Origin of the sequence: Microbulbifer sp. Q7 (genome assembly GCF_001639145.1) — a bacterium.
Taxonomy (GTDB): domain Bacteria; phylum Pseudomonadota; class Gammaproteobacteria; order Pseudomonadales; family Cellvibrionaceae; genus Microbulbifer.
In genome coordinates this window covers 288,358-340,000 of the sequence record NZ_LROY01000002.1, presented here as the reverse complement: position 1 = coordinate 340,000, position 51,643 = coordinate 288,358, and the positions used below count along the sequence as shown (strand labels likewise).

At 58.4% G+C, this 51,643-nt stretch carries 39 protein-coding genes, 1 tRNA gene and 1 other RNA gene (1 of these 41 cut by a window edge); 8 read left to right on the top strand and 33 right to left on the bottom strand.

The genetic code is table 11. The annotated features are described in order from the left end of the window. Nucleotides 1–316: 316 nt before the first annotated feature. The 15 genes from AU182_RS07140 to AU182_RS07070 form a co-directional block, all read right to left on the bottom strand. Nucleotides 317–406 (bottom strand) — tRNA-Ser (locus AU182_RS07140). Between the two features lie 211 nt (nt 407–617). After that, nucleotides 618–812, bottom strand: a complete 195-nt coding sequence (csrA, locus tag AU182_RS07135; RefSeq protein WP_066962957.1) for a carbon storage regulator CsrA — start codon at nt 810–812, stop codon at nt 618–620. Between the two features lie 215 nt (nt 813–1,027). Further along, complete coding sequence (locus AU182_RS07130; protein ID WP_066962954.1) at nt 1,028–2,266, bottom strand: aspartate kinase; 1,239 nt, start codon at nt 2,264–2,266, stop codon at nt 1,028–1,030. Nucleotides 2,267–2,424: 158 nt separating this feature from the next. Further along, nucleotides 2,425–5,037 carry an alanine--tRNA ligase gene (gene alaS / locus AU182_RS07125; RefSeq protein ID WP_066962952.1) on the bottom strand — a complete coding sequence of 871 codons (2,613 nt, stop codon included), beginning with the start codon at nt 5,035–5,037 and terminating at the stop codon, nt 2,425–2,427. A 61-nt stretch (nt 5,038–5,098) separates the two neighbouring features. Next, nucleotides 5,099–5,461: a histidine triad nucleotide-binding protein gene (locus tag AU182_RS07120; protein WP_066962949.1), complete on the bottom strand. Its 363-nt coding sequence runs from the start codon at nt 5,459–5,461 to the stop codon at nt 5,099–5,101. A gap of 49 nt (nt 5,462–5,510) precedes the next feature. Then, complete coding sequence (locus AU182_RS07115) at nt 5,511–5,699, bottom strand: Trm112 family protein (RefSeq protein WP_066967665.1); 189 nt, start codon at nt 5,697–5,699, stop codon at nt 5,511–5,513. Nucleotides 5,700–5,863: 164 nt separating this feature from the next. Next, on the bottom strand, nt 5,864–6,733 hold the full coding sequence (locus AU182_RS07110) for an alpha/beta hydrolase (RefSeq protein ID WP_066962946.1): 870 nt from the start codon (nt 6,731–6,733) through the stop codon (nt 5,864–5,866). 115 nt (nt 6,734–6,848) lie between these two features. Next, nucleotides 6,849–8,336: a glycerol kinase GlpK gene (glpK, locus tag AU182_RS07105; protein ID WP_066962943.1), complete on the bottom strand. Its 1,488-nt coding sequence runs from the start codon at nt 8,334–8,336 to the stop codon at nt 6,849–6,851. Nucleotides 8,337–8,436: 100 nt separating this feature from the next. Further along, nucleotides 8,437–9,051, bottom strand: a complete 615-nt coding sequence (locus AU182_RS07100) for a regulatory protein RecX (RefSeq protein ID WP_082859278.1) — start codon at nt 9,049–9,051, stop codon at nt 8,437–8,439. A gap of 2 nt (nt 9,052–9,053) precedes the next feature. Continuing rightward, nucleotides 9,054–10,085 (bottom strand): recombinase RecA, encoded by a 1,032-nt coding sequence (gene recA / locus AU182_RS07095; protein WP_066962940.1) that lies wholly within the window; start codon nt 10,083–10,085, stop codon nt 9,054–9,056. A 148-nt stretch (nt 10,086–10,233) separates the two neighbouring features. Then, nucleotides 10,234–10,746: a CinA family protein gene (locus AU182_RS07090; RefSeq protein WP_227718161.1), complete on the bottom strand. Its 513-nt coding sequence runs from the start codon at nt 10,744–10,746 to the stop codon at nt 10,234–10,236. 77 nt (nt 10,747–10,823) lie between these two features. Next, entirely contained in the window at nt 10,824–11,765 is a 942-nt protein-coding gene (locus tag AU182_RS07085; protein WP_227718305.1) for a MaoC/PaaZ C-terminal domain-containing protein, read from the bottom strand. A 139-nt stretch (nt 11,766–11,904) separates the two neighbouring features. Next, nucleotides 11,905–14,085, bottom strand: coding sequence for a prolyl oligopeptidase family protein (locus tag AU182_RS07080; RefSeq protein ID WP_066962934.1), 2,181 nt, complete (start codon nt 14,083–14,085; stop codon nt 11,905–11,907). Nucleotides 14,086–14,265: 180 nt separating this feature from the next. Beyond that, nucleotides 14,266–15,636: an SLC13 family permease gene (locus tag AU182_RS07075; protein WP_066962931.1), complete on the bottom strand. Its 1,371-nt coding sequence runs from the start codon at nt 15,634–15,636 to the stop codon at nt 14,266–14,268. After that, nucleotides 15,633–17,201 carry a hypothetical protein gene (locus AU182_RS07070; protein WP_066962927.1) on the bottom strand — a complete coding sequence of 523 codons (1,569 nt, stop codon included), beginning with the start codon at nt 17,199–17,201 and terminating at the stop codon, nt 15,633–15,635. The genes AU182_RS07075 and AU182_RS07070 overlap by 4 nt, the downstream gene beginning before the upstream one ends. Nucleotides 17,202–17,363: 162 nt before the next feature. Between AU182_RS07070 and AU182_RS16205 the strand changes: the two genes are divergently transcribed. Then, nucleotides 17,364–18,269 carry a zinc-dependent peptidase gene (locus tag AU182_RS16205; protein ID WP_082859276.1) on the top strand — a complete coding sequence of 302 codons (906 nt, stop codon included), beginning with the start codon at nt 17,364–17,366 and terminating at the stop codon, nt 18,267–18,269. Here AU182_RS16205 and AU182_RS07060 read toward each other — a convergent pair. The 4 genes from AU182_RS07060 to AU182_RS07045 form a co-directional block, all read right to left on the bottom strand. Continuing rightward, nucleotides 18,160–18,825, bottom strand: coding sequence for an NTP transferase domain-containing protein (locus AU182_RS07060; RefSeq protein ID WP_193754306.1), 666 nt, complete (start codon nt 18,823–18,825; stop codon nt 18,160–18,162). The two genes, AU182_RS16205 and AU182_RS07060, sit on opposite strands and share 110 nt — an antisense overlap. A gap of 47 nt (nt 18,826–18,872) precedes the next feature. Next, nucleotides 18,873–22,838, bottom strand: a complete 3,966-nt coding sequence (locus AU182_RS07055; RefSeq protein ID WP_066962918.1) for a translocation/assembly module TamB domain-containing protein — start codon at nt 22,836–22,838, stop codon at nt 18,873–18,875. A 2-nt stretch (nt 22,839–22,840) separates the two neighbouring features. Continuing rightward, nucleotides 22,841–24,610, bottom strand: coding sequence for an autotransporter assembly complex family protein (locus AU182_RS07050; protein WP_227718160.1), 1,770 nt, complete (start codon nt 24,608–24,610; stop codon nt 22,841–22,843). Between the two features lie 189 nt (nt 24,611–24,799). After that, nucleotides 24,800–25,180: a hypothetical protein gene (locus AU182_RS07045; protein ID WP_066962912.1), complete on the bottom strand. Its 381-nt coding sequence runs from the start codon at nt 25,178–25,180 to the stop codon at nt 24,800–24,802. A 112-nt stretch (nt 25,181–25,292) separates the two neighbouring features. On the opposite strand from AU182_RS07045, the gene AU182_RS16735 reads away from it, so the two are divergent. Then, complete coding sequence (locus AU182_RS16735) at nt 25,293–25,583, top strand: DUF3149 domain-containing protein (protein WP_227718159.1); 291 nt, start codon at nt 25,293–25,295, stop codon at nt 25,581–25,583. A gap of 251 nt (nt 25,584–25,834) precedes the next feature. On the opposite strand, the gene AU182_RS07035 is transcribed toward AU182_RS16735, so the two are convergent. Next, nucleotides 25,835–27,808: an acetoacetate--CoA ligase gene (locus AU182_RS07035; RefSeq protein WP_066967646.1), complete on the bottom strand. Its 1,974-nt coding sequence runs from the start codon at nt 27,806–27,808 to the stop codon at nt 25,835–25,837. 193 nt (nt 27,809–28,001) lie between these two features. Here AU182_RS07035 and AU182_RS07030 point away from each other — a divergent pair, with 193 nt between their 5' ends. Next, nucleotides 28,002–28,901 carry a LysR family transcriptional regulator gene (locus AU182_RS07030; protein WP_066962909.1) on the top strand — a complete coding sequence of 300 codons (900 nt, stop codon included), beginning with the start codon at nt 28,002–28,004 and terminating at the stop codon, nt 28,899–28,901. Here the strand turns inward: AU182_RS07030 and AU182_RS07025 are convergent. The 5 genes from AU182_RS07025 to ffs form a co-directional block, all read right to left on the bottom strand. Continuing rightward, a complete protein-coding gene (locus AU182_RS07025) occupies nt 28,884–29,843 on the bottom strand; it encodes a hypothetical protein (protein WP_066962906.1) in 960 nt (319 codons plus the stop codon). The two genes, AU182_RS07030 and AU182_RS07025, sit on opposite strands and share 18 nt — an antisense overlap. Continuing rightward, entirely contained in the window at nt 29,827–30,162 is a 336-nt protein-coding gene (locus AU182_RS07020) for a PadR family transcriptional regulator (RefSeq protein WP_227718158.1), read from the bottom strand. The genes AU182_RS07025 and AU182_RS07020 overlap by 17 nt, the downstream gene beginning before the upstream one ends. A 196-nt stretch (nt 30,163–30,358) precedes the next feature. Continuing rightward, nucleotides 30,359–30,829, bottom strand: a complete 471-nt coding sequence (locus AU182_RS07015; protein WP_066962900.1) for a Dps family protein — start codon at nt 30,827–30,829, stop codon at nt 30,359–30,361. 271 nt (nt 30,830–31,100) lie between these two features. Then, the gene (locus AU182_RS07010; RefSeq protein WP_193754305.1) at nt 31,101–33,032 is read right to left on the bottom strand and encodes a M2 family metallopeptidase; all 1,932 of its coding nucleotides are present in this window, start codon (nt 33,030–33,032) and stop codon (nt 31,101–31,103) included. 295 nt (nt 33,033–33,327) lie between these two features. Beyond that, nucleotides 33,328–33,424, bottom strand: an RNA gene (gene ffs / locus AU182_RS07005) — signal recognition particle sRNA small type. A 256-nt stretch (nt 33,425–33,680) separates the two neighbouring features. On the opposite strand from ffs, the gene AU182_RS07000 reads away from it, so the two are divergent. Then, entirely contained in the window at nt 33,681–34,523 is an 843-nt protein-coding gene (locus AU182_RS07000) for a 6-carboxytetrahydropterin synthase (protein WP_066962897.1), read from the top strand. Between the two features lie 6 nt (nt 34,524–34,529). Further along, nucleotides 34,530–35,249 carry a 16S rRNA (uracil(1498)-N(3))-methyltransferase gene (locus AU182_RS06995; RefSeq protein WP_066962894.1) on the top strand — a complete coding sequence of 240 codons (720 nt, stop codon included), beginning with the start codon at nt 34,530–34,532 and terminating at the stop codon, nt 35,247–35,249. Nucleotides 35,250–35,438: 189 nt separating this feature from the next. On the opposite strand, the gene ald is transcribed toward AU182_RS06995, so the two are convergent. Continuing rightward, a complete protein-coding gene (gene ald / locus AU182_RS06990) occupies nt 35,439–36,584 on the bottom strand; it encodes an alanine dehydrogenase (protein ID WP_066962891.1) in 1,146 nt (381 codons plus the stop codon). 290 nt (nt 36,585–36,874) lie between these two features. Between ald and AU182_RS06985 the strand changes: the two genes are divergently transcribed. The 3 genes from AU182_RS06985 (at nt 36,875) to AU182_RS06975 (ending at nt 42,048) form a co-directional block, all read left to right on the top strand. Next, nucleotides 36,875–37,360: an Lrp/AsnC ligand binding domain-containing protein gene (locus AU182_RS06985; RefSeq protein WP_066962888.1), complete on the top strand. Its 486-nt coding sequence runs from the start codon at nt 36,875–36,877 to the stop codon at nt 37,358–37,360. A 174-nt stretch (nt 37,361–37,534) separates the two neighbouring features. Next, entirely contained in the window at nt 37,535–38,851 is a 1,317-nt protein-coding gene (locus AU182_RS06980; RefSeq protein WP_082859275.1) for an efflux RND transporter periplasmic adaptor subunit, read from the top strand. Nucleotides 38,852–38,868: 17 nt separating this feature from the next. Further along, on the top strand, nt 38,869–42,048 hold the full coding sequence (locus AU182_RS06975) for an efflux RND transporter permease subunit (RefSeq protein WP_066962881.1): 3,180 nt from the start codon (nt 38,869–38,871) through the stop codon (nt 42,046–42,048). A gap of 102 nt (nt 42,049–42,150) precedes the next feature. Here the strand turns inward: AU182_RS06975 and AU182_RS06970 are convergent, their stop codons facing one another. The 7 genes from AU182_RS06970 to ttcA form a co-directional block, all read right to left on the bottom strand. Then, nucleotides 42,151–42,615 (bottom strand): DUF962 domain-containing protein, encoded by a 465-nt coding sequence (locus AU182_RS06970; RefSeq protein WP_066962878.1) that lies wholly within the window; start codon nt 42,613–42,615, stop codon nt 42,151–42,153. A 133-nt stretch (nt 42,616–42,748) separates the two neighbouring features. Next, entirely contained in the window at nt 42,749–43,021 is a 273-nt protein-coding gene (locus AU182_RS16445) for an immunity protein Tsi6 family protein (protein ID WP_153039159.1), read from the bottom strand. Between the two features lie 96 nt (nt 43,022–43,117). Beyond that, nucleotides 43,118–43,456 carry a hypothetical protein gene (locus AU182_RS06965; protein ID WP_066962875.1) on the bottom strand — a complete coding sequence of 113 codons (339 nt, stop codon included), beginning with the start codon at nt 43,454–43,456 and terminating at the stop codon, nt 43,118–43,120. A gap of 15 nt (nt 43,457–43,471) precedes the next feature. After that, entirely contained in the window at nt 43,472–48,301 is a 4,830-nt protein-coding gene (locus AU182_RS06960; protein ID WP_066962872.1) for an RHS repeat-associated core domain-containing protein, read from the bottom strand. A 285-nt stretch (nt 48,302–48,586) separates the two neighbouring features. After that, complete coding sequence (locus AU182_RS06955; protein WP_066962869.1) at nt 48,587–49,099, bottom strand: macro domain-containing protein; 513 nt, start codon at nt 49,097–49,099, stop codon at nt 48,587–48,589. Nucleotides 49,100–49,163: 64 nt separating this feature from the next. Beyond that, nucleotides 49,164–50,639 carry a sodium/proline symporter PutP gene (gene putP, locus AU182_RS06950; RefSeq protein WP_066962865.1) on the bottom strand — a complete coding sequence of 492 codons (1,476 nt, stop codon included), beginning with the start codon at nt 50,637–50,639 and terminating at the stop codon, nt 49,164–49,166. A gap of 799 nt (nt 50,640–51,438) precedes the next feature. Next, nucleotides 51,439–51,643 carry the final stretch of a tRNA 2-thiocytidine(32) synthetase TtcA gene (ttcA, locus tag AU182_RS06940; RefSeq protein ID WP_066962861.1) on the bottom strand. Its footprint extends 725 nt past the window's final position, so only the last 205 of its 930 coding nucleotides appear in the window; its start codon lies beyond the right edge, outside the window; it ends in the stop codon at nt 51,439–51,441.

Genomic DNA, 51,643 nt, shown 5'->3' with positions numbered 1-51,643 from the left:
CCTCGATCACCTGGTCGGTGACCCCGAGAAGGACGCGCATTATATGGCGCCAATCTCGTTTGGCAAGCTCTTTTTTTGAAATTCTTTTTCCGAGAAAACTCGTTGAAAATCAAAAGCTTAGCTTGCCACCTCGCCGCGTTTTGCGTTGCCGCTCAAGCAGCGAGGGCGCGAACTATACGGAGCATCCTGGCGGCTGGCAAGCTGTTTTTTCAAACTTTTTGCCGACCCCGGTAGCGCTTCGCTGCCGCACAAGTAGAAGCCAAAATACCGACCTCTACTCATAAAAAAACACCCTCAATTGAGAGTGTTTTTTAGATGGCGGTGAGGGAGGGATTCGAACCCTCGATGAGTTTAACCCCATACGCCCTTAGCAGGGGCGCGCCTTCAGCCACTCGGCCACCTCACCGTAACTTTTCCACCCTGACCACCTTGATTGGTCCGGGCAACAACAGCTAGAGACACTGGGTCTTGGCTGCTGAAAGTGAGCGGCATAATACCAACGGCAATGTAAAAATCAATGGGGAATCAATAACTTTTTGTGTTTTCTTAAAGGTCGACTACAAAGTATACAGACATAAAAAAAGGCCGCTGGGCGGCCCTTTCTGATCGGCTACTCGTCAGTCTGCACTTCCGTCATCGGAGGTCTGCTTCTCGCGCTGGATGCGCTGATAGATCTCCTCACGGTGAACCGCGACTTCCTTCGGTGCATTGACCCCGATTCGTACCTGGTTGCCTTTTACACCCAATACGGTAACCGTCACATTGTCACCAACCATCAGTGTTTCACCGATACGGCGGGTTAAAATCAACATTACCTACTTCTCCTTGATCATCCTGTGATTTGGCACGACCGGTTATCCCTGGCCAGCGCCTTAGGTCATCATAACCCGAGAAGGCGTTAAACCGGGAATCTTGTCCGTCACTTTATTCAGTATCGCCCAGTCGCTGAAAATCTCAACAGGTCGCACCGCACGCCAGACAACAGAATTGCTATGGTTGCCTGCGGGATCCATCACTCTGGTTATAGTTATTCCGCGCTCTTCGGCTCAGAGAGCTCAAATGCACTGTGTAGCGCACGCACTGCCAGTTCGAGGTAGCGCTCATCGATGATCACTGAAATCTTGATTTCGGAGGTGGTGATCATCTGGATATTGATATTGTCCTCGCCCAGCGCCTCGAACATCTTCGACGCAACATTGGCGTGGGAGCGCATACCCACACCCACAATGGACACTTTGGCAATCTTGTCGTCGGATACCACTTCCCGGGCACCCAGCTCGTCCGCCACCCGCTCCAGCACACCACGCGCCTTGCTCAGGTCATTGCGATGAACCGTGAATGTAAAGTCAGTCGTGCCATCCACCGCACTGATGTTCTGGACAATGACGTCGACCTCAATGTTTTCCGCACCTACCGGTGCCAGAATGCGACAGGCAACCCCGGGGGTGTCGGGTACGCCGCGAATGGTCAGTTTTGCCTCGTCGCGGTTGAATGCAATGCCAGAGACTACAGGCTGTTCCATCTCGTTGTCTTCCTCATCCAGACTAATCAGTGTGCCGTTACCCTCTTCGAATGTAGAGAGTACACGCAGCGGCACTTTGTACTTCCCGGCAAACTCTACTGCCCGAATTTGCAGAACCTTGGAGCCCAGGCTCGCCATTTCAAGCATCTCTTCAAAGGTGATGCGGTCCAGGCGGCGGGCACTGTCCACCACGCGCGGGTCGGTGGTGTAAACACCATCAACGTCGGTGTAAATCTGGCATTCGGTTGCATCCAGTGCGGCCGCGAGGGCAACACCGGTGGTGTCTGAACCGCCGCGGCCAAGGGTGGTAATGTTGCCGTCGTCGTCGACGCCCTGGAAACCGGCAACTACAACCACTTTGCCGGCATCGAGGTCTCGGCGCATGCGCTCCACATCTATGCGCTGGATACGCGCCTTGGTGTGGGCGTTATCCGTAAGAATTTTCACTTGGCCGCCGGTGTAGGAGCATGCATCGTAGCCACGCTTTTTCAGCGCCATACTGAGCAGTGCAATCGTCACCTGCTCCCCGGTGGACACCAGCACGTCCATCTCGCGGGGATCCGGGTGTTCCTGAATCTGCCGCGCCAGATCGATCAGGCGATTGGTTTCGCCACTCATTGCGGAAAGCACCACCACCATATCGTGGCCCTTGGCTCGGAAGCCCGCCACCTTGTCGGCCACCGCTTCGATGCGCTCGATAGAGCCCACCGAAGTGCCACCGTATTTCTGCACGAACAAACTCATCGCTCTAGTGTTCCTTACTGCCCAAATGCACCGCGGCACCTGCCGCGCGCGCGTCGCGCACTTAATCACCAAAACCCGGGCAAATCAACTGGAAAGGTGCATTTTCTCCGGAGAAAAACCGCCAAATCACCTTTTCTCGGAGTTTTTGCCTGATGGTTTCACTTGATATTGTTTTTCACCCAATCGGGGACAGCCTTCAGCACACCCGGCAGAGATGCGACATCGGTACCGCCGCCTTGTGCCATATCCGGGCGACCACCGCCCTTGCCACCGAGCTCACCCGCAGCAAAACGCATCAGGTCGCCAGCGGCCAGACGCTTGGTCAGGTCTTTGGTCACTGCGGCAATCAGGGCCACTTTGTCGTCTCCCGGCGCCGCCAGGAAAACAATGCCGCTGCCCAGCTTATTCTTCATCTGGTCTGCGAGGTCGCGCAGGGACTTGGCATCCGCTCCTTCAATCGCCGCGGCCAATACTTTTACCCCGTCGATCTCTATCGCCTGGCTCGCCAGATCACCACCGGCACCGCTGGCGAGGCGCGTCTTCAGTTGCGCAACTTCCTTTTCCAGCTTGCGGTTGCTGGCGAGCAATTGCTCCACCTTGTCAGCCAGCGTGTCGGGGCGCGCCTTGAGTACCGCCGCCGCATGATCCAGGCGCTGCTGGGCTTCATCGAACAATGCCAATGCATGCGCGCCCGTGACCGCTTCGATTCGACGCTGGCCCGATGCGATACCGCTCTCGCCAACGATACGCAGCAAGCCGATATCACCGGTGCGTTTCACGTGGGTGCCGCCACACAACTCTACCGAGAAGGCGCCACCATCGGTGCGCTCCCCCATGGACAGCACGCGGACGGAATCGCCATATTTCTCACCAAACAGGGCCATGGCCCCTTTGGCTTTTGCCGATTCAATATCCGTCACCTCGGTTTCCACCGGTGTATTGGCGCGAATCTGGCTATTCACCAGCGACTCAATGGCGCGCAACTGCTTCGAAGTCACCGCCTCCGGGTGCGAGAAGTCAAAACGCAGGCGCTCGGAGTCCACCAGAGAACCCTTCTGGGTCACATGTTCACCGAGAACCTTGCGCAGCGCCGCATGCAGCAAGTGGGTGGCGGAATGGTTCAGCGCGGTGGATTGACGCACATCATCAGCCACCTCCGCAGCAACCTCGTCCCCAACCGCAACACGGCCAGACAAAAGTTTCCCCTGGTGCAAATGATGACTTCCCAGCTTCATACAGTCAGCCACTTCGAAACGACCGCCGGCCGACTGCAGATAGCCACTGTCCCCTACCTGGCCGCCAGACTCGGCATAGAACGGCGTGCGATCAAGCACCACCGCACCGGCCTCACCCTCTTGCAGGGCATCTACCTGCTCGCCGTCTTTAACAATGGCAACGACCTTGCTGGTGGCCTCGGTACTGCCGTAACCAACAAATTCAGTAGTGCCCTCAAGCTCGAGATTGCCCGTGTAGTCCTGCTTGAATTTGCCCGCTGCACGGGCGCGCTCGCGCTGGGCATTCATGGCGTCTTCATAGCCCGCCATATCCAGGGTGAGACCGCGCTCGCGGGCAATATCCTGGGTCAGGTCAGTGGGGAAACCGTAGGTATCATGCAGGGTGAACACCAGCTCTCCCGGCACCTCGCTTCCCTCGAGCGAAGCCAGCGCGTCGTCGAGCAGTGCCATCCCTTTGTCGAGCGTTTTTGCAAATTGCTCTTCTTCTTTGCGCAGGGCTGTTTCAATGACGGACTGCTTCTCCCGCAGCTCGGGATACGCCTCACCCATCTGCTCCACCAGTGCCGGCACCAGTTTGTAGAAGAAGATTTCCTTTTGCCCCAGCTTGTTTCCATGACGCACCGCCCGGCGAATGATCCGTCGCAGTACAAAACCACGTCCTTCATTCGACGGCATTACGCCATCCGCGATAAGGAAGGAGCAGGAGCGGATATGGTCCGCAATAACCCGCAGGGATTTCTCTTCGGTGTTTTCACAGCCAACGATTTTTCCTGCCGCATCCAACAACGCCTGGAACAGGTCGATTTCGTAGTTGGAGTGCACACCCTGCATCACGGCGGCAATACGCTCGAGCCCCATCCCCGTATCGACGGAGGGCTTGGGCAGTGGATGCAGCTCGCCATCGGCTGCACGCTCGAACTGCATGAACACCAGATTCCAGATCTCGATATACCGATCCAGGTCATCGTTCTCGGAACCCGGAGGGCCACCCGGCACATCCGCACCGTGGTCATAGAAAATTTCTGAACTCGGACCACAGGGGCCGGTATCACCCATTTGCCAGAAATTGTCTTCATCCAGCCGTGAGAAACGGTCGGCACTGACTCCGATCTCCTTGAGCCAGATATCGGCAGCTTCGTCGTCACTGATATGCACCGTAACCCACAAGCGCTCTGGCGGCAGTTGCAGGACTTCGGTCAGGAACTGCCAGGCAAACTGAATCGCTTCACGCTTGAAGTAGTCGCCAAAGCTGAAGTTGCCCAGCATTTCAAAAAACGTATGGTGGCGAGCGGTGTAGCCGACGTTTTCCAGGTCATTGTGCTTGCCACCGGCACGCACGCAGCGCTGGGAACTGGTAGCACGCACGTACGGGCGCGACTCCTGCCCAAGAAAAGTATCTTTGAACTGCACCATGCCGGCGTTGGTGAACAACAGCGTAGGGTCATTCCCGGGCACCAGAGAACTGGACGCAACACGGGTGTGTCCCTGCTCGGCAAAATAGTTAAGAAATGCTTCGCGTATCTGTGCGCTCTTCATTCAGGCAACTTCCACATCATCAGTAAATTTTGTTCCGACGCGTGCATCGCGTCGCCAGTGTTCAGTCCCGCAGGTCGTCGGCAAGGCCGGCCTCAGGCATTTTGCGCTGGGCCAGCAAATGGATATGCAGGTGAAATACGGTTTGCCCCGCTTCGCGGCCATTGTTGACCACCAGACGAAAGCCCTTTTCCAGGTTCAGGCGCCGCGCCATCGTCGAGGCAACCCACATCAAGTGCCCCAGCAGTGGCACATCCTCCGGCAACACATCCGCCAGATTGACCAAAGGTTTGCGGGGGATGACCAGCAGGTGGGTCGGCGCTTGCGGCGCGCGATCTTCAATGACAATACACTGATCGTCCTCATAAAGGCGTCGAGCAGAAAGCTCGCCCTCGATGATTCGCGTGAACACACTGCGCTCAGCCACACTGGTCTCCTGCGCCGTCCCCGGACCAAGACTGCCTGCGTCAAGCAGGCTACTTGTCGAGTTTCTCGTCGGTGGTCAAAGGCCTTGCCTCAGATTCCAGCATCACGGGAATACCATCACGCACCGGATACGCCAGGCCACTGGCCTTGCAGATCAGCTCCTGAGACTCCTCGCGATACTCCAGCGGCGCCTTGCTGACTGGGCAGACCAGCAAACTCAGTAATTTTTTGTCCATGATGTACCCCGCTTGTGCCAACAGCCCGCCATGACTGGGCTACCGGTCAAAAATGACCGCGTATGGTACAACGCTTTCAGGGGCTTTTCACGGCCGCCGGAAGATTTCCGGGTGCGGAAGGGGAAACGGGCCGGGGGGGGCCATGCGGGCTGGTGGCCAGCCCGCTCTCAGGTGGCGGCCTGTTGGCGCTCGGATACCCCGGCGCGCTGGTCTGACGGCGCATGCTCGGCCAGATGTTCGAGCGTTGCTGTGAGCGCCTGCTCCGCCGCATCCGGTTCGTTAAAGACCTCGTGATAGGCTCCCGGGAAGACACGCAACCGGTGCTGCGCACCTTGTAGCCGCTGCTGCCAGTGCCGGGTGACATCGGGAGCAACCAGTTCGTCGCCCTCCGGCAACAGGGTCAATGTCGGGATCGCAATGGCCTCGGGGTGCGCGAGCAACTGATCGCGGGTCTTGCGGTAGGCCAGAAACCAGCGCGGCGTCACCCTGTCGTGCACCAGGTCGTCACTGCAGTACTCTTGCACGGTTCCCGGGTCGCGACTTATATAGGAAGGATTCAGCCGATTGGGCAGGGACAACCCGGGGCTGACTTTCGCCAACAGACGTATCAGGCCCACCTCGAGCTTGCCCGGCTCGCTCTTGCCGGCAAATGCGGGGGCAGACAGAATCAGACTATCGACCTGGGCGCCGTCAGCGGCCCGAGCCACCGTGGCACAGGCAATCACACCGCCCATGCTGTGACCAAGCAAGTGAATCCGCTGATCCGGGTTTTCGTGGCGCACCAACCGAATACAACAGGCGAGGTCCTCGGCGTAGGCTGAAAAATCTTTGATATCGCCGCGTCGTCCTTCGGACTGTCCGTGGCCTGCATGGTCCAGGGCATAGACGCTGTAACCGTGCGCATTGAGCGCGCGCGCAAGGTGCCGGTAACGACCACTGTGCTCACCAAGCCCATGGGCAATCACTACCACACCCAGTGCGTGCTCCACCCACCATCGCCGATAGTGCAACCGGACACCACGAGATTCCAGGAACATGGGCCCCTCCTGTTTTTATGCTTATTCGAGGATTCAGGCACTGCAATCGGGTTGAACCGTAACAGGCCTGTCGCTATCCGTTTTTGTACAACGAATAGCGCCCCTTCGCCAGCGATTATTCCGCGCGGAACGTGCGGCAGGAGGCGACGGCCCTTGCCCAACCGTTCAACAGGTCCCGACGTTGCAGCTCCCCCATCTGTGGCAGGAAATCTTGCTCGACATCCACCAGCGACTCCGGAAGGCCGCCGGGAGACCACACGCCGGCACCGATACCGGCCAACAGCGCAGCGCCCACCGCGGTGGTTTCTATCTGCCGGGGGCGCTCCACACACAGCCGGGAAATATCCGCCTGGAACTGCATCAGGAAGTTATTGGCGCTGGCACCGCCATCGACCCGCAAGCATTGCAGCTGGACACCCAGCGCCTGCGCCATCAGCTGCGCCAGTTCGTGACTCTGGAACGCAATGGACTCGAGGGTCGCCCGGACAATTGCCGATCGGCCCGCGCCACGGGTAAGGCCAAATATGGCGCCGCGAGCACCAGCATCCCAGTGCGGCGCCCCAAGACCGCTGAATGCCGGCACCAGATACACACCCCGTGTATCCGGAATCGCCTGCGCAATCTGCTCCGTTTCCGCAGCCTGCTGGATGATCCCAAGGTCATCGCGCAACCACTGCACCGCCGCCCCGCCGTTGAATACAGAGCCCTCAATGGCAAATTGCGGTTGCCCCGCCCCGTCACAGGCAATGGTGGTGAGCAGCCCATCGGGCACCAGCGGGCGCACAGCCCCGGCACAGGCGAGCATAAAGCACCCCGTTCCGTAAGTATTTTTCAGGCTTCCGGGCTCCACACACCCCTGGCCGAATAGCGCGGCCTGTTGGTCCCCCGCTACGCCACTGATAGGCACCTCGGCGCCGAGAAATGCCGAGGCATCGGTGATCGCAAACTCACTCGCTGAGTGACGGATTTCGGGAAGAATGGCGGGAGGACAGCCGAACAGGTTCAACAGCTCGCCATCCCACTGGCGGCGATCCAGGTCGTATAACAGGGTGCGGCTGGCATTGGTGTGGTCGGTCAGGTGGGATTTGCCGCCGGTCAGCCGCCAGATCAGCCAGCTGTCGATGGTGCCAAAACACAGGTCTCCCGCTTCGGCGCGGCGCAACAGTTTCGGCGATTGCTGGAAAATCCAGCGTAACTTGCTGGCGGAGAAATACGCATCCAGTAGCAATCCGGTTTTCGCCCGGATCATTGACTCGGCGCCCGCCTCGCGCAGCTCGCTGCAGATACCCGCCGAGCGGCGACACTGCCAGACAATGGCCCGGTGCACCGGCTTGCCGGTATGGCGGTCCCAAAGTACCGTGGTCTCCCGCTGGTTGGTAATCCCCAGCGCGCGGAGCTCACTGGCTGCCACGCCGGCCCGCTGCAACGCAGCCGCACAAACCCTGAGCGTTACCTGCCAGATTTCTTCGGCATCGTGCTCCACCCAGCCCGGCCGGGGGTAATACTGGGGAAACTCGGAATAGCTGCGCCCGCGCAGGCGGCCATCAGCATCAAAGACAAGCGCAGTGGTACCGGTTGTACCCTGGTCAATGGAGAGAATCATCGCGGCTCACTGTTCATTATTCGTTGTGCAGACCGTTACTCCCTAGCCAGTATATACGCCTCGTTTACCACATCCACTACGTCCAGCCCCCGGTGCGAGTCTAAAAACCCCGCCCCGGATGCTCTTCTGGTTCAGCGGCATCCAGCTCGGCGATGGCGTACTGAATCGCGTCGCTGGAAAACCCCCGATAGGCGAGATAGCGCTGCCGGCGGGCACGTTCCTTGGCCTGCTGCTGGCGATCCAGCGTGGGGGCAATTGGGCGACGGAACTTGCGCTGTAATTGCTCGAGGGCCAGCTCGAACCAATCCACACCCTCCTGCAACTGCTCCATAACCGCTTGCGCCAGCGCACTGTGTATACCGCGCAACTGCAGCTCCTGGCGAATTCTGATGGGGCCCTGTCCGCGCTGCACCCGGGAGCGGCAGAATACCTCGGCAAAGCGCTGGTCTGACTGGTAGTTGAGTTCTTGCAGGCGCAGCAGTACCGCGTCAAAGTCATCGAGTGGATGCTTTTTAGCAAGCTTCTGGCGGAGTTCGTGGCAGGAATGTTCACGGCGCGACAGCAACTCAAGCGCGTGATTGAACAGGGTCTGGAAGGTGTCGGTAGACTCCCCGGTAACCGCGCTAGCGTCGGCGGGGGAGGATGAGGCAGTTTGCGATAAGGAAACCGACGGCCAGGAGGGCTGGCCGCCGGAATTGTCGTCGGGCGAAGACAAGATCAGTCTTCCGCAGCTTCCAGCGCTTCCGGCTTAGCCTCCACCACGTCACCCAGCAACTGGGCGCGCAACTGGGCTTCGATTTCTTCCCGAATATCGGTGTTTTCCTTCAGGAATTTCACCGCATTGGCCTTGCCCTGGCCAATCTTGTCACCCTTGTAGCTGTACCAGGCACCCGCCTTATCGATCAGCCCCATCTTCACGCCGTAGTCGATAATCTCGCCCAGCAGGTTGATCCCCTGGCCGTACATGATCTGGAATTCGGTCTGCTTGAACGGGGGCGCCACCTTGTTCTTGACGACCTTGACCCGTGTCTCGTTACCGACCACCTCGTCGCCCTCTTTCACCGCGCCGATGCGGCGAATATCCAGGCGCACAGAAGAGTAGAACTTGAGGGCGTTACCACCGGTGGTGGTCTCCGGGGAACCGAACATCACACCAATCTTCATACGAATCTGGTTGATGAATACGCACAGCGTATTGGTATTCTTGATGTTACCGGTGAGCTTGCGCAGCGCCTGGGACATGAGACGAGCCTGCAGGCCCACGTGGGAATCCCCCATCTCACCTTCAATTTCGGCGCGCGGCGTCAGTGCCGCCACGGAGTCGACCACCAGCACATCCACCGCACCGGAACGCACCAGCATATCCGCCACTTCCAGCGCCTGTTCGCCGGTATCCGGCTGGGATACGATCAGTTCGTCAACATTGACCCCCAGCTTCTCGGCGTAGATCGGGTCCAGTGCGTGCTCGGCATCCACAAACGCACAGGTGCCGCCCTTGCGCTGGGCTTCCGCGATCACCTGCAGGGTCAGGGTGGTTTTACCGGAGGATTCCGGGCCATAGATTTCCACAATACGCCCACGGGGCAGGCCGCCAATGCCCAGTGCCACATCCAGGCCCAGGGAGCCGGTGGAAATCGCGGGGATGCGCACGCGCTCTTTATCCCCCATGCGCATGACGGTGCCCTTGCCGAACTGACGCTCGATCTGTGACAGCGCCGCCTGTAAAGCCTTGTCTTTGTTGGAATCCATGACCCTTCCCATGTACTTGAAGATTACTTATGGGAGGGAGCTTAGAGAAAAATTACTGTATAAGCAACCAGTAATCTGGAATTGATGGTCGGCGCACGGGCGAACCGGGCAACGGTGGTTTCAGAGGCCCACCGGAACGGTGCGCGGGTCAGCGCTGGCGATGAGACTCGGCTATCTCAAGCAATCCGCTTAGTGCCTCGATGACCGTCTTTGCCTGGATCTGCTGGCGGTTGCCATCAAAATGCAGCAGACGCGCATCGGCCTGCAACGGCTCCTGCCCCTGGCCGTGGGCCCAGCCGATCCACACCGTGCCGACCGGCTTTTCTTCGCTGCCGCCGTTCGGCCCGGCGACACCGCTCACGGCCACCGCGAGGTTGGCATCGAGACGACTGAGCACACCCACCGCCATCTGACGCACAACCGCCTCGCTAACGGCACCAAACTCCACCAGATCACCGGCATCCACACCCAGAAAATCGCGCTTGATACGGTCGGCATAGGAAACCACGGAGCCCTCGAACCAGCCGGACGCACCGGCGACCGAAGTGATCGCTGCCGCGATAGCACCACCGGTGCACGATTCCGCCGCCGTTACTTTCCAGCCGAGATCAGCGAGCACCTCGCCAAGTTTCTCCGCCAACTCTCGGGTCTGTAAATCCACCAGTTCTCCTCAGAGTGCTCAAATTAACCAGATGACCATAGATCGACAGATTGACACGAAGCAACCAGCCCCAAGGGCTAGATGCGCTCGATCCGCCCACTCAGGTGGGCACGCTTGCCTGCGGCATCGACGAGATTGAAACGCACCCCGGGATTATCGCTACAGAACTGCAGACTGACCGCAGACGGCAACAACACCGGCTTGTTAAACGCCACACTGAACTCAAAACTCCCCGATACAACATCCTCTGCCGCCTCCGCCAGCGCTGCAAGACAGTGCGCCTTCAGCCACATACCGTGGGCAATCGCCCGGGGAAATCCGAAGAGCCGGGCCGTAGACGCATAGAGATGGATCGGGTTTCTGTCGCCAGACACTCTCGCATAACGACGGCCGATATCCGCGGACAGTACCCACGGCAGTGTTCGAGCGCCGCGCATATCCATGGCGGCTTCCGGCGCCCGGGCTCGGGAACGCGCACTGCCAGCGTCGCCGGGCGCGCGTGGTTTGGTGCGACTGAGCAGGGTGCTCACGCATTCCCACACCAGCTCGCCGGCCACCTTCACCCGGGTAATCAGATCAAACTCGTAGCCCCGCTTTACCGGCGCGGGTGCCATCAGGTCACACTGGATATCCAGATGATCGCTTTCGCCAAGGCAACGGTGCTGACGGATTCGGTTGCGCAGGTGCACCACCCCCAGCACGGGAAACGGAAAGGCATCGGACACCAGCAGGTTCAACTGCAGGGGCATGGCCAGCACAAAGGGATAGGTCGCCGGCAACGCTGAATCCGGCGCAAACCCGCAGACGGCGCGGTAATCGCTAAGATGCGCGGGCTCGATACGCTGGCGCGGGAGGCTGACCGTCGCGAGCACCCCGTTGCGGCTCCCGCTCGGCTGGCCGGGTTTGCGCGCGGTCAGCGCGCGAAAATACAGAGGCAGTACCGATGGGCGGGCGTTGAGTTGAATCTGTAGTGGCATGAGGTTGCTTTGTGCGTCAGGCGCGATGGTAAATCTGGTCATCACCAGGATTGACTGCGCATCATAGTGCGAATCTGGGCAAAAAAGGTACCCCTGCCTGGTTTCCCCCGAAAAATGGCGCCGTAAAACGACAAAACCCGGCGAGCGCCGGGTTCTGTAACTTGTGTCAGACAGGGGGTGTTCAGCTGCCGGGAAGCTCGGTGATACCCATGTTGAACAGGGTAAAACCAAAGATATCGGCGTACTGCTCGATGGTTTTCGAGACCGGGGTGCCCGCACCGTGACCGGCATTGGTTTCAATGCGGATCAGTGTCGGGGCCACGCCTTGCTGTTTGTCCTGCAGCTCGGCCGCAAACTTGAACGAATGCGCCGGCACCACACGATCATCGTGATCGGCGGTTGTGACCAGTGTCGCCGGATAGTTCACGCCCCTCTTCACGTTGTGTACCGGGGAGTAACCCTTCAGGTACTGGAACATCTCTTCGCTTTGCTCGGCGGTACCGTAGTCATAGGCCCAACCCGCGCCGGCGGTAAAGGTGTGGTAGCGCAGCATGTCCATCACGCCCACCGCGGGCAACGCGACCTTGACCAGCTCAGGGCGCTGAGTCATCACCGCACCCACCAGCAGGCCACCATTGGAGCCGCCGCGAATGGCCAGATAATCACTCGAGGTATAGCCGTTGTCGATCAGGTATTCACCTGCGGCGATAAAGTCGTCGAACACGTTCTGCTTCTGCAACTTGGTGCCCGCATCGTGCCAGCGCTTGCCGTACTCACCACCACCGCGCAGGTTCGGCACCGCGTACACGCCGCCCAGCTCCAGCCACACCGCGTTGGCGATATTGAACGACGGCGTCAGGCTGACATTAAAACCACCGTAGCCATACAGGATGGTCGGGTTCTTGCCGTTCAGCTCGAGACCCTTTTTGTAGGTGATCATCATCGGCACCTTGGTACCGTCTTTGGAAGTGAAGAACACCTGCTTGGACTCGTAGCCCGACGGATCAAACTCCGCGCCAGACTCACGATAAATGTCGGACGCGCCCTGCTCCACATCGAACGCAAAAATGGTCGACGGCGTTTTGTAGTTGGTGAAGGAGTAGTACAGGGTTTTGTCTTCACGCTTACCACTGGGCGAAGACACACTGCCCGGGCCCGGCAAGGAAATTTCACGCACGCGCTTGCCGTTGTAGTCGTACTGGTACACGCGGGACAGGGCGTCCACCATGTACTCGGCGAAGAAGTAGCCTCCGCCGGTCGACGCGGTCAGCACATGGTCGGTTTCCGCAATGAAATCCTGCCAGTTTTCCGGAGCCGGATTCGACGCATCTACCGTGACTACTTTTTTATTCGGCGCATCGCGGTTGGTGACCAGAAACAGCTGGCTGCCCTGGTTGTCGATCACATAGGTATCGGAATCGAAATCGCTCAACACCTGCACCAGAGGCGCATCCTTCTGGGAGAGATCACGGATGAAGAGGTCATTGCCGGATGTGGAGTTAGCACCGGAAATGACAAGATACCGATCATCTTCGGTGACATAACCGGACACGTAGCGGCGCTTCTCTTCGTCCGTGCCGCCAAATACCAGCGCATCTTTTGACTGAGGCTGCCCCAGCTTGTGGTAATAAAGTTTGTGCTGGTCGGTTTTTGCCGAAAGCTCGCTACCTTCTGGCTTGTCGTAACTGGAGTAATAGAAGCCCTCGTTACCCTTCCAGGAAATGCCGGAGAACTTTACGTCAACCAGCGGTTCCTCCAGCAGCGTTTTGCTTGCGGCATCAATGATGTAGATCTTGCGCCAGTCGCTGCCGCCTTCAGAAACCGCGTAGGCGGCAATGGAACCGTCTTTGGAGAACTTCAGGGTAGCCAGCGAAGTCGTGCCGTCTTCACTGAAGGTATTGGGGTCGAGGAAAATTTCGGCTTCGCCATCGCCTTTTTTGCGCCACACCACATACTGGTCTTGCAGGCCATTGTTGCGATAGAAATACGTGTAGTCCCCTTCTTTGAATGGGGAACCCACTTTCTCATAATTCCAGAGCTTTTCCAGACGCTGCTTGAGGCTGTCGCGGAAGGGAATCTGCTCCAGATAGCTGAAGGTCACCTGGTTCTGGGCCTGTACCCAGGCTTCGGTTTCTTCACTGCGGTCGTCTTCCAGCCAGCGATAGGGGTCCGCAACCTCGGTACCGAAATAGCTATCGACCACATCGTCCTTGCGCGTTTGCGGATAGGCCAGTGCCGACTTTTCCGCGGCCGCGCTCTGTGTTTCCACCTGGGTGTCGCTCATCGCCTGCGTTCCCTCCGGAGACTCACCCGAGCAAGCGGCAAGCACGCCGGCTACTGCAAGTATGGATAGTTTTTTCATTATCGTGGGTTCCTCCGAAGGTTGATCTGAAACCGTCTAGGAAACCCAATTCACCCTTTCAGATCAAGCGCTCGGAGCACGACGAGAATTTGCCGAGGATTGTTTCGGCAAGATATAAAATGCCAGAACAAAAGCCCGAATAAAAAACGATTTACAGCATATGCAATTCAAACCTTACCACTACACCAGCATGACCCAGCACACACCGGCAATAATCAGGGAGGCCAGCACACTCAGCACCGCGCCCTCGCGCACCATCTCCTGAATCCGCAACTTGCCGGTGCCGTAGGCGATGGCATTGGGGGCGGTGGCCACCGGCAGCATAAATGCACAGCTGGCACACATGGCCGCCGGGATCATCAGTACCATGGGGTCAAAACCGGCACTGCTGGCCACCACCGCCAGAATGGGCATCAGCAATGTAGCGGTGGCGGTGTTGCTGGTAATTTCCGTCAGGAAGGTGACAGAAAGGCACAACAGAATCAGCATGAGCCACAGCGGCATTGCCGTCAGGAAGTTGAGCGCCTCGCCCATCATCTCGCTGAGGCCCGATGCCGCGAACCCCTTGGCAATGGCAATACCGCCGGCAAACAGCAGCAACATACCCCACGGAATGCTCTCGGCGGTTTTCCAGTCCAGCAGGCGCCCGCCCTTGCCGTTGGGCACCAGGAACATCAACACCACCGCGCCCAGTGCCACAGTGCTGTCACCGGCCTCGTCAACCCCGAACAAATCGCTCCAGCCGCCAAACGGTTCGTTGCGCGTGACCCAGAACAGGATGGCCAACGCAAACACCAGCAAGGTACGCACTTCTTCGGCCCGCCAGGCACCCACCGCCGGCGCCTCCAGTGATTTGTGCAGTTTGATTCCCCGGGTCAGCCACAGGGCCATAATCGGCAGAGTGATCAGCACCACCGGCAAGCCAATTTTCATCCAGCTCACGAAACTGAACTCCCGCCCGGTCACCTCTTCGTAAATACCCATGAAAATGACGTTGGGCGGGGTTCCCAGCGGGCTGCCGACACCGCCCAGACTGGCCGCGTAGGCAATCCCCAGAATCAGCGCCACCGTCAGCCGGTGGTTGTCGGCCCGCGCCAGTATCGCCAGCGCGATGGGTAACATCATCAGGGTGGTGGCGGTATTGGAAATCCACATGCTTAACAGGCCGGCCGCCAGCATGAACCCGAGTACCAGTCGGCGGCCACTGGAGATACCAACCACCTTGAGCATGTACAGGGCCAGTCGCTCGTGTGCACCACTTTTCTCCAGCGCTTTGGACAGCATGAAAGCGCCCATCAACAACAGGATCACATGGCTGCCCAGGGACGACGCCACCAGTTTGTGGTCGGCCACCCCAAACAGCGGCAGCAGCACAAACGGAACGATCGACGTTGCCGGAATCGGCAGGGCTTCCGTCACCCACCAGATCACCGTCAACAGGGTGATGGCCGCGGTCACTGCGGGCAAGTAAGGCATCCCCAGCCCTTCCAGCAGGAAGAAGAATCCGGCCGCGAGCACCGGGCCGAGTGGAATGAATAGATGTTTGTTCATAGTGTTTTTTCGTTTTTATGCGTTCGCAACAACAAATCCCGGCACTCCCAGTCGATCGCCGGCTGCCCCTGCGCGTTGCGTGCATTGACGTTCCAGCATACGACGTCCACCGACACGCCGGTGTCGGCCCGGGTAAAACTGAGGGTGACAAAATTATTGTTACTGATGACCGAACGCTTGTGCGGCCGTGTGGTTCCGGCTCTCAGGTACTCGACCTCCGCGCGCACCCCCGCAACCGGCCGATCGGGAAAAACATCCGGGTGCTGGTTGGCGGCCGCGGCAGCGCTGGGCAAACAGGACAGCGGCGACGAAACCACTTCCAGCACCTGCTTGCCGTTCAGTTCAAAGCGGGCCAACCGGCTGAAGTGCACATCCCCCGCCACAATCAGCACATCCTGCGGGCAGGCATTCAGTGCGCGCACCAGCGTTTCGTATTGGCCGGTATCGGCGAGGGTGTGATCCCCCAAACCCAGTTTCACCATCAGGGAGCGCGCGCCCCTGAACTGCCAGCGGGTCAGCAAGGGCGCCGGCAAAACCAGCACACCGGGGCAGCGCAGCCCGGCCAGCCACTGCTGTAATCGTTCCAGTGTGGCCGCATCGGTAAACTGGCTATCGCGACCGCGCCCCCGTTGCAGCCGTGTATCCAGCACGAAGAAACTGAGCTCGTCGCCGATATCGAAGCGACTGCAGGTTTTGGCATCCGGTAACTGGTAGGCGTCAAACAGTTGGCGCGCGCAGTCGCGCCAGATACGACGCACCTTGCCCGACCAGAGCGTGGGCAGGAACCCCGGCGTGTTGGGGTAATCGTTCCAGAATTCATGATCGCCGGCGAGAAAATAGTGTTGACCCGCGCTCAGCAGCTGCCGCAAACCACCACGCCAGGTTTTCCGGTATTCGCGGGAAAAAATCCTGCCCAGCTTAAGACGAATTTTGGTTTCCGAGCGCAGCACCAGTGGCGAGAAGCTGGCCGAGCCAAAGCCGGGGGTAAATACCCAGCCCCGATTGGCGTAGGCGGTATCCAGATACACTTGATCGCCCCCCAGTACAGAGACATCGGGGCGGTACGCCTCCGGCAAACCGCTAAAGGCCTCTGCCAGCGCCCCGTGATCAGTGTGGCGATAGAAACAGGTTCCGAACCAGAGGTTGAAGCGCTGACTTAACGACGCGGGCTTGCCCTGGCACCGGGCCCGTGCCAGCAGAACGGGCGCACCGGTATCGCTGAGTTGCCAGAGTGACAGGCGATAACTGCAGCCAGCCGCAGTGGGTACAGACAGCAGCGTATAACGCAGCCCCTCCGCCTGCCGCTCCAGTTGCAGGGGAATGTCGCGGCAACGGCTCTCAAACAAAGGCACCGCGGCCCCCTCGCTGGCCACCGGCTCACAGCGCAGCCACAGGCGCTCACCTGTCGGTACCGGCTGCGCACCCTCGACATCACCGACCCAGACCCACGTGCGTCCTTCGCTGCCATAACCGTGGGGGACCAGTAGAAAGCGCCCCTCCTCTTCTGTTTCACCCGGCTGGCTCAGCGACTCCGTCACTGGCTCCGCGATTTGCGCTGCATCCATTACCCTGACAATCCTGCCTTTAGTTCCGCATTCTTCTGTTGTTTGCCCGAAGCGCCTGCTCGAGGGAAGGGGCAAACATGGTCGCAGAATTTCACCAGAGGTCAACATTACCCGTCAGTGCGATACACTCCGGGGAATTGCACACTGGCAGGGGGCCATCGGTTGACCACGTTTCTGGGAATTATTGTTTTTGCGGTATTGGTGTGGGTTGTGCCGCTGGCATGGCAACACGGTCGACGGCGCTACCTGCGCTCACGCCCTTTGAGCAAAAAGCAGGAAACCATTCTTCACAGCCGACTGGCACTCTACCCGGCGCTGTCAGCGGACACACAATTGGAGCTGAAACAGAACGTCAGCCTGTTTCTGCGCGATAAGGAATTTGTTGGCTGTAACGGATTGCAGGTTACCGAGGAAATGCGTGTGGTCATTGCTGCACACGCCTGCCTGCTGCTACTGGGCCGGGAAAACAGCTGCTACCCGAACCTGCGCACGATTTTGCTGTATCCCGACGCGTACGTGGCGGAGGAGACCCATCATCATGGCCATGTGCAGTCCACCCGCCTGAGCGCCCGCGCGGGGGAAGCCCATTACCGCGGGCCGGTGGTGCTTTCCTGGGATGACATACAGCAAGGACTCGCACACCCCGAGCAGGGACACAATGTGGCCATTCACGAGTTTGCACACAAGCTGGACGAAGAGGATGGCTATGTGGATGGGCGGCCGCCATTTGCGCGTAGAGAGGACGGCAAAGACTGGGCGCCAGTGATGCGCGAGGCATTCGCGGAATTGCGTCAGCGCCTGCACGCCTTACATCAAGAGCATCAAGAGCAGCAAGGGGCAGAGCCGGGGAGCGCGAATGACCCTGCGCTCGAGGCACCGCAACCGGTCTCAGTACTGGACACCTACGGTGCACAGTCCCCGGCCGAGTTTTTTGCCGTAGCGACAGAAGCCTACTTTGTTATTCCGACGGCGATGGCAGCGGCTCATCCGCGACTGTATCGGGAGATGCAAAAATTTTACCGAACAGATCCTGCCGCACTGCTGCATGGAAGTCGTCGGGGCGATTGATATCACAATTGATCGCCGGGTCGTTTACTTCAATATCCACAACCGCATCCGCAAAGATACGCAGGACCTTTTCCATGCCGGTATTGCGCAAGCGGGGCAAGGCGGACAGATACTTGCGGCCGATGGCGATCGGGTAACCACGGGTACCGGCGCAAACGGGAACATGGATACGATCTTCGCGAGCGGCCTTGAGGATGGTAACCAGGGTTTCCGGCTCAACGAACGGCATGTCGCCCATACACACCAGCACGGCCTTTGGGTTGGCGCCGGCACGCTGCAGGCTTTCCACCGCGGATGCGAGGCTGGCGCCTATGCTGACCGGCCATACCGGCGCGTGCAGCACCTGCACCGGCATTTTTTTTAGGCCATTGGCAATTACCGGGTCGCGGGCGCGCAAAACCACCTGTACCGCGGCATCTTCCATTATCAGTGCGGCTTCCTGCGCCACTTCCAGAGTACGCAGTAACATGGGCTCGCCCTGAATGCTGGCAAGGCGCTTGTCACTGCCAAAGCGATGAGAGTATCCGGCGGCCAATACGACGATTGAATATTCCATTTCGTTTTTTTCCATCGCTTTTAATTCAGTTCAATTTTTATAGTTGTTTAGTAATCCTTCTTCCACTGCAGTTCCACACTTCCGCCGCCGCTTTCCTCGTTGTCGGCAGATTTGATGTCCAGGCGTAAATTTCTGCGCAGTTCGATTTGCATTTCGGCCTGCCAGGGGTTCAGCGGGTCGGTACTGCGCTGGAGCTCAAGATAAATACGGCTGGTGATGTACTTGCCCAGACTGAGGGAGTACTGATCGCCGTCGTCTGTGGCCTCGGACTCGAAGTCCAGCGTGTCCAACCCCACCAGGTCCCGGGTACTGGCAAGCGGGTCAAAACCGGCGGTGCCCGTCTGCAGGCTGCGCACCACCCCCACCAGACGTACCGCCTGCAGCGGCGAAATATCCGTCAGCGACTTGCCGAACAGCAGCTGGGCGAAAATTTCATCCTGAGCAGCCGCCGGACTGGAACTGAACTCGATTTTTGGGTCATCAGTGGTACCAGAGATGACCGCGGTAATTTCTCCCTCCGGGTAGGAATACACCCCTTTGACATAGATGGCGGCCACATTGTTTTCAAACTGCACCTGGCCTTCCTGCAGTTCGAACTTCTTGCCGAGCAGGTCAAACTTGCCGCGCACAATGGTCAGGGTCCCGGACGCCTGCGGGTCCGCGGCCGTACCCGCGATATCCACCTTGCCCTTGAGTTCCGAATCGAGGCCCAGGCCGCGCACATAGGACTGCTGATCCAGTACCACTTCCAGTGCCAGTGCGATGTTCTCCATCAATGCAGAGCGCTGGGCACTTTCGCCGCCATAGACTTCCACTTCGATCACGTCGATTTCCGGCACACTGCTGCCGATAAAATGTTCCACCTGTACCGCCAGCGGCCGCAGGTTGAGGGTACCCGCCAGCAGCGCATCTTCGGTGGTACCAGTGAGGCGCAGTTCGCCGCTGAATGCCCCCTTGGCGCCCGGCATATTGAGCAGGTGGGCATTGCGTGCGTTGAGGGAAAAATTGAGCGCGGGCGGTGCATCGCCACTGAAACGTGCCGCGCCCTGCAGGTCCACCCGGCCGCGGTCGGCATCCCGTGCGCTCGCTTCCACGATACGCCAGGTGTCGGGGTCCATTTCCGCAATGAAGACGATACGGCGCAGACGGGTGTTGCTCGGGCGGTGCTCGTAGTAGCCATCCTGCAGGTTGATGTTGCCCCGAGCGTTGGGCGACACACTGGTGCCGTCGGCGCTGAAGCTGAAGTCGAGCTGTCCGCGCATGGTGTGGATTTCGGGATCAAAAAATGCCCCCAGCGCCGCCAGGTCCGCCTGCCCACTTGCGCTAAAATCCACCGGCAGGGGCGGCGACTCGCCAGCGGGGGTGTCGCGGAACCACTGCTCGAGAATGGGCGCAATCGCCAGGGTCGCCTCCGCATCGGCCGCCTTGCGGCTACCGTGGCGCGCGTCCAGCGTTACTTCCAGGTTGCCCGAACGGGTCTGCCATTCCAGCAGCAGGGCGAGTGGCGCCTGCACCAGGGCATCATCCCTCAGCGCAGGCGCGCGCCCGGAGATTTTCAGCTCGCCGGTTAGATCCGGATCTTTCGGGGTGCCCTTGGCGGTGGCAAAAAGTGACAGTTCGCCGCTGTCGGCAATATCAGCGCTGATCCATTCCTCAAAATCCATCAGTACCGCCTGAGCGCGCACCTCCAGATCCAGCGCCTGCGCACTCAGGCTGCCATCGGCGGTAAGCTGGTTACGACCGGCCCACAGCAGCTTCACTTCCGACAGCATCACTTCAGCCTTGCCGTAACTCACATCCCCCTGCACCTGCCAGGGTTCGCCGAGGTACTCGCCCAACCCCAGGATATTGGCGGTCGCCTCCGGTGCGTTAAACGGCCCGGAGAACTGGCCGTCGATGCTCAGCTCACCGCGCAGCGACGAGGGCAGATCCACGCCCGCCAGACGGGCCAGCCCGAGGGGTATATTGCGCCCGGCCACACTGCCCCTGGCCCGCTGTGCTTTCGGTTCCAGCACGCCATTCAGTTCGAGCCAGGCATTGCCCCGCTGGCGCGCCTGCGCCGAGTCCGCCGCGAGGGCGGCAGTGCCACTGACCCGCTCGCGGGATTGCTGCAGCGGATAGTCGTCACCCGGCTCCGTCACCGGGTCCGGTACCAGCGACTGGCCGCCATTCTCAACCACTGGTGCCGCTCCCCCGGTGTAGAGGTCGAGACGCAGGCGGTCGAAGGTCAACTGCTCCGCATTCCCGGCGGCCCCGCCGCGCAGGCGATAGCGGTATTCCCGGTACTGCCCGTCCGAAGACAGGCGCGCGGACATTTTCGGATTGTCGAACGGGCCCGACACCGATACCACCGCGTCCAGGTCCACTTCTGTGCCCGGATCTACCGGTAACCCGAAGCGTTCCGCCGGCTGCAGCCCGCGCGCGGCTACATCCAGTTGAAACTGCAGGGTCTTCCCTTGCAGATTGACTTCGCCACTGCCGCCCACCCGCAAGCCGTCGCCCTCCACCAGCAAGTCGCGGACGGCAAATTTTTTCAGGTTCCCCGCCGCGCGCCCCTGCACATCGGCCTGCAGGTTTTTAATGCGCAACTCACTGGCCAGATCCACGCTAAGTTGCGGGTTGTTCCACGGGCCAACCGCGGTCACCTGCAGGCGCTCGATCGTGCCGTCCAAATCCGCCGGAATTTCCACATCCCGGGTCTCGTTCAGCGACGCCAGAATGCGACGAATATCCGCAATGGGTAATTGCTTTACCCCGCCCTGGAGATCCAGTGATTGAGTGCCGATGTCCACCTTGCCGCGAACCGCCACCTCAGCCGCGGCGAATTTCAGTTTCGCGGCGCGCAGCTGGATCACATCGTCAACGGTCTCCACGGTGCCGGTCAGGTGCACCGGTTGCTGCTGATAGCGGGATCTCAGCTCGAGTGTGCCGTCGGCGCTGGGCAGCTTGAGCGGGCCGCGCACCGTAAGGTCTGCAGAGAGCCAGCCGCCCTGCAGGTAATCCTGCCAAGGCTGCGAAATGGCCAGGGGCAGGCGGTTGAAGCGCACCTTCAGGTCCATGGCGTCACCATCCACCACACCGCGCACACTGTGCCGAGTATCATCCACAGTCAGTTCGAGATCGTCCGTGGTGACGGACCAAGGCGAGAGAACCACATCGGCGTTGCCGGCCAGGCCGAAGCGGTGATGCAGCAGCGGCAATGAAAAACGCTCGATCGTCACTTTCAGTCGGTCATCTCCGACAAGGGTCAACAGCAAACGTCCGTCGGCATCGAGCGACTCCCCCTCAGGCAGTTGTAGTTTTTGCCCCAGAAAGCCACCGGCCTGCTCATCAGCGGAAAACGATAGTGCGTACACCGTTTCGCTTTGCATCTCTCCCTCGACGTTCAGATGCATTTTTTGGCCCTGTATTTCAGCCACGTCCAAGGCCAGCGCCGAGGCGCGATCGGGCCACTGGTAACTGCCCTGGCCGGTCACCGAGACCACCGGGAGGCCCTGCAGCGCGCCGTCGATAATGGTCAACTTCTCCACCGCAAGGCGCTCCAGCCAGATGGCGGGCACCGCAAGCCGGTCCACTTCCTCGACCGTTTCCTCCACGTCTTCTTCGCTAACATGGGCCTGCAGGTATTCCCCGAGCAAAGTGTTGTCGAAGAGCAATGAACGCGCGCTGAGGCGGGGGATGTGGATCTGATTGCGCAACAATCGGGAGATATCGACCTGCAGGGTTAGCTGCTGGGCGTCCACCATCGGGCGCTCTTGGCAGCGCACCTGCAGCCGGTCAAAGTACCAGCTGCCCAGCGCTTCGCTGCGCAGTCCTTCGGCGTTGATTTCAAGATCCGGCAAATAGTAGCGAGCGATGGCCAGGCCACCGCGGGTTAGTGCCTCACGACCGGTTTCCGAACCCACCAGAAACAGGGCCATCAACAGCGGCATAACCAGCGTGGTGACCATCACCACCAGCCGCGGCGCACGCAACCGTAATTTGTCCGATCTGCTCTTGGACTCAGTAACCATGCTCAGAACGCCTGCCCGAGACTGACGTAGATCTGGTAATTGCTGTCGCCGAGGCCATCCCTGCGATCCAGCGGGAAGGCGATATCAAAGCGCAAGGGTGCAAACGACGTCATGTAGCGCACCCCCAGGCCGGCGCCCCAATAGAGATCACTGAAATTTGGCTGGGGGTCGGCGTAGGCATTACCGCCATCCACAAACAGCACGCCCCCCCAGGACTCGGTGAAACGAAAACGTCCTTCCAGAGAGATTTCACTGAGGGCGCGGCCACCAATCGGGTCCGACAGCTCGGGGGGTTCCCCGGCCACCGGCGAGGGAATCAAACGCCTGGGCCCGAGCGCCTGATAACTGTATCCACGTACCGAGCCACCGCCGCCGGCGTAGAAACGTTCGTCTGCAGGAATGTCCAGATTGTCGATACCGCTGATTACCCCCGCCTTGATGCGCACAGCCAGCGTAGGGTCAAAGCGGATTTCCTCCCCGGTCAGGTAACCGGTAGCCACCAGTGTGTTTTTGACAAAGCGTGTGCCGCTGCCTCTCAGGTCAAGGTAGGGTTTGATCTCCAGCGCCACTGTGGCACCGCGGCGGGCATCGAGCAGGTTATCGGTGGTATCAATCTTCAGGCCAAGCGGGAAGGACAACAGGTTGTAATTCTCGCTCTCTTCCCCCTCTTCCTGTACCCGGCTGAATTTGAGCTCGCTGCCCACACTGAAGGTGCGGTGCTTGGTATGTCGCCGGGAAATGGTGCCGCCGAGGGTAATGGATTCAGCCTGATAGGAGTCCCGGTCTTCATTGGAGGCCTCCGCAGTGGCGGAGAACTCCTGGTCATCGCGAAAAAAGCGCGGCACCAGCAACTGGCCCTTGAGCGACTGCTTGACCTCATTGACCCGGGTTTCCACCTCGATTTTTTCGCCGCGCCCCAGAATATTCCGATGCTCCCACCCGGCCGAAACGCCCGCCCCCTCATCGGAGGTGTAGCCCACCCCCAACCTCACCGTGCGATGCTTGCGTTCAATCACCAGAAAAGTGATATCCACGATACCCGCATCCGGTTCGGACACCTCGGTGTTCACCCCGGCGACCAGGTTGGTGCGCAGCAGTCGCAACTTTGCCGCATCCATCTTGCGACGGGAAAAACAGGCGCCCTCGTCCAGCTTCAACCGCTTGCGCAGGAACGCTTCGTCAATGGTGGTGATGCCTGCAACATGAATCTGCCCGATACGCACTTCCGGGCTTTCGGCCACGCGATATTCCAGCCGCGCAGCGTGTTCGCTGTGAACCACCGTGGCCTGATAACTCACATCCACGTTCAGCAGGCAGGCATTTTCGGCCAGGTAGGTCTCGATTTGCTGGACGCCCTCGGTAACCTTCTCCGCCTCCAGAGGATCACCAACCCCTATCCCCACGCCGGGAAAACCCGACTTCAGGTTCGGCGGCATACGCACACTGAGGCTGCTGACGCGGTATATCCGCCCGGGCACCACGCGGTAAAGAATCTCCCCGTCGCTGACGGACTGGCGCACGCGACCATCGTAATAGCCCCGGGAGCGCAATAATTTTTCCAGCGTACCGCGCTCGTAGCGCGCCACATCCAGCGCCTCTTCGTAGGATTTGAGCACACTGCTGGATTTACGCTGCTCGTTCAGCTGGTCTTTCAGCCACTCCTGCAACTCGCGGTTTTCGGCAACCCGAACCTTGAATTTCGGCAGGCTGTCGAAAAACGGCAACGCCAGGCCCTGCTGTGGCCACAGCAGAAACAACGATGCGAACAGCACACAGGCTGCGAAAGAAAAAACTGAAGCTCGGGAAGCGAAACAAGATGCGCGCAAGACAAAATTCCGTTTGCCAACTACCTACACTGCGACGTCGAACACCGGCAAAAGTTGCCCGCTACAGCAAAACTTTACCGCTCTTTACATCCGCGAGGCGCGGGCCTGGATCCAGGTGACCGGTGGTGGTTCAGCTCAGCGCGTCGGCGCCGAGCCCATGCGCTCCATCAGCGGGTTGCAATTGCGAATGATGACCCGCCCTTCCAGCAGGTTACCCTTCGAATACTCGCTGAAGATGCACTCGTTGGTTTTGGGGTTGTAGTTCTCCACCCACAGGTTGTCTTCCTTCCAGGTAGCACCCAGGTGCCGCTGCCCTTCGGGCACGTTGATGCGCATCACACCGCCGAAGCGTTTGACGAAAACCTGTTCGAAATGAAAGTAGTAGGCGAGCCAACCGGCCAGAAAGATGATCGCACCGACAATCGCCCCTTTTCCCAGGCTGCCCAGACGGCTGCCGGCAAACAGGGCGAGTACGACCAGGGCGATAACGGCGGCCCAATACAGGTAGGTAATCATACTGATCTTCCGTGAATTTATTGGTTTATAGACAGAATTATCGGCGTTTTTTGGTCACTGCCATCAGCTACCAACAGCTTAGCGCAAGACGGGCGAAGATTCGCTGGCAGCCTTGATCTGCATCAAGCTGGCCAATTGGCGCAACTTTACACTGGAACCAATTAAAGACAAGCCGTTGGCGAGTTCAGAAGCCCGGCCCCAATTGACCCTGGAGGCAATCATGGACGCAATGATCGACCTTTTCACCAGTTTTTCTGGCCTTCTGAGCCTGGGAATTATCGCTTTTGTGTGCGTGATGGGCGGGTTTTTCACCCGGATGGCACTGCACAAGATGAATGAAGAGCAGGAACAGCTGGCCGAGACGCAAGCCGGCCAGCAAATGCAAGACATGAAAGCCGCCTGATTCTCAGAAATTTCAGGCGGTCTCCAGCCGCGCATTGACTGGCGGTTCAGCGCCAACGCGGCTGCCTCGCGTCGGCACGCGCTGCGCGGAGATGAGTCCGCCGGGACACTTACCCCAACTGTTGGCCGGGGCTGGTTATACCTGCACCCGGTCTTTTTGCCGTTTCAGAATACGGCAGATCAGGAAATAACAGGTCAGAAAACACCAGGCCGCGAGCTGCTGCCAGCCCCGGCCTATGACTTGCCCGCCCGTTATTCGCCAGACAGCGCTGCTAGATTTTCAAACAGCTTCAGCGCCTGTGGATTGGCCAGTGCTTCCTGGTTTTTCACCGGCTTGCCATGCACCACATTGCGCACCGCCAGCTCCACGATTTTTCCACTAATGGTACGGGGAATATCCGCCACCTGAATCACCTTCGCCGGCACGTGGCGGGGGGTGGTATTGGCGCGAATGGTGGTGCGGATCTTCTGGGTCAGCTCGTCGTCCAACGTCAGGCCTTCGCGCAGCACCACGAACAGCACAACCCGCACGTCATCGCGCCACTCCTGGCCGATGCAGATACTGTCGAGCACCTCCTCTACCTTTTCCACCTGCCGATAGATTTCCGCGGTGCCGATACGCACTCCGCCGGGATTAAGAACCGCATCGGAGCGACCGTAAATGATCACCCCACCATGCTCGGTAATTTCTGCATAGTCCCCGTGCGCCCACACACCCGGCCAGTTATCGAAGTAGGCGCCGTGGTACTTGCTGCCATCCGGATCGTTCCAGAAACCGATCGGCATGCAGGGGAAGGAACGTGCGCACACCAGCTCGCCCTTGTCTTCCAGCACTGGCTTGCCGTCGTCGTTCCAGACTTCCACCGCCATGCCCAGGCCACGGCACTGCAGCTCGCCCGGGTACACCGGCAGCGCCGGGTTGCCTAACGCAAAACAGGACACAATGTCGGTGCCGCCGGAAATGGACGACAGGCAGACGTCGGCCTTGATATCCCGGTACACATAGCGGAATCCCTCGTGGGCAAGCGGCGAACCGGTGGAAAGTACCGCCCTCAGGTGCTCCAGTCGATGACTTTCGCGGGGCTTGCAGTCCGCCTTTTCCAGCGCGGCAATGTATTTGGCACTGGTTCCGAAGACACTGATATTTTCTTCATCGGCCATATCCCACAGGCACTGGGCAGCGGGGTAAAACGGCGAGCCGTCGTACAACACCAGGGTGGCCCCACACGCGAGGCCACTTACCAGCCAGTTCCACATCATCCAGCCACAAGTGGTGAAGTAAAACAGCGTGTCATCACGGGAAATATCCGTGTGCAGACGGTGCTCTTTGATGTGCTGCAGCAGTGTGCCGCCGACACCGTGGACGATGCACTTGGGCACGCCGGTGGTGCCGGAGGAGTACATGATATAGAGCGGATGATTGAACGCAGTCTGCTCAAAGCTCAACGGGCGCGCCGGTGCCGTTTCGGTAAAGGCATCCAGGGTAGTGGCGCGGTCCAGGCCGCCAATGGCGTCAGCGGTCTGCGACGCGTCGCGCGCCACGGGCACCACCACCAGCTGCTGAATCGACTCGATCTGCTCGACGATCTGGGCCAGGCGCGGCAGAGAATCGATGGTTTTGCCGTTGTAGTAATACCCTTCACAGGCAAACAGCACTTTCGGCTCTACCTGACCGAAGCGGTCCAGCACCCCGTTGATTCCGAAATCCGGTGAACAGGACGTCCAGATGGCCCCGAGGCTGGTGGTGGCCAACATGGCCACCACCGTATCGATGATATTGGGCATAAATCCCGCAACCCGATCGCCCTTGCCTACCCCCACACTGACCAGCGCAGCGGCGAGGCGCTCGACCTTCTCGAACAGCTGTGCGTAGGTCAGCTGACGGCGCCCGCCATTTTCCAGACGCTCGATCAGGGCCACGCGATCGTCGCGGAATCGCAGCAGGTTTTCCGCAAAGTTCAAGCGCGCGTCGGGAAACCACTCGGCACCGGGCATGGTGTCTTTACCCAATACACGCTCTCCACGCGCACTGGCCACGACCTCGCCGAAGTCCCAAAGCTCACCCCAGAAGGATTCGCGGTTATCCACAGACCACTGGTACAGGGCCCCGTAGTCGGGGAGCGCCTGCTGATGGTGGTCGTTCACCCGGCGACGGAACTGATCCATCTGGGTGGCGGCTACGGCTTCGGGCGTGGGTTGCCAGAGGGGTGCTACGGGATTGCTCATTTCGGCGGGCTCTCTCATTTTTTATACAGCGTTTTTTGCTTCAGCGGTGTTGTGCATGGTTGACCATTATTGGCCGTCTCGCCATTTGAACAATCATGCCTTGGTCTAACACTTAAGACTAATTTAAACTTATTAACAAATTATAAGATTTTCTTAACTAAAAATGAGGGCCCGAGCGGCGTAGAATCCCTACATGAACACCACCATCAAACAGCTGCGCGCCTTTGTGACGGTGGCCAGAACCCGCAGTCTGGCGGAGGCGAGCGCACAGCTGCACGTTTCTCAACCGGCCATCTCCATCGCCATTCGCAGTCTGGAAGAGTCCCTGGGGGGTGCCCTGTTCAGCCGCGACGGCAGGCAACTGGTGCTGACACCGGAGGGCTCCGCCTTTGTGGAGCGCGCCCAGCAACTGCTGCACAACTGGGACAACACCCTCGATGCGGTGCAACAGCGCTTTCGCCTGCAACAGGGGCAACTGTCCATCGCCGCCATCCCCGCCTTTGCCCTGAACCAGTTGCCGGGGCTGCTCAAGCAGTTTCACCAGCAACACCCGGATATCAATATCGTGCTGGAAGACATCGTGATGGAGGGGGTAGTGAAAGCGGTTCAGGAGGGACGTGCGGAACTCGGGTTCAGTTTTTGCCCGGACGATCTGGGCAACCTGCGCTTCACCCCCATCGGGGACGACCGGTTTGTGGCAGTGCTGCCCGAGGGCCACAAGTTACAGTGCAATAAAGTGGTGCGCTGGCAGGATCTGGCGCAGGAGCAGTTTGTTGCCATGAACCGGGGTTCGGCGGTGCGCCGCTGGACCGACGCCGCGTTTGCCCAAAACGCGACCTCCGGGGAAGCCTCCCCGAGGCTACTATGTGAGGCAAGCCAGCTCAGCACCATCGGCCGGCTGGTCCAGAGTGGCCTGGGGGTCAGCGCGGTTCCCAACTTGTGTGCGGAACAAATGCGTGACTATGGACTGGTGTGCAAACCATTGGCGGAGCCTGTGGTGACCCACGCAGTGGGAATTCTCGCGCGGGAAGCCGGCGCCCTGTCGGCGCCGGCCCAGACGTTTCTTACCCTCGTGTTAGACGCGCACGCCTGATGGCGCGCGCACTAGCCGGCGAATATTTTCAAACAGATCCCACGCGGTAATGGCGACCACAACACCGATGGCCACCTGCCAACCTCCCTGACTCGGCTGCCAAAATTCACCACTTGGCCACTCGATGGAAAACGGCGCCTGCAGGCCCAACAGAAAAGCCAGTAACGTCAGCCAATACATATTCAGCGCCCCATCAATCAGCAGGCGCGATCGTGTCCAGAAAGGGGAGAACAGTTTGTGGAGCGACATCAGTACGCTGGCGCCGAGTGCGATATTGATCCACGGCAGCAGCGACACCAGTTCCGGTGATAGCGCCAGCGCGGTGTGCCCGCCGGTACCCGGCAGCAACCAGAGATCGTTTAGCCACGCCATGGCCAACAGGGTCACGACAAATTCCACCGAGGAGTCGAAGCGCTTGATACGCCGACCGCTGTCGACCACGTTCGGCATCGAGCGGGGATTCCAGTTGCCAAATACCTGACGATTACTCAACCCCTCCCCGATGAGATAAAACACCAGAGTCACCGCAGCAAAAGAATGCACACCGCTTTCGTAAAGACCGCTAAACCAGCCGAGTGCGGCAGAAAGCAGGTCCGGATTTTCAGCAAAATACAGGGAACCGACCACATCGACCGCCGATACCACCGCAATCACCAGAAATGTCCACTTCAGAACCTGCAGGTACAGGGGAAACAGCGGCTCACTGACCAGTGCGCGGCGCGGCTGATAGGCGGCCGCCACCGACATGGGGTGGCCCTTCTGTTTTAGCAGGTCGAGAATATCCTGCTCAGTGGGTGTCCGCGCCAGGGATTCTTGCAAGTCATCGCACTGATCCTGCAGATCAGACAGCAGCTCGTTGCCCACATCCTCGCGCAGCCGCACCGGTAAATGGGTGCGCACATTGTCCACGTAGCGCTGCAACCAATCAGTCTCTTTCGCCATTGATTCCGTCTCCGTATTGAATCTTTTCCGCAAGCTGGCCGATCACCAGGTTGAGGCTTTGCCACTCCCTGCGCATTGCTGCCAGCGCGATCTCGCCACTGCTATCGATCTGGTAAAAACGCCGCTTGCGCCCCTCTTCCTGCTGCCAATAGCTGGACAGCAGGCCCTGCTCTTCCAGCCGGCGCAGCAGTGGGTAGAGGGTGCCCTCGTCGATCTCCAACCCTTGCCGGGCCAGCTTTTTGCGCAGGGAGTAGCCATAGTGCGGCTCTGCCAGCGCAAGCAATACCGCCAACGTGAGAGCCCCTCGGCGTACTTCCATCACCATTCGCTGAAGTCTTTCCGGTGCTTCTGTCATCCCGTTTAAGCCCATACTGTGTGCCACACAGTAAATACTGTGCACTACACAGTAATAAAGTGCAAGTAGTAAATACGACCGTGGATTGACGTAAAAGGAAAAAATCGCAGGCACAAAAAAACCGGCCAGGGGCCGGTTTTTCGGAAGGGGAGCGGTCAGATTACTGGGCGGTGGCCCGCAACATCCAAGCGGTCTTCTCATGCACACGCATACGGTCGCCCACCAGTGCTGCAGTGGATTCGTCATCTGCGTCCTGCGCCGCCTTCAATACGTCGCGACAGGTCTTCACTACCTGCTCGTGACCCTGGGTCAGGATCCGCACCATCTCTTCGGCAGCGGGTACATCTTCCACTTCCTTCACCGAGCTCAGCTCTGCAAACGCCTTATAGGTTCCCGGTGCCACTACGTCCAGGGTGCGAATGCGCTCTGCAATATCGTCTACGGCGGTTGCCAGTTCGGTGTAGTGCTCCTCGAACATCAGGTGCAACTCACGGAAAAGGCGACCGGTCACATTCCAGTGGAAGTTGTGGGTCTGCAGATACAGGGTGTATGAATCCGCCAACAGACGTTTCAAACCCTCCGCGACCTTTTCACGATCTTTCTCACCAATCCCGATATCAATATTGCTCATTAGCAACCTCTTTTTCTGGTTTGAGTTCAATCCATGTCAGGGCCTGAATGTGGATTAGGCAGCAAACACTGCCGTTTCCTGCAGCCTGAAACCGGCTTGAATCCGGCCTACCAGGCCCTGCGAAGCCGTTCGAGCGAAACTGCAGATAAAACCAGCCGCTCCAAATTACTTCAGCTCAATCCTAATACTATGGTCACAAAACGCGTTTCAAACCCCCAACGCCATTGACTGTAAATATGTAGCCAATAGCGTCAGGCAATCGGGCGAACAATCACCAGCCGCACTGGCGATCCGCGTTTTGTTCCTTGAGGTAACCCATCAGCGGCTGGAAATAATCCACAATCGCGGAGGCATCCAGTTCCCGCTGCCCGGTGAGCGCTTCCATCGCATCCGGCCACGGTTTGCTGGCGCCCATGGCCAGCATGTTGCGCAGCTTTTCGCCGGCAGCTTTATTTTTGAAGATGGAACAGCGATGCAGCGGCCCGGTCTCCCCGGCGGCCTCACACAAGGCACGGTGGAACTGGAACTGCTGGATACGCGCGAGGAAGTATCGCGCGTAAGGGGTATTGCCCGGAATATGATATTTGGCACCCGGATCGAAATTCGCCTCACTGCGCTCTACCGGTGCCTGGATACCCTGATAGTCTTCCCGTAGTTTCCACCAGGCCTTGTTGTAATCACCGGGCTGCACTTCGCCGTTGAATACCTGCCAACGCCACTTGTCCACCAGCAGACCAAACGGCAGGAACGCGATCTTGTCCAGTGCCTGTTGCATCAGGTAGCCGATGTCTTTGTCGGCGCCGGGGATTTCATCCATCAATCCGATTTCTTTCAGGTACTTGGGTGTAATGGACAGCGCAATGGTGTCCCCCACCGCCTCGTGGAAACCATCGTTGGCGCCTTCCTTGTACAGGAACGGCTGCTCATTGTAGATACGCTGGTAGAAGTTGTGCCCAAGCTCATGGTGCACGGTGATCAGGTCTTCACCGGTCTTATTGATGCACATCTTGATGCGGATATCGTCCTTACCATCCAGGTTCCAGGCACTTGCGTGGCACACCACATCGCGATCCCGCGGCTGCACAAACTGCGAGCGCGCCCAGAAGGTTTCCGGCAATGGCTTGAAACCGAGTGAAGTGAAGAACTTCTCACCCACTTTCACCATGTCTTTTTCACTCATGCCGGAATCCACCACCAGCTGAGTCAGGTCGTACGGCGCCTGCATGTCATCGTCTTTGACGACGTCGTAGACGTTACCCCATTCCTGTGCCCACATATTGCCGAGCAAATGCGCCGGGATTTTTCCACTGGCCGGCACCACATCATCGCCATAGTGTTCGTTCAGCTTTGCACGCACATGGCAGTGCAATGCCTCGTACAAGGGTTTTACCTTGTTCCACTGGTTGTCCATATCCGCCGCAAAGGCATCCGCGGGCATATCGTATTTGGAGCGCCACATCACACTCAGGTTGTCGTAGCCCAGTTCCTTGGCGCCGGCATTGCCAATTTCCACCTGGCGCTCGTACAGCGGCTTCATCGGTGGCGACACCTTGCGCCAGCCAACCCACAGATCCTTCAGCAGCTTGGGATCCCGGCTATTGGCCATCATCTGGCCCATTTCCGTGAGGGTGTAACACTTGTCCCCCGCTTCACCAGACTGATCCCCACCCGCCTTTTCATCCGGGCAATATTTTCCGGCCCCGTACATGCCCTGCATCTTTGAGCCGATCTGCGCCAGCTCAGCGGTCAGCTTGGGATCGTTGGGAGCAGGGAAAACCAGGCCCTGCTTGAGCATGGTGAGCATGCGGCGGGTTTCGGGATCCAGATCGACGCTGTCGAACTTGGCGGCTTCCTGTGCTAGCTCCACCGCAAGGGATGTATAGCGCTCCATCGCCAGTGCCTCGACAAACTGCGAGTCGAGATTGATATAGGTGGACGCCAGCCAGCTGGCATGGCTCGCTTCTTCAGCCATTTTGGCCAAGCGCTGCTGCGCGTCGTCCAGGAATGCCTTGGCACCCTCAGCATTCAATTGATCGCCGCTTTGCGACGCCTTCGCCACGGTACCAGCGTCGGTGGTATCGGCGGCGTAGGTCAGGTTTGAGGGGGGATTGGCGGCAGCGGGGGGCTGTCCTCCGGTGGATTCTCGATCACACCCCGCAAGGGTGAAGGTGGCAGCGGCGATTACCAACGCAAGCTTTTTCATCGGCGTCCTCTGGTCATTATTGGAAGTTATTCGTGGCATTCCCCCCGGGGCACCGGGGTGGGCATCCTAAAAACTGTCGCGGTTTTATAGCACAGGCCCCACCCCCACCGGGACGGTGGCGAGTGTGCGCGCACCACATCGGCACAAAATTCCTTCTACGGATGAATATTTGGAGAAAAATTTCGGCAACGAGCTTTTCGGCGAATCAGCGGATGGCACAGGAAGCGCGCCCGATACAGGCAGACGTTGCAACAGAAAGAGGGAATGAATAGTGAGAGAGGAAAACTGGAGGCAGCCCAACCAGCACATCCCCGGCACATGATGTCACTGCTACCGTTGCTCCCTTCCGGGCCTGGCGGGGTTCACAGCTGATCATTGCGAGGAGACCGGAAGGGCCGCCATCACGCTTCAGCACTCAGGTTAGCACCGCTTGCTGAAAAAAGCGGCCTGTGCTCGAAGAGGGCGGGATTATAGAGATTCGAGGCGCCAGGTTCCAGCCTTAATTTTCCCGGGCGCGGCTTATCGCTAGTGGCCGTCAAAATCCTCACCCCCGGGGAACAAATCATCACCGCAAAAAGCTATACTGTGCCGCGCCCGAATCCGGGTCCTTCGCTTTCGTTTCAGCCACTTTGCCAAGCCGGAAAATCTATGCACCTGTTTGTCGACAGCCTTACCAACGTGGATTTCAGTTATCTCCACCGCAGCCGCGGCATTGTTGGTGAAACCTGGCTGGCCAACGCCGCCCTCGATGGCGCGCTGGATCATCAGGGCATGGTGTGCGACTTCGGGATCGTCAAAAAGACCCTGCGCAACTGGCTGGATAGCGAGCTGGATCACCGCTTGCTGGTGCCCATTCTGGCGCCCGAGCTGGAACTGGAGCGCACCGACGAGGGCATACGCCTGCAGTGGACACTCGACGATGGCGAAGTCATCACTGTAGGGGGCCCCACAGAGGCGTTCGCCCTGGTCGCGGTGAACGCAATCTCGCCGGAATCCGTGGCACACTGGTGCGTGGGCGAACTGGAGGGCATCTTCCCCACCAGCGTGAAGCAGCTCGACCTCCGTTTTACCACCGAGGCCATCGATACCCCGTTTTACCACTACAGCCACGGCCTGAAAAAGCACGACGGCAACTGCCAGCGCATTGCCCACGGCCACCGCTCGCGTATCCAAATCGATATGAATGGAGTCCGCAATCCACAGCTGGAAGCAGAATGGGCGAAGCGCTGGGCGGATATTTACCTCGGCACCCGCGAAGACCTGCGCGAGGAATCTGCGCAGCAACTGCACTTTGCCTACCGCGCCCGCCAGGGCGAGTTCACTCTGAGCATCCCCAGTAACCGCTGCGAAATTCTCGACTGCGATACCACCGTGGAACAGTTGGCGCAGTACATGGCCGACCAGCTTGCAGCGACGCATCCCGGACACGACATCCGCGTTCGCGCCTACGAGGGTATCGGCAAGGGCGCCGTGGCCTCGGCAAAGTGCTAAACAACCGTGAATCTGATCCTTCTTGAACCCAGCGATTTTGCCGGGGCGGCCGACGTCGCGGTGCTCCGCGGACGGCGCTTCCAGCATATTGTCGACGTGCACAAAGCCGAGGTGGGCGACACGCTCAAGGTGGGCGTGCTGCAGGGGCAGATTGGCGAGGGCGTGGTCATCGAACGGGGCGAACAGCATATCGCGCTCACCGTTTCTCTGCATCGCGCACCGCCACCGCCGCTGCCACTCAACCTGATTCTCGCCTTGCCCCGCCCGAAAATGCTCAAGCGCACCATCCAGCACGCCACGGCACTTGGGGTGAAAGCGCTGTATCTGATCAATGCCTACCGGGTGGAGAAATCCTACTGGCAAAGCCCCTGGCTGGCGGAAGACAAACTCCGCGAGCAGTGCCTGTTGGGCCTGGAGCAGGCGGTGGACACCACCATGCCGGCGATATTTCTGCGCAAGCGTTTCAAGCCGTTTGTCGAAGATGAGCTGCCGGATATCGCCGCCGCCTCGCGCAAGCTGGTCGCACACCCCGTCACCGACACCCCCTGCCCCGTAGATATTTGCGAGCACACCACTCTGGCAGTGGGGCCGGAGGGCGGCTTCATTCCGTACGAAGTAGAAAAGCTACAGGCGGCGGGATTTGAATCCGTACACCTGGGCCCCAGAATCCTGCGAGTCGAAACAGCCCTGCCCGTCCTGCTGGCGCGACTGTTCCCCGGACGCTAGATCACCGCGCACGCCATCGCACCGACAACGAAATAACACAGCGCACCTGAAGAACGGGCACAAAAAAGCCGCGCTAAAAAGCGCGGCCACAATGGCAGTCAAGACACTGCCGGGTCTCACAGAGCGGGGCATGGGGTTGCCCCAAAGAGAACGGGCGTTACCTGTTCAATTCTTTGCTCAGGCTGCGGGTTACGCAGCGACTTCAGACTCAACTGCAGACTTTTGCAGGGCGAGTTTCGGATCTACGTACTCGTAACCCAGCACATCCGCTACCGCCTTGTAGGTCACCATACCGGCGTGCACGTTCAGACCTTCCAGCAGGTTGGCATCGTCCAGCAGTGCCTGCTTGGCACCCTTGTTGGCCAGGGATACCGCGAACGGCAGGGTGGCATTGTTCAGGGCCATGGTAGAAGTACGGGCAACACCGCCCGGCATGTTGGCAACACAGTAGTGCACCACGCCGTCTACCACGTAGGTCGGCTCCTGGTGCGTGGTCGCTTTGGAAGTTTCGAAACAACCGCCCTGGTCGATCGCAACGTCCACAACCACCGCACCTTTCTTCATGCGGCTGATATGGTCGCGAGTCAGCAGCTTCGGTGCCGCCGCGCCCGGGATCAGTACCGCACCGACAACCAGGTCAGCTTCCAGCGCGTGCTTCTCGATCGCATCGTTGGTGGAGTATTCGGTGCGCACCGCGCCGCCGAAGATATCGTCCAGCTGACGCAGGCGCGGCAGGGAGCGATCCAGGATGGTCACGTCGGCACCCATACCCAGCGCCATCTTGGCCGCTTGGGTACCTACAACACCACCGCCGATAATCAGCACTTTGGCCGGCGCTACACCAGGCACGCCGCCCAGCAGTACACCGAGGCCGCCCTGGGCTTTTTCCAGGTGATGCGCACCGCACTGTACGGACATACGGCCGGCCACTTCCGACATGGGCGCCAGCAGCGGCAGGCCACCGAAGCGGTCGGTAACGGTTTCATAAGCGATACAGGTCGCACCGGATTTCACCAGCAGTTCGGTCTGCTTGGGATCGGGCGCGAGGTGCAGGTAGGTGTACAGCAGCTGGCCGGGGCGCAGCATTTCGCATTCGTGCGGCTGGGGTTCTTTTACCTTCACGATCATATCGGCAGTGGCGAAGATTTCTTCAGCGCTGTCGATGATCTTGGCACCCGCCTGCTCGTACATTTCATCGGTAAAGCCAATGGCTGAACCGCCGTCTTTCTGCACGATCACCTCATGACCATGGCCGATCAGCTCGCGTACGCTCGCCGGCGTCAGGCCGATGCGATACTCGTGGTTCTTAATTTCTTTTGGGACACCGATCAACATAACGAATCTCCTCAATCACTCTGTGAGCGCAGCTTTGCGCGCCCCTTTCTTTTGTTGGATTCCCGCAGTATAAGACCCTCTTTTGAGTGGATTTCTGCAAATTTTTAAATATAATTAGTGGAATCCACTGGTTATTTCTCTAAATGACCGTTTTTTAGCCAAACGAGACCAGAATTCGCGCCACAGACAAGTCAAGCCGGGCTTTACCGCCCTTTTTCTGTGGCATTCCTGACGGGCCCAAAGGGCTCGACCAATTGGTCAAGACAGATATCCGAGAGCATGTCAAAAACATGAAAAGGCGCGCCAACGAACTCAGCACCATTGATCGCAACATCCTGCGTGTACTGCAAAAGAACGGGCGCACCAGCTACGCGGAACTGGCCCGCCACGTCGGCCTGACCGCCACACCCTGCGTCGAGCGGGTGAAAAAAATGGAGTCCGATGGGGTTATCCAGGGCTATACCGCACTGATCAACCCCGAGTATCTGGACGCGGCGCTGGTGGTGTTTGTACAGATCCGCCTGAACCGCTCTGCGCAGGATGCATTCGAGGATTTCCGCACGGCAGTGTCTGCCCTGCCGGAAGTACAGGAGTGTTATCTGGTATCGGGCAATTTTGACTACCTGATCAAAGCGCGTGTTGCCGACATGAGCGCCTACCGGCGGTTTTATGGCGAAACCCTGCTGACCCTGCCAGAAGTGCAGGAGTGCACCAGCTACGTGGTAATGGAGCAGGTAAAGGAAACCCTGGAAGTGCCGGTGCACTACAACCGCTGATACCGCAGGCCCACGCACGGCCTCAAGCTCATTTAACGCACCGTCCGGCTGCTAGTATCTGCGCGCCCCGCCGCACGGGTGGCATCCCGCGCCAAGCCGCCCTCGACAACCTCCCCTGCCGCAAACGACGACTAGGATTAATAGGCAATGGTTTCCTAATTCAAGTGCGCGGAAATGATGTCTTATTCCAACCTCTTCCCTGTTCACTGGCAGAAAGTCTTCATTCTCGCGTTTGTACTCAGCACAGGCTGCGGGGACAAGACGCCAGAAAAACCCACCCCACCGCCGAAGAAGGTGGAAGTGGTGGAAGCCCAGCGCCTGAAATTCCGGCCCAGCTTTGAGGTGCCTGCGGTTATCGAGGCGGTGGAAACGGCACAAATCTTCCCGCTGGTGCAATCCAGGATTCTCTATCAGAACATTACGCCGGGCGCCTTTTTCAAACAGGGCGAAGAGCTGGTGCGCCTCGATCCCTACAAGTTCGAGTCGGCGGTTGCCACCGCCCAATCCATGGTGGCGGAAGCAACCGCAAACTTTGAACAGGCCGACGGCAACTTTCGGCGGGCGCGTGAGTTAAGCCCCCAGGGTTACATCTCGGCAAAAGATTTTGATACCGCGAAATCCGCCAAGCTGGCCGCCGAAGCAGAGCTGGATAAAGCCCATGCAGCGCTGGTACAGGCGCGGCAGGACCTGTCGCATACGTCCATTGTGGCGCCGTTTTCCGGGCGTGTTGGGCACCCCAACTACGCGCCGGGCGACATTGTGATATTGCCGACCTCGGTACCGATCACCAAGATGGTCAAGCTCGACCCCGTGTACGTACTGGCCAATGTGGGCCAGAAGGCCTACAACGATTTTTACACCGTGGTGGAAAGACTGAAGCAGCAGGGGCGCGCCATTCCCAATATGGAGCTTTATATGGAGCTGCCCGGCGGCAGCATCTATCCCTTTAAAGGGGAATTTTTCTCTTGGGATGCCACCGCCGCCTCCACCCGCGGCACCATCGCCGCGCGCGTGCTTTTCCCGAACACCGACGGCCTGCTGATCCCCAAGGAGAATGTCACGCTGCACGGAAAACTGCTGGAGGAAATCGAACGCATCGTCATTCCGCAAAAGGCGGTATCCCAGGACCAGCAGGGCTTTTACGTCTACCTGCTCGACAAAGACAACAAGGTAAAACGGGCCAATGTGGAAGTGGGTGTCCGAATCGGCCCCAACTGGGCCATTCGCAAGGGCCTGAAAACGGGCGACCGGGTTCTGGTCGAGGGCCTGCAAAAAGTCAGCCCGGGCGATCAGGTAACCGTGGTGCCAGTCAAACTTGAGGACTTCAAGAAGCAGACACCCCTCAATCTAAAGTCCCCGCCCCACTCCCTCAAGGAACAACTCGCCAGAGACCGGGAGACCCAATCGCAGATGCTGGAATCCATGCAACGCGAAGGGCGGGAAAGAAACCAGCCGGGCGAGCCCTATGATCCGAATGACATCGGCAAGTAACCTGAGGCGCTCATTCGATGGGTGGTGATACCAACCTTTTTATTCGTCGTCCCCGCTTTGCCTTTGTCATTGCGATCCTGATTACCTTCGCCGGTATTCTGGCCGCGATCGTCATGCCCGTGGATCAATACCCGGACATCGCACCACCAAAAATCGCGGTGGTTGCCGCCTACCCCGGTGCAGACGCAGAAACCGTAAAGAATGCCGTCGCCATCCCCATTGAAGAACAGGTCAACGGTGCAGAAGGCATGGTCTACATGGCTTCAAATGCGGGCAGTGATGGCACCTACTCGCTGTTTATCACCTTCGGCATTGATGTCGACGCCGACATGGCGCAGGTCGACGTACAGAACCGGGTAGCACTGGCGGAACCCTCCCTGCCCCCCGAGGTGCTGAAACGCGGCATCAAGGTGCGCAAACGCTCTTCCGACATGTTGATGGTGGTCAACCTGTTCTCACCGGAAAATACATTTGATGGCATTTTCCTGTCCAACTACGCCTCCATTAACCTGCTCAGCGAACTGGCGCGGGTGCCCGGGGTCGGTGAAGCAAGAATCATCGGCGCGCTGGACTACGGTATGCGCGTGTGGCTGGACCCGGTCAAAATGGCCGGCCTCGAAATATCGGTGCCGGAAGTCCTCGCCGCCATCCGCGAGCAGAACGTACAGGCCGCAGTGGGCCAGTTGGGTGCACCGCCTTCGCCGGACTCCACCCAATTTCAGTACATTCTCAGCACCAAAGGGCGGCTCAGCTCGGAAGAAGAGTTCGGCAATATCGTATTGCGCGCCGATGACGAAGGCGCTGTGGTGCGCATCCGGGATATTGCGCGGGTCGAACTGGGAGCGCAGACCTATAAGGGGTTCGGTGAGTACAACAACGGTCCGGGCGTACTGCTGGCAATTTACAAACTGTCCGATGCCAATGCACTGGAAGTGGCCAACAGCGTAAAGGCGAAGGTCAACGAATTATCCGAATACTTCCCGGACGGCGTGGAGGCTGTGATTGGCCACGACACCACGGAGTTCATCTCGGTCTCGCTGGAAGAAACCGTCTATACGCTGATTATTACCATCATTCTGGTGATACTGGTTACCTACCTGTTTCTCGGCAACGTACGTGCGGCCCTGGTGCCCACTCTCGCGGTCCCGGTTTCCATCATCGGCACCGTAGCCGTGCTGTATGCGCTGGGCATGACCATCAATACGGTCACCCTGTTCGGGCTGATTCTCGCCATCGGCGTGGTGGTGGACGATGCGATCATCGTGGTCGAGGACGTGGAGCGCATCATGCACGATGATGGGCTCGACCGGAGAGCCGCCACCGCCAAGGCAATGAAGGAAGTGTCGGGGCCCATCGTCGCCACATCCATGGTGCTGGTCGCGGTATTTGGCCCGACCATGCTGCTGCCGGGCATGACCGGAAGAATGTTCGGGCAATTTGGCACCACCATCACCGTGGCGGTGCTGATCTCCATGGTCAATGCCCTGACGCTCAGCCCGGCACTCTGTTCCACCATTCTCAAGGCCGGCCACAGTAAACCGAACTTTATCATTCGCGGGTTCAACAGCGGATTCACCCGCGTTGCTGCGGGTTACCTGCGTGTGGTGGGTTGGCTCGCCGAACATATCCTCCTGAGCCTACTGCTGGTTGCGGCGCTTTTCGTCGCGCTCTTCTTGCTGTTTCAGCAGGTGCCCAGGAGTTTTATTCCCGACGAGGACAAGGGCTTCTTCATGGTCGACATCCAGCTACCGGAAGCCGCCGCACTGGGGCGCACCGCTGAGGTGGTTGACCATGTGAATGAGACCCTCATGCAGGATCCCGCCATAGACAAAGTACTCTCGGTGAATGGTTTCAGCCTGTTAAACGTCGCCCTGCAGTCCAATGCCGGCATGGTGATCGCCAAGCTCAAACCCTGGGATGAGCGCGAGGATCCAGCGAGTTCCCAGCAAGCGCTGCAAAAGAAATATCAGGCGCAATTCGCACAGCTGCCCGAGGCACAGGTGCTGGTCTTCGGCGCGCCCGCCATTCCGGGGCTGGGCGCCATGTCCGGGTTTTCATTCATGCTGGAAGACACGCAGGGCGTTGGCCCACAGGCGCTGTTTGAGGTGGCGCAGGCATTTTCTGCCGCAGCCACCGAGCAACCGGAAATTGCCCGGGCGTTCTCCGTTTTCAAGGCAGGCTCGCCGCAAATCCGGCTCAATATTGATCGGGTCAAGGCCAAAACATTCGGCGTGAGGATCAGCGATATCTTCATGACACTGCAAACCCAGCTTGGCGCTATCTATGTCAACGACTTCAACCTGTACAACAAGACCTTCCGTGTCATGGTGCAGGCCGACTCCCGGTTCCGCCAGCAGGAAGCGGACCTGACCAAGCTGTATGTCGCCAACAACAAGGGGGAGCAGGTTCCGCTGAGCAGCCTTATCAGCACGGAGCCCACCCTCGGCGCCGTCACACTCAAGCGCTACAACACCTACGACGCGGCGAAAATCAGCGGTGGCCCCAATATCGCAGGCGGATACAGCTCGGGTGATGCCATGAATGCGCTGGAGCGCGTGGCCGATGAAACCCTGCCCGCAGGATTCAAATACGAGTGGTCCGACTCCAGCTACGAAGAACGTGGCGCGGGCAATGCTTCTGCCATCGCCATGGGGCTTTCACTGGTGTTTGTGTTCCTGTTTCTGGCGGCATTGTATGAATCGTTCATGACGCCCTTTGCGATTATCTTGTCCGTTCCGATTGCCATCATCGGCGCACTCCTCGCACTACTGATCGCACGCGAACCACTCAGCCTCTATGGGCAAATCGGCTTGGTTCTTCTCATCGCGCTGGCGGCCAAGACCGCGATTCTGATCGTAGAATTCGGCAAAACACAGCGGGAGGTGGAAAGGCTTTCCCTGCACGATGCGACCGTGATGGCGGCCCGGCTGCGCTTTCGTCCGGTCATCATGACCACGCTCTCATTTGTCGTAGGCACCATTCCTCTGGTGATTGCCTCCGGCGCCGGGGCCGCGAGCCGGGTGTCCCTGGGCACCGCGGTGATGGGCGGCACACTGATGGCGTGCGTGGTGGGTACGCTGCTCGTGCCGATCTTCTTCAAGACGGTTCAGGGTCTGCGCGAGAAGGTGCACGGCGGAGAGACCGGGGAGCCGGTAGTAACGGAAGGCGATCCGGAGCGACCGCCCCACTCCCAGTGAGGTGCTCGCAAAAAGCACAGAGGACTTAGAGACTGGGATACGGGTGCCGACGTCGCTTTCGCTGGCACCCGAGAGTAAGTGAGTCATCGCTCACGGGTTTACTCAGTAAGAAATACCGAGCTTGCGATACAGGAAACCGATCACCCAGGCCGGGCCGATCAGCAGAAACTGCAGGTCTTTGAAGAAAGAAGGCTTCTTACCCTCGATATGGTGCCCAATAAACTGGAACACCCACATCACCACAAACACCCCTACGGACCACCATAATACGCTCTGCCCACTCCGCTCCAGCGCACTGCACGCACCCAGACACAGCAAGGAAAGCGCGACCATTCCCAGCGCGAGAGGGAACGACATCACCAGGTAAAACAGCATCGTTGGGATCAGGGCCACCACCGCCCAGTTCAGCCACACCAGCTCCGCCATCCACTGGGGCTGCGGAATGGACCAGAAGAGGCCGACTACCGTCAGGTAAATCAGGGGCACCGCCATCCAGTGGATGGCTTTATTGGTGGGGTTTTGGTGGCTCTCGCCGTATTCATTAAGCCACTGGTCTGCTGTGCGCATGGTTTTCCCTCGCCTTGATTGTTATTTGGGTTTGGCTGTCGGGAATACTACCGCAGAACCAGAATAGACCAAGCGGTCACAAGCCGGCATCTCATTAAGTTGAGGCAGCAGCTGTATTTCTTCGGTGGCAACTTCAAAAAAGCAACCTGGCCACACGATTCAACTTCTCTTTGACTAATAGTTCCTCAGGGCTTGCAAACTCTCTTGATGACAATATTCCGAAGGTAAACGATTTACCATCGGGAAGTTCGTCGACTGGGTTTTTTCCTACCCGAGCATTATCCCTGACAAATATCATTTGATTCTTAATAGATTCTAGAACCGGACTTTTTCCATGCTTTGATTCAAGCCCGACAACAGCTTCCAGCGCACGATCCGCACAATCTTCAACATCAGAATAATTCATACTTAATTCAGCCCATTCAGAGAGTTAACCACTACAGTGCCAAGTTTTCCGCCTAGCCTCCGGTCAATCCAAAATGAGCTCGCAGCCTGCCTCACATCAACAACCATGAAGCTTTATATTCCGGCTTATTATGTATTCTTTAAAGCAAGCTGAGCACATTCCACTAGTTTCGGGAAAGAAAACGTTTATCTTTTCTTCATCTTCTTCGCATGTAATGATGTACTCGAAGTTCATTCCAGCTTCATCGAAAGCTGCCTTACTAATATAGTTTTCTTGGGTATATAGGTATTCATCGCCATCAAAAATTTTTATATTAACAATGCAAATATCTTGTATTTTTCCGAGACTCCCTTTTGATTGGTCTTCACAGATTTCAACTGAAATGTTTGGGGTAATCCCGGTCTCTCCGTGCTTTTTACAAAATGCCAACCCCATAATAGCCACCTCCCGTTAATCTAAAATACTTCCGCCGGCATCTAAGCGACCAAAACCATTCTTCTTGAAGAACTTGCCATAACCAATTCGACTTTTACTATATTTTGGGCCGCCACCAGCATCAAGAATATCGCACACATGTGACAAACAACTATTTTCGATAGCCTGGTATTTACCTAGCGGCTCATTAATAAGATTTTTTTGATGCTCAATTGCAGTTTTTGCATCAGGAAGTGGAATCGTCACTTCATGTATAGGCCCACTGCTTGCCAAGTGATATTGGCCAGCACGTACGATAGTTGTATTACTCCAGTCTTTTTCGGTGATTACTTGATGTGTTGAGTACTTTAGATCGTCTAGTACGACTTCAATTGTAAAATGCCCTTCTTGCCGCCCATTTTCAAACTGCCTCACAACAGCGTACCCTTCCTTACAACTTAGACCATACGGATCTATCCATGTCAATGGGTTAGGAACATACTGATAATTGTTGATACCGCCTAGCAATCCCACCGGATCTTGCTGAGTAAATCGGCCGCATTCCGGGTCGAAGAACCTAAACCGGTTGTAATGCAGCCCACTCTCTTCATCAAAATACTGTCCCTGAAACCGAATCGGCTGAGCAATTTCTTCGCGGTGGGCGATGGCCAGGTTACCGTAGGTTTTGTAGCTGACACTCCAGACCACTTCTCCTTCAGAATTGGTCAGGGTTTCCGGAGTGCCAAGGTGGTCCAGGTGGTACTGGTATACCTCGCCATCTTCGCTTAGAGCGATTGGCTTAAACGTTTCCGGCTCAAAGTAGTAGGTGCGGGATTTCAGATCCTGGCTGGTTGCGGAATCCCGGGTGGTTTCCTGAAGCAGAACATCGCCATTCCACAGAAATTCGGTGATCGCGCCCACCCCCTGCTTACGCACACGACGGCCGAGGGGGTCGTACTGGTAGTGGGTTTCCGATTGAAGTTGTGGCTCGCCGGCATCATCCAGTTTGTACTGGGCCACGGCGACAAGCTGGTGCTTGCTGTTGTAGCGATAGCGGGTCTGGAGCTTTTTGCCTTTGCCGCGCAGGGCGGCGGTGCGGCTGCCGTGGATATCGTATTCGTAGTGGGTGTCGCCGCGGAATTGCAGGCGGTTGCCGTTTACCTGGGTACTGCTGGCCTGCTGTTGTGCTTCCTCCGCGCTGCCTGCCGCGGCGAGAATATTGTGTGCGGGGTCGTGGACGAAATGTTCCGGGGACGGGCCATCTACCTGGGTCAGACGATCCAGTGCGTCGTAGTGGTAGCTGCGGTTGCCGCGCAGGCTGTCGTTGATCTGGGTTAGCTGGCCACTGCGGTTGTAGCCGTAGCTGCGCTCCAGCAGCGGGTTTTCTACTGGCTTGTTAGCATCCGATGCGGACTTACCCACACGCAGGCTTTGCAGGCGGCCCTGCGGGTCGTAGCTACTATTGGTGGTGAGGCCATTGCCGTGTTCCCGGGCGATTTCTCTGCCGAGTGCATCGCGATTGATGGAGGCCAGTAGTGTTGCTGTCTCTGCGCCAGCAAACTGGGTGTGGAGGCTCTGGAACTGGCCCACCTCGTTATAGCCATAGATCAGTTCTTCTCCGCTGGGCAAGCGGGTGGCAATACGGTTACCGGCTTTGTCGTAGGAGTGCAGGATTTCTGCATTGTCCTGCCAGTCGCCAATCAGGCGGCCGCAGGCGTCGTAATTCCAGCGTAATTTCCGGTGCGCGGTTTCCGCTTCGGTCATCTGGCCGGCGCGGTTATAGCGGTAACTGGTGGTGCCGTCCGGAGTGATTTCCTGTAACAGACGGCCGAAGGCATCCCGCTCATACAGGGTATCCACACCCTTGCCGCTTGCCGTGTCCGTCACCGCCCGGCTGGCGATGAGGTGGCCGGCATTGTTGTACGCGTAACGTGTAACACGGCCGTCAAAGCCGACCTCTTCGGTGAGTCGTTCCTTGAGATCGTATTTGAGGCGGTACTGTTCGCCCTTCTCATTGGTGAGACCGATCAGATTGCGCTCGCCGTCGTACTGGTATTGCAGTCGGCTGCCGCCTGGGTTGGTGCGGGCCTTTACCTGACTCAGGCCATCGTAGTCGTAGTGAGTTGTACGGCCTTCCGGATCGGCGATCTCTGCCACCAAACCTTGAGCATTGTAAGAGTACTCGGTCCGACCGCCGTCCGGGGTAGTTACCGCACTGATCCGATCCTGCACGTCGTATTCATAACGGGTGTAAAGGTCAGGCCCATGCTGAACCTCGACCAGTCGCTGATGAATATCGTAGCGGTAGTGCTGAGATCGGCCAGCGGCGTCGTGCACCGCCGAGAGCTTGCCCTGGGGGTTCCACAGGTAGCGGGTCGTCTGGCCGAGTGGATTGGTAATGCTGCCTATCAGGCCGATGGGATTGTAGGTATAACGGGTGATTTGCCCGAGAGGATCGATACTGGCGGTTACCTGTCCACTTTCATTGTATTCGCGCTGCCAGATACGACCGGCAGCATCGGTTACTTTTGCAGGCTGACCATTGTGGTTGTACTCGATTTTCTGGACACCGCCAGCGGCATCTGTACGGGCGGTCAGACGACCACAGTCATCGTACGCGAAGATTTCCTTTCGCTCTGAGCCTTCTTCCGCAGGCAACTTGATTTCGGTGGGCTGCCCGAGAAGGTTGTAGCTATATAGCGTTTCGCCCCCTTCGGCGTCGCGGTAATAGATCGGCAGCGCCTGTGCGTTAAAACGGTAGCGTTCCGTACCGCCGCGGGTATCGGTAACGGCAACGCCCTTACCATCCTCATCCCATACGAAGGTGTAATCGTACGTCGCCTGGCCATCAATCGGATCGCCCCACTGACGCAGACAGCGGGCACCGGGACCACTGTCGTCCCAACGAAAATGAAAGCTGTAACCAGACTTTAGGGTTCGTTTCTTGATGAGGTGGCCGACGTATTCGTAGCGTTCACTGTGGCCTTTGGCATCAGTGGCGCGAATAAGATCACCCTGCTCGCTGTATTCGTAGCTCGCAATTACAGAAATGTGACCATCGCGAGACTCTTTTTTCAGCGCGCCTACTCGGCCTTCCACCGGCGATATGTGCAGAGCCTCTCCTAGGCTGCTTTCTACACAGATCAATTGCCCTTGTACGTAATGGAAGCGGTAGAAGTTACCGTAATCATCGCGGATTTCCGACAGCTTCAGCGAACTTCCGGCCGCCGATTCTGCACGAAAATGTTTCTGAATGCCTTTTGGAGCGCCATAGGGCGCGACAACCCAATGCCTGTCGCTCTCCCGGGTAACGGATAGTTGCTCCACCACATTGTGGCTGCGACCGCTGTCGCCAGGGATCGGCAGGCGGATGATGCGCCCTTCCGCATCGTGTAACGCAACGGTCCCTCGCGATGGCTCTACAACGAGGGTCTCACCGAATGTGTGGCTCCAGCCAACACCCAGCCCGGTATCCCTCGAGTTACTACTGCGATAGGTGCGCGCCAGGGTCAGCGGCAACGGGCCATCGAGCACAGCATCAACCAGCGTCAGACGCTCCTCACCGGTTTTCAGGTTGATTGGCTCGCCGCTCTCACAAGCGCGTGCATTACACTGGGACGTTTTACCGGAATCGGTAACACCAACATCCGCGCCTTGTTTGTCTACAGCGTCGGAGGATTTACTTTTGTCGGATGTCGCCGATATGGTGCCACTGTCTGATGACCTGTTTGCGGCGCTGTCTTTTTTAGCGCTTCTTTTGACGGCCCCACCATTCTCAATGCCTGAGGCCGTGGTGACGGACACGTCTTCGGATTTCAACGCGCTGTAGGAGGAACCCCCAACCTTGGCTCCACGCTTCTTCTGCAACAGCTTGTACTGCTTTTGATACTTGGCAAAATCCAGCATCAGATCGCCCACATCCTTGAAACGGAACATCAGGCGGGCATTTTTAGCCATGGCTGCGGCGGCACCAACACCCCCGGTAAAGGCAGCCAGAACAATGGTGAGCGCAATCTCAAAGACGCCCGCACCGGCGAACTCTGATATCTCCAGGCTGTGCTGGGCTTTTACGTAGTCTTTGGCAAAACGACCGATGGCTCCGCGTAGTGCTGCGTCGTCATAGACAAGGTGGGCTATTTCAAATGCCTGTTTTAGCTGTTCTGCGGTGATCGTGGCGGGGTCGAATCCAAGCACGTCCACCACTTCTTTTTTGACTTCCCCCTGGTATTCCCTGCGAGATGCCTCGAAACTTTTTTCATGGACGAAATAATCGTATGTGGCACCCAGTGCTGCGGTCTGCATACGAATGGGATTTATAACCATCGCCACTTCACCGAGGTCCTTTGCCCATACCGCCAGTCCCCACGCGGCGTCACCGAACCCCTGCGCGCCCCGGGAAAGATGTGCCCCCACTTTTTCAAGTGCGCCGCGCTGCTCATGAACGGCCTGGATATGCGCTACTTCGACGCGCTCTTCCGCAACAATCTTCTGCAAAGAAAGACGAAGTTTTTGCCGAATATGAGACTGCCGCTCCTCCAGGATGGTCTCGCCCAGTGGTGCCTCTTCAATCAGGATCTGATGTCGGCGCACAGCGGCGTACACTGCTTTGTGTTCTTCAGAAAAATGCGGGGGAATACCGGGGAACTGCGTGACATGCAGCGGGGATGTCTCGCCCACCGAAAGCGCACCGACCATGCATTGCGGGTTATGGGCCAGAAACTGCTCGAAAATCTGGCCCAGGGCGGTGGGAGGGAAGCCCGTCAGCAACTCGGCGGACGCGTCGTTGTCGAATACCGTGCTGGGGCTTTGCCAGCCTTCAACGACCCGAAATCGCTGGCCAAATTTATTCTCTACATACACCTGCATGAACTTTCCCTTTCCATACGCAATGACACCAGCCGCAAGAACGGAACGGCAGTGCCAATTACGAGAGTCCTTAAGGGAGAAATTCTAAAAGAAGTGGCGAGCCCGGCAAAGCCGGGCTCGAAGTGAAATGCTAAAAACTATGGGAAAAGCCGGTTATTTTTGCAGTTTTTCCTGACTGCTACGACAGTCCCAATTAGCGCTTAAGGCGCAACCTGTTTGCGGGCTGACTTGTACCGCCAACTGGTACACCCGCGAACCTGTCACGCACTTAATACCCGCTCTGCATCAACGACGCACACAGGCATCCAGCTGCATCCGATAGAGCTCGGCCATGTCATCATCAATACAACAGAAAATAACGTGGCGGGGTCCACCATCTCGATCGAGATGATTTTGCACCTGCTCCACAGCCACCTCTACCGCAAGCTCCGGCGGATAGTCGTAGACACCACAACTGATGGCGGGGAAGGCAATAGAATGGACGTTATCGCGACGTGCCATGGCAAGACACTGACGGTAGCAGGCGGCGAGCAGTTCCGGCTCTCCCAGATTGCCACCGCGCCACACCGGACCAACCGTGTGATAGATACGCTTGACCGGGAGGTGATAGCCCGGCGTTGAGCGCACGTCTCCCGCCGGGCAACCGCCGATACGGCGGCAGGCTTCCAGTAATTCGGGGCCTGCAGCGCGGTGTATTGCGCCATCGACTCCGCCACCTCCCTGGAGCCTCTGGTTGGCTGCATTGACGATTACATCCACGTGCAACCGAGTGATATCACCGAGGTGTACTTCGATCACTCCCTATACTCCAACCACAGGCACCACCGGTCAGAAGCGCAATCCTGCGCACGTGCAATGATCGTTACCGCTTTTGCCCCAGCAACTGACGGTGGCGCGTTGATATTTCGTCAGGGCAATGCGTCAAAGCACTTACTAAAACAATAGCAGCTGCGGAGAGCGCAAAACCCGGTAACAGCTCGTATATATCAAAGATGCCACCGGATAGCTGTTTCCAGACAACAACGGTTATACCCCCTACCAGCACGCCCGCGATGGCGCCAGCGCCAGTCATTCGTGACCAGTAGAGGCTGATGAGTATCGTGGGCCCGAACGCAGCCCCCAATCCCGCCCAGGCGTAAGCCACCACATCCAGCACTTTCGAGTCCGGATCCATCGCCACCGCCACCGCAATCAGCGACAGTGCCACCACCGCCCAGCGGCCGACTTTCACGAGACTTTCCGAGGAAACTTTTTTGCCAAACCAGACGTGGTAGATGTCTTCCGCCAGGGCCGCCGACGAGACCAGTAACTGTGAGTCCGCGGTACTCATGATGGCAGACAAGATTGCCGCCAGAAGAATACCGGCCACCAGCGGATGGAACAGTGCTTCTACCAGCGCCATAAAAATCCGCTCCCCGTCGGGCAGCGTCTGCGCGAGCTCCAGGTGACCGAACAGGCCGACACACATGGCCCCAAGGAAACCCGCCAGCGACCACACCGCCGCCACGGAAGCCGCCACCGGCATATCGTCCGGGTGACGCAGCGCCTTGAAGCGCGCGAGGATATGCGGCTGCCCAAAGTAACCCAGGCCCCACGCCAGTGAACTCAGGATCGCGGCTACCCCGAGCGCCGTCCCCGAGCTGTCGGTCATCCAGTGCATCAACTCGGGATGCTGCGCACGCATGGTGGCCACCGCATCCCCCAGTCCACCGTGGTCGGAGATCACCATAATCGGCACGATCACCAGCGCCAGGCTCATCAGCAGCCCCTGAAATACATCGGTCCAGCTCACCGCGAGAAAGCCGCCGAACAGGGTGTAGGAAATAACCGCCACCGCACCGATCACTACCGCCCACTGGTAGTTCCAGCCAAACACCGTTTCAAACAGCTTGCCACCGGCAATCAATCCAGACGCCACATAGAACAAAAAGAACAGCAGGATGAAAAATGCGCAGATGGTGCGCAACCAGGGAGTATGGAGATTGAAGCGACGATGCAGGTAGGCCGGCACCGTGAGGGAGTCATCCAGCGCATAGCTGTAAATCCGCAAGCGCCGTGCCATGGTGGTCCAGCTCAGCACAATACCGCTAAACAGACCAATAGCAATCCACCCGGAAGACAGGCCACTGGCATAGGCGGCCCCCGGTAGACCGAGCAGCAACCAGCCACTCATGTCCGAGGCGCCCGCACTAAGCGCGGCGACCGCCGGCGGCAGCGAACGGCCGCCGAGGAAGTAATCACTGGCGTTTTTGGTGCGCTGGTAGGCGTAGACACCGATCGCGAGAATGAAGGCCAGATAGGCGATGAACGTTAAGGCGACAAGCCACTGTCCGGACATATGGGATTCCCCGTCAGAATTGGCAGATCAAGCCCCACTTCGCCGAAGGATAGGCTCAATCCGTCGTTATTGGTCTTTATTGCGCGTAAATCTACCCATTTGCTGGCGTTTGCTCAATCCACAAACTAAACCAAGGGGGTAAGTTGCGTGAAAACAATCCGTTGAGATGGCCACGGAGCGGCTATTTCACCAAATGCAGTCAAGTTGCTGTCAGGGAATCGCGAAAGCACTATGGGTATTTGTTTAGACGAGCTGCGCCTGCTCGTGGTCCGTCCCACATTGAAACAGCTGCGCGCCTGGTCACCGGGGATGGAATCCCTGCTGCTGGGCACCGCCGCACAGGAGTCCGAGCTCGGGTTCCACCTTAAACTGGGCGGCCGCCGCGGCATGGGTATCTTCCAGATACTCCCCGCCACGCATCGACAGATCTGGGATAAATACCTGATCAACTTCCCGGCGCTCGCCTCCAAAGTGCGCGGCCTCGCCAGCCAGCGGGATTTCCTCCAGCACCCCCACGTCGAGCTCGCCACCAACCTGCGCTACGCCACCGCCATCGCCTGGCTGATTTATCGCGCGGCCGGTGTCGAAAAAGTGGAGAGCGACAATCTGCCGAAAATGGCAAAGCTATGGAAAAAACATTTTCACCACGGCCCCAGTGCCAGCCTGCGGGACTTCGTCGACAGTTACAGCAAACTGATTAGCGAAAGAAACAGCACACCAACAACCAAAACAGCCGCGGCAAATGCCACGGCTGCAAAGCACGATACGCTATTGATCGAGGAAGGTGAACTCTCACCCACTAAAGATTGCGCGCCTCGATATACATCGGCGGTGCCGGCTCAACCAGATCCTCCCGGGCGTCATCGGGAATCCAAGAATCCACCGACTGCTCGAGCGCACGTCCGTTCAACTCGGGCGCGGGCTTAGAACGGTCCAGCCCCAGGCTCTCGAAATCGTACAGATCCCGATCCGCCAGCTGTGACGGTGACACCCGCGTCAACGCC

Bases quoted from the DNA above. Each gene is read 5' to 3' on its own strand.
- csrA (WP_066962957.1), bottom strand. From the start codon at position 812: ATGTTGATTTTAACCCGCCGTATCGGTGAAACACTGATGGTTGGTGAC.
- AU182_RS07130 (WP_066962954.1), bottom strand. From the start codon at position 2,266: ATGAGTTTGTTCGTGCAGAAATACGGTGGCACTTCGGTGGGCTCTATC.
- alaS (WP_066962952.1), bottom strand. From the start codon at position 5,037: ATGAAGAGCGCACAGATACGCGAAGCATTTCTTAACTATTTTGCCGAG.
- AU182_RS07110 (WP_066962946.1), bottom strand. From the start codon at position 6,733: ATGTTCCTGGAATCTCGTGGTGTCCGGTTGCACTATCGGCGATGGTGG.
- glpK (WP_066962943.1), bottom strand. From the start codon at position 8,336: ATGATTCTCTCCATTGACCAGGGTACAACCGGTACCACTGCGCTTGTC.
- recA (WP_066962940.1), bottom strand. From the start codon at position 10,085: ATGGATTCCAACAAAGACAAGGCTTTACAGGCGGCGCTGTCACAGATC.
- AU182_RS07085 (WP_227718305.1), bottom strand. From the start codon at position 11,765: ATGACCAGATTTACCATCGCGCCTGACGCACAAAGCAACCTCATGCCA.
- AU182_RS07080 (WP_066962934.1), bottom strand. From the start codon at position 14,085: ATGAAAAAACTATCCATACTTGCAGTAGCCGGCGTGCTTGCCGCTTGC.
- AU182_RS07075 (WP_066962931.1), bottom strand. From the start codon at position 15,636: ATGAACAAACATCTATTCATTCCACTCGGCCCGGTGCTCGCGGCCGGA.
- AU182_RS07070 (WP_066962927.1), bottom strand. From the start codon at position 17,201: ATGGATGCAGCGCAAATCGCGGAGCCAGTGACGGAGTCGCTGAGCCAG.
- AU182_RS07060 (WP_193754306.1), bottom strand. From the start codon at position 18,825: ATGGAATATTCAATCGTCGTATTGGCCGCCGGATACTCTCATCGCTTT.
- AU182_RS07055 (WP_066962918.1), bottom strand. From the start codon at position 22,838: ATGGTTACTGAGTCCAAGAGCAGATCGGACAAATTACGGTTGCGTGCG.
- AU182_RS07045 (WP_066962912.1), bottom strand. From the start codon at position 25,180: ATGATTACCTACCTGTATTGGGCCGCCGTTATCGCCCTGGTCGTACTC.
- AU182_RS07035 (WP_066967646.1), bottom strand. From the start codon at position 27,808: ATGAGCAATCCCGTAGCACCCCTCTGGCAACCCACGCCCGAAGCCGTA.
- AU182_RS07030 (WP_066962909.1), top strand. From the start codon at position 28,002: ATGAACACCACCATCAAACAGCTGCGCGCCTTTGTGACGGTGGCCAGA.
- AU182_RS07025 (WP_066962906.1), bottom strand. From the start codon at position 29,843: ATGGCGAAAGAGACTGATTGGTTGCAGCGCTACGTGGACAATGTGCGC.
- AU182_RS07020 (WP_227718158.1), bottom strand. From the start codon at position 30,162: ATGGAAGTACGCCGAGGGGCTCTCACGTTGGCGGTATTGCTTGCGCTG.
- AU182_RS07015 (WP_066962900.1), bottom strand. From the start codon at position 30,829: ATGAGCAATATTGATATCGGGATTGGTGAGAAAGATCGTGAAAAGGTC.
- AU182_RS07010 (WP_193754305.1), bottom strand. From the start codon at position 33,032: ATGAAAAAGCTTGCGTTGGTAATCGCCGCTGCCACCTTCACCCTTGCG.
- AU182_RS07000 (WP_066962897.1), top strand. From the start codon at position 33,681: ATGCACCTGTTTGTCGACAGCCTTACCAACGTGGATTTCAGTTATCTC.
- ald (WP_066962891.1), bottom strand. From the start codon at position 36,584: ATGTTGATCGGTGTCCCAAAAGAAATTAAGAACCACGAGTATCGCATC.
- AU182_RS06985 (WP_066962888.1), top strand. From the start codon at position 36,875: ATGAAAAGGCGCGCCAACGAACTCAGCACCATTGATCGCAACATCCTG.
- AU182_RS06980 (WP_082859275.1), top strand. From the start codon at position 37,535: ATGATGTCTTATTCCAACCTCTTCCCTGTTCACTGGCAGAAAGTCTTC.
- AU182_RS06975 (WP_066962881.1), top strand. From the start codon at position 38,869: ATGGGTGGTGATACCAACCTTTTTATTCGTCGTCCCCGCTTTGCCTTT.
- AU182_RS06970 (WP_066962878.1), bottom strand. From the start codon at position 42,615: ATGCGCACAGCAGACCAGTGGCTTAATGAATACGGCGAGAGCCACCAA.
- AU182_RS16445 (WP_153039159.1), bottom strand. From the start codon at position 43,021: ATGAATTATTCTGATGTTGAAGATTGTGCGGATCGTGCGCTGGAAGCT.
- AU182_RS06965 (WP_066962875.1), bottom strand. From the start codon at position 43,456: ATGGGGTTGGCATTTTGTAAAAAGCACGGAGAGACCGGGATTACCCCA.
- AU182_RS06960 (WP_066962872.1), bottom strand. From the start codon at position 48,301: ATGCAGGTGTATGTAGAGAATAAATTTGGCCAGCGATTTCGGGTCGTT.
- putP (WP_066962865.1), bottom strand. From the start codon at position 50,639: ATGTCCGGACAGTGGCTTGTCGCCTTAACGTTCATCGCCTATCTGGCC.